The 55,172-nt window shown below is 64.7% G+C and carries 54 protein-coding genes and 4 pseudogenes (1 of these 58 running past the window's edge); 32 read left to right on the top strand and 26 right to left on the bottom strand.

Annotation, left to right across the window (positions count from 1 at the left end; genetic code table 11):
- On the bottom strand, positions 1–501 hold the 5' end (the start) of the coding sequence (locus AC0J5K_RS18515) for a mandelate racemase/muconate lactonizing enzyme family protein (RefSeq protein WP_274565542.1). Its footprint begins 684 nt before the window's first position; the window shows 501 of its 1,185 coding nt (coding positions 1–501); its start codon is at positions 499–501; the stop codon falls past the left edge of the window.
- A 127-nt stretch (positions 502–628) separates the two neighbouring features.
- On the opposite strand from AC0J5K_RS18515, the gene AC0J5K_RS18510 reads away from it, so the two are divergent.
- The 5 genes and pseudogenes from AC0J5K_RS18510 (at position 629) to AC0J5K_RS18490 (ending at position 4,778) form a co-directional block, all read left to right on the top strand.
- Positions 629–2,278, top strand: coding sequence for an SMP-30/gluconolactonase/LRE family protein (locus AC0J5K_RS18510; RefSeq protein ID WP_274565541.1), 1,650 nt, complete (start codon positions 629–631; stop codon positions 2,276–2,278).
- Entirely contained in the window at positions 2,278–3,147 is an 870-nt protein-coding gene (locus AC0J5K_RS18505) for an SMP-30/gluconolactonase/LRE family protein (RefSeq protein ID WP_274565540.1), read from the top strand. The genes AC0J5K_RS18510 and AC0J5K_RS18505 overlap by 1 nt, the downstream gene beginning before the upstream one ends.
- Before the next feature lie 381 nt (positions 3,148–3,528).
- A pseudogene (locus tag AC0J5K_RS18500) lies at positions 3,529–3,816 on the top strand (helix-turn-helix domain-containing protein); the annotation flags it as partial.
- A gap of 83 nt (positions 3,817–3,899) precedes the next feature.
- Positions 3,900–4,295, top strand: a pseudogene (locus AC0J5K_RS18495) (transposase); the annotation flags it as partial.
- Positions 4,296–4,556: 261 nt separating this feature from the next.
- Positions 4,557–4,778 (top strand): ATP-binding cassette domain-containing protein, encoded by a 222-nt coding sequence (locus tag AC0J5K_RS18490; protein ID WP_274565539.1) that lies wholly within the window; start codon positions 4,557–4,559, stop codon positions 4,776–4,778.
- 313 nt (positions 4,779–5,091) lie between these two features.
- Here the strand turns inward: AC0J5K_RS18490 and AC0J5K_RS18485 are convergent, their stop codons facing one another.
- Positions 5,092–6,111 carry an IS110 family RNA-guided transposase gene (locus AC0J5K_RS18485; RefSeq protein ID WP_074838651.1) on the bottom strand — a complete coding sequence of 340 codons (1,020 nt, stop codon included), beginning with the start codon at positions 6,109–6,111 and terminating at the stop codon, positions 5,092–5,094.
- Positions 6,112–6,218: 107 nt separating this feature from the next.
- On the opposite strand from AC0J5K_RS18485, the gene AC0J5K_RS18480 reads away from it, so the two are divergent.
- The gene (locus AC0J5K_RS18480) at positions 6,219–7,403 is read left to right on the top strand and encodes an IS701 family transposase (protein ID WP_420398585.1); all 1,185 of its coding nucleotides are present in this window, start codon (positions 6,219–6,221) and stop codon (positions 7,401–7,403) included.
- A gap of 495 nt (positions 7,404–7,898) precedes the next feature.
- Here AC0J5K_RS18480 and AC0J5K_RS18475 read toward each other — a convergent pair whose 3' ends face one another.
- The 3 genes from AC0J5K_RS18475 to AC0J5K_RS18465 all read right to left on the bottom strand — a co-directional run bounded on the left by AC0J5K_RS18475 (position 7,899) and on the right by AC0J5K_RS18465 (position 10,282).
- Complete coding sequence (locus AC0J5K_RS18475) at positions 7,899–8,615, bottom strand: c-type cytochrome (protein ID WP_274563885.1); 717 nt, start codon at positions 8,613–8,615, stop codon at positions 7,899–7,901.
- Between the two features lie 56 nt (positions 8,616–8,671).
- Positions 8,672–9,967, bottom strand: a complete 1,296-nt coding sequence (locus AC0J5K_RS18470; protein ID WP_274563883.1) for a sulfite oxidase — start codon at positions 9,965–9,967, stop codon at positions 8,672–8,674.
- Between the two features lie 108 nt (positions 9,968–10,075).
- Entirely contained in the window at positions 10,076–10,282 is a 207-nt protein-coding gene (locus tag AC0J5K_RS18465) for a substrate-binding domain-containing protein (protein WP_274563881.1), read from the bottom strand.
- 175 nt (positions 10,283–10,457) lie between these two features.
- Here AC0J5K_RS18465 and AC0J5K_RS18460 point away from each other — a divergent pair, with 175 nt between their 5' ends.
- The 17 genes from AC0J5K_RS18460 to hypE all read left to right on the top strand — a co-directional run bounded on the left by AC0J5K_RS18460 (position 10,458) and on the right by hypE (position 23,453).
- Positions 10,458–11,285: an ATP-binding protein gene (locus AC0J5K_RS18460; RefSeq protein WP_274563879.1), complete on the top strand. Its 828-nt coding sequence runs from the start codon at positions 10,458–10,460 to the stop codon at positions 11,283–11,285.
- Positions 11,286–11,292: 7 nt separating this feature from the next.
- Positions 11,293–11,712: a MerR family DNA-binding transcriptional regulator gene (locus AC0J5K_RS18455; RefSeq protein WP_274563878.1), complete on the top strand. Its 420-nt coding sequence runs from the start codon at positions 11,293–11,295 to the stop codon at positions 11,710–11,712.
- Positions 11,713–11,785: 73 nt separating this feature from the next.
- Positions 11,786–13,039, top strand: coding sequence for an NADH-quinone oxidoreductase subunit B family protein (locus tag AC0J5K_RS18450; RefSeq protein WP_274563876.1), 1,254 nt, complete (start codon positions 11,786–11,788; stop codon positions 13,037–13,039).
- Between the two features lie 4 nt (positions 13,040–13,043).
- Positions 13,044–13,331: a hypothetical protein gene (locus tag AC0J5K_RS18445; RefSeq protein ID WP_274563874.1), complete on the top strand. Its 288-nt coding sequence runs from the start codon at positions 13,044–13,046 to the stop codon at positions 13,329–13,331.
- A 10-nt stretch (positions 13,332–13,341) separates the two neighbouring features.
- On the top strand, positions 13,342–13,659 hold the full coding sequence (locus tag AC0J5K_RS18440) for a hypothetical protein (protein ID WP_074837611.1): 318 nt from the start codon (positions 13,342–13,344) through the stop codon (positions 13,657–13,659).
- Positions 13,656–13,949 carry a hypothetical protein gene (locus AC0J5K_RS18435; RefSeq protein WP_274563871.1) on the top strand — a complete coding sequence of 98 codons (294 nt, stop codon included), beginning with the start codon at positions 13,656–13,658 and terminating at the stop codon, positions 13,947–13,949. Before AC0J5K_RS18440 ends, AC0J5K_RS18435 begins: the two co-directional genes overlap by 4 nt.
- Complete coding sequence (locus AC0J5K_RS18430) at positions 13,949–14,251, top strand: hypothetical protein (RefSeq protein ID WP_274563869.1); 303 nt, start codon at positions 13,949–13,951, stop codon at positions 14,249–14,251. Before AC0J5K_RS18435 ends, AC0J5K_RS18430 begins: the two co-directional genes overlap by 1 nt.
- Positions 14,248–14,538, top strand: coding sequence for a hypothetical protein (locus tag AC0J5K_RS18425; protein ID WP_274563867.1), 291 nt, complete (start codon positions 14,248–14,250; stop codon positions 14,536–14,538). Before AC0J5K_RS18430 ends, AC0J5K_RS18425 begins: the two co-directional genes overlap by 4 nt.
- A gap of 6 nt (positions 14,539–14,544) precedes the next feature.
- Positions 14,545–16,425, top strand: coding sequence for a nickel-dependent hydrogenase large subunit (locus AC0J5K_RS18420; RefSeq protein ID WP_274563865.1), 1,881 nt, complete (start codon positions 14,545–14,547; stop codon positions 16,423–16,425).
- Between the two features lie 76 nt (positions 16,426–16,501).
- Positions 16,502–17,074, top strand: a complete 573-nt coding sequence (locus AC0J5K_RS18415) for a hypothetical protein (protein WP_371398945.1) — start codon at positions 16,502–16,504, stop codon at positions 17,072–17,074.
- Complete coding sequence (locus AC0J5K_RS18410; RefSeq protein WP_274563861.1) at positions 17,071–17,445, top strand: hypothetical protein; 375 nt, start codon at positions 17,071–17,073, stop codon at positions 17,443–17,445. The genes AC0J5K_RS18415 and AC0J5K_RS18410 overlap by 4 nt, the downstream gene beginning before the upstream one ends.
- Before the next feature lie 3 nt (positions 17,446–17,448).
- Positions 17,449–18,162 carry a Rieske (2Fe-2S) protein gene (locus tag AC0J5K_RS18405; RefSeq protein ID WP_274563860.1) on the top strand — a complete coding sequence of 238 codons (714 nt, stop codon included), beginning with the start codon at positions 17,449–17,451 and terminating at the stop codon, positions 18,160–18,162.
- The gene (locus AC0J5K_RS18400; RefSeq protein WP_274563859.1) at positions 18,163–18,666 is read left to right on the top strand and encodes a hydrogenase maturation protease; all 504 of its coding nucleotides are present in this window, start codon (positions 18,163–18,165) and stop codon (positions 18,664–18,666) included.
- Positions 18,663–21,002 carry a carbamoyltransferase HypF gene (gene hypF / locus AC0J5K_RS18395; protein ID WP_274563857.1) on the top strand — a complete coding sequence of 780 codons (2,340 nt, stop codon included), beginning with the start codon at positions 18,663–18,665 and terminating at the stop codon, positions 21,000–21,002. The genes AC0J5K_RS18400 and hypF overlap by 4 nt, the downstream gene beginning before the upstream one ends.
- Before the next feature lie 3 nt (positions 21,003–21,005).
- Positions 21,006–21,284 (top strand): HypC/HybG/HupF family hydrogenase formation chaperone, encoded by a 279-nt coding sequence (locus AC0J5K_RS18390; RefSeq protein ID WP_274563855.1) that lies wholly within the window; start codon positions 21,006–21,008, stop codon positions 21,282–21,284.
- A complete protein-coding gene (gene hypD / locus AC0J5K_RS18385; RefSeq protein ID WP_274563853.1) occupies positions 21,281–22,414 on the top strand; it encodes a hydrogenase formation protein HypD in 1,134 nt (377 codons plus the stop codon). Before AC0J5K_RS18390 ends, hypD begins: the two co-directional genes overlap by 4 nt.
- Positions 22,407–23,453, top strand: coding sequence for a hydrogenase expression/formation protein HypE (gene hypE, locus AC0J5K_RS18380; protein ID WP_274563851.1), 1,047 nt, complete (start codon positions 22,407–22,409; stop codon positions 23,451–23,453). Before hypD ends, hypE begins: the two co-directional genes overlap by 8 nt.
- Positions 23,454–23,597: 144 nt before the next feature.
- On the opposite strand, the gene AC0J5K_RS18375 is transcribed toward hypE, so the two are convergent.
- Positions 23,598–24,497, bottom strand: coding sequence for an AraC family transcriptional regulator (locus tag AC0J5K_RS18375; RefSeq protein ID WP_274563849.1), 900 nt, complete (start codon positions 24,495–24,497; stop codon positions 23,598–23,600).
- A 131-nt stretch (positions 24,498–24,628) separates the two neighbouring features.
- On the opposite strand from AC0J5K_RS18375, the gene AC0J5K_RS18370 reads away from it, so the two are divergent.
- The 3 genes from AC0J5K_RS18370 to AC0J5K_RS18360 all read left to right on the top strand — a co-directional run bounded on the left by AC0J5K_RS18370 (position 24,629) and on the right by AC0J5K_RS18360 (position 26,466).
- Positions 24,629–25,336, top strand: a complete 708-nt coding sequence (locus tag AC0J5K_RS18370; RefSeq protein WP_083416100.1) for a spondin domain-containing protein — start codon at positions 24,629–24,631, stop codon at positions 25,334–25,336.
- A gap of 65 nt (positions 25,337–25,401) precedes the next feature.
- Positions 25,402–25,881 carry a membrane protein gene (locus tag AC0J5K_RS18365; RefSeq protein ID WP_048534628.1) on the top strand — a complete coding sequence of 160 codons (480 nt, stop codon included), beginning with the start codon at positions 25,402–25,404 and terminating at the stop codon, positions 25,879–25,881.
- 81 nt (positions 25,882–25,962) lie between these two features.
- On the top strand, positions 25,963–26,466 hold the full coding sequence (locus AC0J5K_RS18360; RefSeq protein ID WP_274563845.1) for a YkgB family protein: 504 nt from the start codon (positions 25,963–25,965) through the stop codon (positions 26,464–26,466).
- Between the two features lie 37 nt (positions 26,467–26,503).
- Here AC0J5K_RS18360 and pta read toward each other — a convergent pair whose 3' ends face one another.
- The 4 genes from pta to AC0J5K_RS18340 all read right to left on the bottom strand — a co-directional run bounded on the left by pta (position 26,504) and on the right by AC0J5K_RS18340 (position 32,093).
- Complete coding sequence (gene pta / locus AC0J5K_RS18355) at positions 26,504–27,508, bottom strand: phosphate acetyltransferase (protein ID WP_274563843.1); 1,005 nt, start codon at positions 27,506–27,508, stop codon at positions 26,504–26,506.
- Positions 27,509–27,519: 11 nt separating this feature from the next.
- Positions 27,520–28,551 carry a YeiH family protein gene (locus AC0J5K_RS18350; protein ID WP_048534841.1) on the bottom strand — a complete coding sequence of 344 codons (1,032 nt, stop codon included), beginning with the start codon at positions 28,549–28,551 and terminating at the stop codon, positions 27,520–27,522.
- Positions 28,552–28,654: 103 nt separating this feature from the next.
- On the bottom strand, positions 28,655–30,436 hold the full coding sequence (xsc, locus tag AC0J5K_RS18345; protein WP_274563841.1) for a sulfoacetaldehyde acetyltransferase: 1,782 nt from the start codon (positions 30,434–30,436) through the stop codon (positions 28,655–28,657).
- A gap of 49 nt (positions 30,437–30,485) precedes the next feature.
- Positions 30,486–32,093, bottom strand: coding sequence for a GMC family oxidoreductase (locus tag AC0J5K_RS18340; protein WP_274563839.1), 1,608 nt, complete (start codon positions 32,091–32,093; stop codon positions 30,486–30,488).
- 127 nt (positions 32,094–32,220) lie between these two features.
- Here AC0J5K_RS18340 and AC0J5K_RS18335 point away from each other — a divergent pair, with 127 nt between their 5' ends.
- The 4 genes from AC0J5K_RS18335 to AC0J5K_RS18320 all read left to right on the top strand — a co-directional run bounded on the left by AC0J5K_RS18335 (position 32,221) and on the right by AC0J5K_RS18320 (position 36,415).
- Positions 32,221–33,453, top strand: coding sequence for a TRAP transporter substrate-binding protein (locus AC0J5K_RS18335; protein WP_048534634.1), 1,233 nt, complete (start codon positions 32,221–32,223; stop codon positions 33,451–33,453).
- A 98-nt stretch (positions 33,454–33,551) separates the two neighbouring features.
- Positions 33,552–34,220: a TRAP transporter small permease gene (locus tag AC0J5K_RS18330; RefSeq protein WP_074837628.1), complete on the top strand. Its 669-nt coding sequence runs from the start codon at positions 33,552–33,554 to the stop codon at positions 34,218–34,220.
- A 10-nt stretch (positions 34,221–34,230) separates the two neighbouring features.
- Complete coding sequence (locus AC0J5K_RS18325; RefSeq protein ID WP_048534637.1) at positions 34,231–35,592, top strand: TRAP transporter large permease; 1,362 nt, start codon at positions 34,231–34,233, stop codon at positions 35,590–35,592.
- 34 nt (positions 35,593–35,626) lie between these two features.
- Complete coding sequence (locus AC0J5K_RS18320) at positions 35,627–36,415, top strand: IclR family transcriptional regulator (RefSeq protein ID WP_074837629.1); 789 nt, start codon at positions 35,627–35,629, stop codon at positions 36,413–36,415.
- Positions 36,416–36,435: 20 nt separating this feature from the next.
- On the opposite strand, the pseudogene AC0J5K_RS18315 reads toward AC0J5K_RS18320, so the two are convergent.
- Positions 36,436–36,667, bottom strand: a pseudogene (locus AC0J5K_RS18315) (integrase); the annotation flags it as partial.
- Between the two features lie 254 nt (positions 36,668–36,921).
- Between AC0J5K_RS18315 and AC0J5K_RS18310 the strand changes: the two are divergent.
- On the top strand, positions 36,922–37,941 hold the full coding sequence (locus AC0J5K_RS18310; protein ID WP_074837631.1) for a nucleotidyltransferase family protein: 1,020 nt from the start codon (positions 36,922–36,924) through the stop codon (positions 37,939–37,941).
- A 199-nt stretch (positions 37,942–38,140) separates the two neighbouring features.
- On the opposite strand, the pseudogene AC0J5K_RS18305 reads toward AC0J5K_RS18310, so the two are convergent.
- From AC0J5K_RS18305 to AC0J5K_RS18285, 5 genes and pseudogenes are all read right to left on the bottom strand, one after another.
- Positions 38,141–38,386: pseudogene (locus AC0J5K_RS18305) on the bottom strand (IS630-like element ISSpo6 family transposase); the annotation flags it as partial.
- A 153-nt stretch (positions 38,387–38,539) separates the two neighbouring features.
- Positions 38,540–39,340 carry a 3-methyl-2-oxobutanoate hydroxymethyltransferase gene (locus AC0J5K_RS18300; protein WP_074837633.1) on the bottom strand — a complete coding sequence of 267 codons (801 nt, stop codon included), beginning with the start codon at positions 39,338–39,340 and terminating at the stop codon, positions 38,540–38,542.
- A gap of 15 nt (positions 39,341–39,355) precedes the next feature.
- Positions 39,356–40,549, bottom strand: a complete 1,194-nt coding sequence (locus AC0J5K_RS18295) for an NAD(P)/FAD-dependent oxidoreductase (RefSeq protein WP_274563830.1) — start codon at positions 40,547–40,549, stop codon at positions 39,356–39,358.
- Between the two features lies 1 nt (position 40,550).
- Positions 40,551–40,862, bottom strand: coding sequence for a MocE family 2Fe-2S type ferredoxin (locus AC0J5K_RS18290; RefSeq protein WP_048534648.1), 312 nt, complete (start codon positions 40,860–40,862; stop codon positions 40,551–40,553).
- Positions 40,863–40,886: 24 nt separating this feature from the next.
- On the bottom strand, positions 40,887–41,966 hold the full coding sequence (locus AC0J5K_RS18285) for a fatty acid desaturase family protein (protein WP_274563824.1): 1,080 nt from the start codon (positions 41,964–41,966) through the stop codon (positions 40,887–40,889).
- A gap of 95 nt (positions 41,967–42,061) precedes the next feature.
- Here AC0J5K_RS18285 and AC0J5K_RS18280 point away from each other — a divergent pair, with 95 nt between their 5' ends.
- On the top strand, positions 42,062–43,129 hold the full coding sequence (locus AC0J5K_RS18280; protein WP_274563822.1) for a LacI family DNA-binding transcriptional regulator: 1,068 nt from the start codon (positions 42,062–42,064) through the stop codon (positions 43,127–43,129).
- A gap of 3 nt (positions 43,130–43,132) precedes the next feature.
- On the opposite strand, the gene iolB is transcribed toward AC0J5K_RS18280, so the two are convergent.
- The 10 genes from iolB to AC0J5K_RS18230 all read right to left on the bottom strand — a co-directional run bounded on the left by iolB (position 43,133) and on the right by AC0J5K_RS18230 (position 54,848).
- Positions 43,133–43,939: a 5-deoxy-glucuronate isomerase gene (gene iolB / locus AC0J5K_RS18275; protein WP_085851855.1), complete on the bottom strand. Its 807-nt coding sequence runs from the start codon at positions 43,937–43,939 to the stop codon at positions 43,133–43,135.
- Between the two features lie 10 nt (positions 43,940–43,949).
- Positions 43,950–44,855: a myo-inosose-2 dehydratase gene (gene iolE, locus AC0J5K_RS18270; protein ID WP_274565298.1), complete on the bottom strand. Its 906-nt coding sequence runs from the start codon at positions 44,853–44,855 to the stop codon at positions 43,950–43,952.
- A gap of 47 nt (positions 44,856–44,902) precedes the next feature.
- Positions 44,903–46,735: a 3D-(3,5/4)-trihydroxycyclohexane-1,2-dione acylhydrolase (decyclizing) gene (iolD, locus tag AC0J5K_RS18265; RefSeq protein WP_274565299.1), complete on the bottom strand. Its 1,833-nt coding sequence runs from the start codon at positions 46,733–46,735 to the stop codon at positions 44,903–44,905.
- On the bottom strand, positions 46,732–48,669 hold the full coding sequence (locus tag AC0J5K_RS18260) for a bifunctional 5-dehydro-2-deoxygluconokinase/5-dehydro-2-deoxyphosphogluconate aldolase (RefSeq protein ID WP_420398586.1): 1,938 nt from the start codon (positions 48,667–48,669) through the stop codon (positions 46,732–46,734). Before AC0J5K_RS18260 ends, iolD begins: the two co-directional genes overlap by 4 nt.
- Before the next feature lie 27 nt (positions 48,670–48,696).
- Positions 48,697–49,707, bottom strand: coding sequence for an inositol 2-dehydrogenase (gene iolG / locus AC0J5K_RS18255; RefSeq protein ID WP_274565503.1), 1,011 nt, complete (start codon positions 49,705–49,707; stop codon positions 48,697–48,699).
- Between the two features lie 136 nt (positions 49,708–49,843).
- Positions 49,844–50,617: an ATP-binding cassette domain-containing protein gene (locus AC0J5K_RS18250; RefSeq protein WP_074838237.1), complete on the bottom strand. Its 774-nt coding sequence runs from the start codon at positions 50,615–50,617 to the stop codon at positions 49,844–49,846.
- An 11-nt stretch (positions 50,618–50,628) separates the two neighbouring features.
- Complete coding sequence (locus AC0J5K_RS18245; RefSeq protein WP_074838234.1) at positions 50,629–51,717, bottom strand: ABC transporter permease; 1,089 nt, start codon at positions 51,715–51,717, stop codon at positions 50,629–50,631.
- Between the two features lie 85 nt (positions 51,718–51,802).
- On the bottom strand, positions 51,803–52,747 hold the full coding sequence (locus AC0J5K_RS18240; RefSeq protein ID WP_274565504.1) for a sugar ABC transporter substrate-binding protein: 945 nt from the start codon (positions 52,745–52,747) through the stop codon (positions 51,803–51,805).
- A 78-nt stretch (positions 52,748–52,825) separates the two neighbouring features.
- Complete coding sequence (locus tag AC0J5K_RS18235) at positions 52,826–53,641, bottom strand: TIM barrel protein (RefSeq protein WP_274565505.1); 816 nt, start codon at positions 53,639–53,641, stop codon at positions 52,826–52,828.
- Positions 53,642–53,783: 142 nt separating this feature from the next.
- Positions 53,784–54,848 (bottom strand): LacI family DNA-binding transcriptional regulator, encoded by a 1,065-nt coding sequence (locus tag AC0J5K_RS18230; RefSeq protein ID WP_074838225.1) that lies wholly within the window; start codon positions 54,846–54,848, stop codon positions 53,784–53,786.
- Between the last annotated feature and the right edge of the window lie 324 nt (positions 54,849–55,172).

Genomic DNA, 55,172 nt, shown 5'->3' with positions numbered 1-55,172 from the left:
GTCGAGCCGGTCCCAGCGATAGCCGTCAAACGGCGCGATCTTGACGGCGCTGGCGCCGGTGGTGTCGATCACCTGCCGCGCCCGGGCGGCAAAGCCCGCCGGGCTGCGATCGGCAATCCCGCGGTTGATATTGGCATAAAAGGGCACCGCATCGCGGCGCGCGCCGCCTAGCATCTCGGCCAGCGGCAGGCAGCCGCGGCGCGCCGCAAGGTCGAGCCCTGCCTGCTCCAGCGCGCTCAACAGCGCCCGGCGGCCCGGGGCAATCTCGACCTGTTGCAGCGCCGCGAGCAGCGGCTGAACGCCTTGCACATCGCCGCCCCGAACTAGGTCGGACAGATGCGCCACCAGCCCGGTGATCTCGGCCTCGTTGCCGAAAGAGGTCGCCTCGCCCCAGCCCTCCCGCCCGGCGCCATCGCGCAGGCGCAGCAGCAACCAGACGGTCTTGTCCGACACGTCGGCACGCCAGAGCGTGACATCTGCAAGGGCTGTTCGCTGGGTCATTTCGTCCTCCTCCCCACAATGTGGAACACTTCTGTAATTGTGTCAACATGTGAACCATTGCGCAGTTTGCTCTCTTTATGTGATACACTTGGGTGACGGACGGTGACGAAACCAAAGGACGAGGCGCATGCAGATCGACGACCCTCTCGAAAATGCCGAGGATGTGCCGGGCGCGCAGTCGCTCACCCGCGGAATCGATCTTCTCTTGCTGCTCGGACGCTCTTCGCCCCTGACTTTCCGGCAGATTCAGGATCACCTCGGCCTCTCCAAGGGCTCGCTGCACCGGCTGCTCTCGGCGCTGCGCTCGCGCCGTCTGGTGCGCTATGACCGCGACACCCGGCGCTATGCGATCGGCGCCACGGTGATGTCACTGGCGCGCGGCGCGCTCGACCGCGATTCGACGGTGCGCGCCTGCCAGGCCGAGATGTCGCGACTGTCGCAACTGCTGAAAGTGCCCTGCTGCCTCTATGTCAGCGACGACGATTCGGTCTTCGTGCTCGACGCCGCCGATCCGGCCGGCCGTACCGTTCGGGTCTGGCCGCGCCTCACGCTGGAAAGCAGCACGCCGGGGCAGGCGATGCTGGCCGGGCGCCCGGCGGGGCAAAAAAACGAATGGTCCGCCGATCTGCAACGCATCCTCAGCAAGGCCCGCGCGCTGGGCTATGTTGCCAGCGATGGCGATCCGCTGGCGGTGGCCGCCCCGGTGCTCGATGGCGAGGACACGGTGGTCGGCGCGCTCTGCTGCCAGTTCGACGCCGCCGGCACCCGGCCCGACCGGCTGCACGAGGCCGGCCAGATGATCCGCGAGGCCGCGCGCCGCGCCTCGCACCACGTGGGCGTCACCCAAAAGCTCAACGAACAGGTGATCGCGCCTCGCCCCAAGACCGGCTTCGAGGGCAAGGTGCACGACACCGGCCGCGACTACGTCGGCGAAAGCCCGAGCTGGTGCGAGAGCACCGGCCGGCTCTGGTGGCTTGACGTGCTGGCCCCGGCGCTGCGCTGGCTGGATGTCGAGACCGGCGCCAGCGGCCGCAGCCTGCTCGACGGGCTGACGGGCGGGCTGGCGCTGACCACCGGCGCGGAACTTCTGCTCACTGGCGAGAACGGGCTGTCGCTCTTCGACCCCGCCAGCGGCCAGCAGACCCCGCTGATCGACCCCGAGGCGCATCGCCCGGAGAACCGCTTCAACACGGTGGGCGTCGATCCCGAGCAACGGCTCTGGACCGGCACGATGCCGCTCGACAATCTCGAAAAGAGCGGCACGCTCTACCGCATTCACCCAGATCTCACGACCGAGATCATCCAGCCCGAGATTTTCCTGCCCAAGAACACTGCCTTCAGCCGCGGCGGCCGCCACGCCTATCTGACCGAACAGGACCCGGCCGAAGGCCGCGCGGTGCTGATGTCTTACGAGCTTGACGAGGACGGCCTGCCATTGTCGCGGCGTGCGTTGCTGGAGGGTTCGGATGCAGAGGGCCAGCCCGCCGGCCTGACCATCGATGCCGAGGATTGTCTCTGGGTTGCCATGCGCGGCGGCTGGTCGGTGCTGCGGCTCGATCCGGAGGGCCGCGAACTGGCGCGCCATGCGCTGCCGGTGCCGATGCCCACGGCGCTGACCTTCGGCGGGCCGGACCTTGGCAGTCTCTTTGTCACCTCGACCTACCTGCGCCTGCCGCCTGGCTACAACGACATTGCCCCGCTCTCGGGGCGGCTGATCGAACTGCGCCCCGGCGTGACCGGGCGCGCGCCCACCCGTGTGAAACTGGAAAGACCCTGATGACCGACTACACCTTCACCCCGCGCCACGAAGCCCTTGCTCTTACCGGCGAGGTGCCGCTCTGGGATGCGACGCGCGACTGTCTCTGGTGGCTCGACATCCAGGGCCAACGCCTGCTGAGCCACCAGCCCGGCGGCAAAAACAGCGCCATCCCCTTGCCTGGCCAATGCGGGCTGATCGCGCTGGCGGAGAGCGGACGGCTGGTGCTGGGGCTGGAAGACGGGCTGGTGGCGCTCGATCCCGAGGCGATGGTCTGGGAACGGATCAGCGATACTGAGGCCGATGCGCCTGAGCGCAGGCTGAACGACGGCAAGCCCGACCGTCAGGGGCGGCTCTGGTTCGGCTCGATGGATGTGTCCGGCAAGGGCGTGCCCTCGGGTGGGCTGTTCCGGCGCGACCGCGATGGCCGCATCGAGAAGGTGCTGAGCGACATTGCCATTCCCAACGCCATCGTCGGCGATCCGCAGGCTGATGCAATTTGGTTCACCGACACCCCGACGCGCAGGCTCGAACGCTTCGATCTCGACGCGGATGGCGGCATCGCCCGCCGAAGCACCCTGCTTACACTGCCCGAAGGCAGCCATCCCGACGGCATGTCCATGGACGGCGAGGGCAAGCTCTGGCTGGCGCTGGTGGGTCCGGGCGAGTTGATCCGCATCGACCCGGCGAGCGGCGAGATCTGCCACCGCCTGAGCCTGCCGGTGCACCGCCCGACTATGGCGATCTGGAGCGACAGGAGTCTTTTTGTCACCAGTCAGCGACGGTTCCTCGACGCCAAGGCGCTGGCGCAGCAGCCTTTGGCAGGCCAGCTAATCGGTGCTGACGGGTCCTGCGGCACCGGGCCTACGATGCGTGTGGCCGGGGTTTGACTCGCGCCGCCACTTGGTGGAGAGTGTTTCGCTTGAACGCGACCGGGCTCTGGAGGTCGAGCGATGACGGCCGTCGAACCAGATTGAAGACCCGGTCGATGTATCCTGCGATGGCGTTTTCGGCAGGCTGGCGGGGGCTTTGTCAGGTTGACGGACCCCAAGTGCTACGATTCGCCATCACGGTTTTCAGGCGGCCAGATCCGCGGCATAGTCGGTCCAAAGTCTGAACGCGTCAGACCTCGCATGACGGTATGACCGGGCGGTGAGAACGGCGGTGAGAAAGTCGACCACGGTAGCGGCGGGATGAGCCCGCTGCGGGCGGCGAAAAAGTCGTCCACCATTACCCTTTCGGGCGGCAGGGAGGGTGGGAGGGTTTTCACCGTGGATTTGTATCGGAAGGTTCGCCTGGCTTGTTCAGAAGGCATGAGCCAGCGCGAGGCTGCGCGTCAGTTTGGGATTTCTCGCGACAGCGTTCGGAAGATGTTGGCGTTCTCGGTTCCGCCCGGATACCGGCGGACGGCGCCGGTAAAGCGGCCGAAGCTGGATGGGTTCACCGAGATCATCGATGGCTGGCTGAAAGGTGATCGCGAGGTCCATCGAAAGCAACGGCGCACGGCGAGGCGGGTGTTCAAGCGGCTTCGCGACGAGCATGGCTTCACTGGCGGCCATCGTTCTGCCACTGCGGGAGGCTCCGCGAACGTGTGGCCAGGCTTGGATCCTAAGTCACAACGACCGCACGCCAACGGTAGGATTGTCGTCTCCTTATGTCGATCCCCGGAGTTGGCGCGAACACCGCCACGTCTTTCGTCGCTGCCATTGAAGATCCAGACAACTTCAGGAAGTCGCGTTCTGTCGGAGCTTGGGTGGGGTTGACGACACGGTGCTATCAGTTCGGGAAGGTTGACTATGACGGCCACATTTCCCGACGTGGTGACAAACAGCTGCGATGGCTACTCTACGAGGCCGCATCGACCATTCTGACTCGTGTCTCAGCTGCACGCAGCTTGCGCACTTGGGGTCTCGGGCTGCGCGCAAGGGCCGGCTTCAAACGCGCCGCTGTCGCCGTGGCCCGCAAGCTCGCCGTGATCATGCATGCGATGCTGAAATCCGGGGAAGTCTTCGACCCAAAGATAGGCTCCGCACCCTGAACCCAAACAGAGAGCGTTCAAAACCAGAACGCTTGATCTGTCCCTGCCGGGACGTGGGCCGGGTCGCCCCCGTTGATGAGGTTGCACTATCCATCAGAACGAGTGCGTCATCCACATTGAAGACCCCCCGCGAAGCCCCAACATGCGGCGGCCCAGTGCCGACCGCGGAGACAACCATGCATCCGGTAGGCGCATTTCAAAGCGCAAAGGGATTGACGTCGCAACAGCGATTAGACAACCGCATCAGTTCAGATCGTCGGGTTGGAGACCATCAGCGACGGCGCGCTAAAGATCGGCGGCGTGCCGATGAACGATGTGCCCCCGCGTGACCGGGGCATCTCGATGGTGTTCCAGAGCTATGCTCTCTACCCGCACATGAACACCGCCGACAACATGTCGTTCTCGCTGCGGCTGGCCGGCGAAGACAAAAACACGGGCCGCTCCAAGGTGGCGCGCGCGGCCGGCATCCTCGGCCTCGATTGAGATGCCCCTAAAGCGTTTCGGCTTGAATCTGAATCGCGAGGGATTCCCTTGAGGCATCAGATGTGATTCATATGTGGACGCCGCCTATGGCAAGGGTTGATTTTGTCGGTTGCGGTGATCGGTTGCTTTCATATGTCCGGCCTGCTTGCGCGGCTGTCTTCTGCCGCTGGCCCTGATGGAAATCCGCCGGTGAGGTCCCTGATCAACCTGGCGCGCTTTGGAGGCGCGTTGAATCAGACGGGTTTGCTTCACCTTTGGCTCGATCGTTACGCATCATCGACTGCCATTGCCAATCTGGTTTCGGCCGGTGCTGTCAAACGGGTCGCCCGTAGGGCCTGTAGGTCTCGCCGCGCGTGAGCAGTACCCATGCGATGCGGGCGAGTTTGTTTGCGAGCGCGACAGAAACAAGCCGAAACGGCTTTTTCTCCAGCAATCCGTTCACCCAGTCCGTCATCGGCGTCGGGTTTCGCTTGGCGTGCCGCATGACTGCCGTGGCCCCGACGACCAGCAATCGCCTGAGATAGCGGTCGCCCTGTTTCGAGATGCCGCCAAGCCGGGTCTTGCCACCTGTTGAGTGCTGCTGCGGCGTGAGCCCAAGCCAGGCAGCGAACTGTCTGCCGGAGCGAAATTGATCCGGGTCCGTAACGGTCGCTGCGAGGGCGGTCGCGGTGATCACACCGACGCCGGGGATGGCCGCGAGCCTGCGGCTTGCCTCGTTCCCGGCATGCCAGGCCTTCAGGTCCTGATCCAGTGCGCCGATCTCTTCGGTCAATTCAGCGATCCGGCGGATCAGGATCTCAAGCGCCCGGTGGGCATAGGCTGGCAGGGCTTCATCGGCAAATGCCCGATCCGCCAGCTTCACCAGATTGGCGATGCCCGGATTTGCGACAAGGCCATATTCGGCCAAATGCGCGCGAAGCGCATTCGCGGCCATGGTTCGTTGGCGCACGAGTAGCGATCGGGTCCGGTGCGCCATCAGGATGCTCTGTTGTTCTACCGTCTTCACAGGAACGAACCGCATCGTCGGACGCCCAACGGCCTCGCAGATCGCTTCGGCATCCAGAGCGTCGCTCTTGCCGCGCTTCACGTATCCCTTGACGTAAGACGGCGGCATGATCCGCACGTCATGGCCCATGGCGATCAACGTCCGAGCCCAGTGATGCGCCGTGGCACAAGCTTCCACACCGATCAGGCAGGGTGGCAGCTTCGAGAAGAACGGGAGCATCTGTTTACGATGCAGCTTCTTCACCAGAACGGTCTTCCCGGCCCCATCCACGCCATGTGCCTGAAAGACACTCTTAGCCAAGTCCAATCCAATTGTTGCTATGTTCATCGGAACGCTCCTTTCCTGCTTTTGCGTGGTACTCCGCACCACATCTGGCGCTGAGCTCGCAGCGGCGTCCACATCATCAACCGTCGGAGGATTGGGAGGGTTGGGTCATGTCGGTTTCGGCTTGGGCGAGCGGCGTTTCGGATTGGCAGCAGGCGCTTGAGGGGTTGAAGGCGTTCATCGCTCCGGCCTTCAAACGGTCCGAGCAGCGGGCAACGGCTGGGGCGTTCATCGATGGACTCTTGTCCGGCGCGGAGCGCAAGACGGGCTGGATGCTGGCAGAACAAGCCGGTTTTGCAAGGCCTTACCGGATCCAGTCGCTGCTGGGGCGATCACGCTGGTCGGCGGATCTGCTGTGTGAGCGGGTCCGGAACCATGCCTTGGAAGCGCTGGCCGATCGGGATGGCGTTCTGATCATCGATGAGACCGGATTCCTTAAGAAAGGCACCCATTCGGTCGGTGTCGCGCGGCAATATTCCGGCACGGCGGGGCGGATCGAGAACTGCCAGGTCGGGGTCTTTGCCGCCTATGCCAGCCGCTGGGGCCAGGCGCTGATCGACCGGCAACTCTATCTGCCGAAATCCTGGGCCGGCGATCCGGCGCGCCGCGATAGCGCGCAGGTGCCTGATGAGGTGGCCTTTGCCACCAAGCCTGCGATGGCCTGCGAGATGATCGCGCGCCTGCTGGACGAGGGCACGCCTTGCGCCTTCGTGCTCGCCGACGCGGTCTACGGCTCCGATCACAGCTTCCGGCGCATGCTTGAAGCCCGCGGCCAGGCCTATGTGCTGGCGGTACGCTCCAATCACACGCTGCGGTTCCTGGAAGACTGGTCGCTGGTGCAGACCGACCCTGGGACGATGATCGCCGACCTGCCTGCCGAGACCTGGACGCCGCTCAGCGCCGGCGAAGGCGCCAAGGGGCCTCGGCTCTATCACTGGGCGCGCCTGCCTCTCAAGTATCAGGCCGGACAGGGATTTTCCCTCTGGTTTCTGGCGCGGCGGAGTCTGCGTGATCCCGGCGCCATCGCCTATTATTTCGCCTACGCGCCTTCTGACGCCACGCTGGAAGACCTCGCTGCGGCGGCCGGGCTGCGCTGGGCCATCGAGGAATGTTTTCTCCGTGCCAAGGACGACCTGGGTCTTGACCACTGCGAAGCGCGGTCCTGGCACGGCTGGCATCGGCACATGAGTCTGGTGATGGCCGCCGCCGCGTTTCTCGCCCGGATCGGCGCCGACCAGCGCCGCGCGGCCTATGGGAAACAGAACGAAACGAGTCCGAAACGCCCGGCTGCATGATCGCGCGCCTCCGGCAAACCCTGACCACGCCGGAAATCCGTCGCCTCTGCACGCGACTGCTGCATCGCCCGGTCCACACCGCCACCTTCATCTGGGATTGGTCACGATGGCGAAGGGGGCACCAAGTCGCCGCCGCCATCGCCCACCGAAAAGCCCGATCAAATATGCAACTGTAGTGCTAGGGGCACCTCAAAATGTGCCGGGACGCTGCTCAGTTTGGCGAGGTTGCCCGCGGATGAACAAGACGAAGACGGCGGCGATGCCGGCCGTCCGTCTTGCCTCCGTCCAGCCTGCGATCACAAAGAGTGGGCTGAGCAGGAAACCTCCACCGATACCCGAAAGTCATGATCGCGATGTATCCCGACGATCGGCCATGGCCGGACGGAGGCGTAAAGGATTGCCGCCCGTCCCAACACGACGTCAAAGGCTCCTCAGTGAAGCGGACGAGCCAGGTGATGGGCCGGGACAAATCGGCCCATTCCCGACCGGAGCAGCTTAATTCCCGAGGGGGCGAGGAAAGTTTGGACGGTCGGTGTTGTAGTGGGCCGCCAGGTAGTCGAGAATCTCGGTCCTGTCGGGCTCTTCGATTTCGGACATACCCTGTTCTTCGACCATCCACTCGAACATCTCGTCCCACTCGTCGCGGGTCAGGCCCTGCTGGGCGACGATCATCTCGGAATGGCAGGCGGTGCAGGCGTAATACGTGGCCTCTACGCCCGGTGCATCGAACAGGATGCCGAATTCGTACTCCTCGGCAGCGCTGTCTGTCGCCGGTGCGGCGGCCTCGGTCGCGCCGAACGCAAGCGGGTTGTCGGAGAAGGTGTTCAGATAGGCAATCAGGTTCGCGCGGTCTTCCTCTTTCTTGAGCCCGGCAAAGCTCATCTTGGTGCCCTTGACCTCGGCCCGGGGCTTGGTGAGGAACGCATCAAGACGTTCAGGAGTCCATTCGCCACCGTATTCGGTCAGGGCGTTCGAATACTTGAAGCCGTCAACCGCGGCGACCGGCCCGCCTACGATACCATAAAGGTTGGGGCCGACTTTGTTCTTGTCGCCTTGTTCGACAGTGTGGCAGGCGGCGCATTTCTTGAAGACGCGTTCTCCCTTGGACGCATCGGCTGCCGCGAGGGCCGCGTCAAGATCCGCCAAGGCGGGCGAGGCAAGGCCGAAGCCGAGTGCAATAAGAGAGAGATTTCGCAGAGTTGCGAAGCACATGAGGTAACTCCAGTCCGGAAGTGTTGAGGGGCGGCTCCAGGCCGCCCCGGTATTGGTTAGCTTGCGCGAACACCCACGCGGTGCATGGTGTTGTTCAGATAGCCTTTCGGGTTCCAGTCGATGGCAAAGGGCTGCATGACGCCCTCGCTGTCGGTGGCGCGGGCCCAAACCTCGTAGTAGCCGGCCTGGGGGAAGGTCACGTCGGCCCGCCAGTTCTGCCAAGCACCGTCATTGACCGGTGCGTCCAGTTCGGCGTCCCTCCAGGTTGACCCGAAATCGGTCGAGATCTCGACCTTGTCGATCGACCGGTCGCCGGACCAGGCGTGGCCGCGCACCTGCGTGCCCATACCGGTGTCGGCGCCGTTGGCGGGGAAGGTCACGAGCGACTTGACCGGCATCCGTTCGATGATGACGAAATCCTCGTCCGGCACATCCTGTCCCGGTGCCACGGGATAGGCGGGCACGCGATAAGACGTGCCGGTCATCTTCGGGCCGTCATGCACCTGGTCGCGCAGCTCGATCCGTGTCAGCCACTTTTGCGCGGTCGAGGCCGGCCAACCGGGCACAACAAGGCGCAAGGGGGCGCCGTTCATCGGATGTAGCGCCTCGCCGTTCATTTCGAAGGCGATCAGGATGTTGTCCGTCATCGCCTTTTCGATTGGCACGCCGCGCGAAATCGGCAGCTTGTCGGGATCGCCCGACAGGTGTCCGTCGGCCCCGTAATGCGCCGTGTAGACGACGTTGGACTGCACCCCCGCCTTTTCCAGCACGTCCTTGAGGCGAACGCCCGTCCATTCCGAACAGGCTACCGCGCCATAGGTCCACTGGTTGCCCTTGGCGGGCGGGTTGAAGAAACCGCGCCCGTTGCCACCGCATTCCAGCGTGAGCGCCATGGTCACAACCTCGAACTGCTCGCGCAGATCGGCGATGGTCAGTTCCATCGGGTTGTCGACGAACCCGTCGATGGTCAGCGTCCAGGTGGACGGGTCCACGTCTTCAGGCGGGATGCCGTTGTTGCGGATGAAATGCCTGCTGGTCGGCGTGATTGCATCGTCCAGAAGCTCGGGCGGCGTCTCGGCATTGACCGGGCGGTCGTTGAGCAGGGTCAGCCCGTCTTTGCCGAACAGCACGTTTTCCTGCGCCATTGCAGCGGGTACAAAGCCAATCGGCATGTTGCGGTGGAACGGGATCGATGTGCCAACCATCGCGGCCATCGTCGCCAAGCCGGTGCGTTTCAGGAAACCGCGCCGGTCGGGGTTTGCGACCCGTCCGAAAAATTCCTTGTCCGCTTTCTCCGGATCATCTGCGAAAAACTCCTGAACCGAGCGTTTCTTGTCCTCGTCGAGCGCCATAGTCTCCTCCCTTGGCTGCTAGAGCGGTGCACAGTCGCACACCGTCATTCAACAAAGAGACGTGTGGCGCTCCGGAATTATTCCCGGGCGCGCCAAAAATTATCGCTGTCAGCCCTCGGTCGCGAGGATTTCCCGCGCCTCCTCCGTCACGAGGAAGTCGAGGAAGGCTTTCGCTTCGGGGTCGGCATCCGACGACAGCACCACGTTGATGTCGCGATAGACTACCCGATCCTCGGCCAGTTCGATCATGTCGAGACCGTCTTTGGTGATCGGCCGGTTGGGCCAGGTGATCCATGCGTCCGCATCACCGGTCACGACAACCCGCACCCCGTCGGCCAAAAGATCACCGAAGTCTTCGATGCCCAGCGGGTTTCCGAAAGCTGTCGGTCGGCACGACTAACCTTTCCCTTGGGGCAATGAATGCGTGTCATTGCACGATTACCTTGGGTAAGCTACTATTTTCGCGTTGGTTTTTTGACGGGAGGCGAGGATGAAGATCGCGACGGTCGGAAAGGGCGGGTCGGGCAAGACGACCATCGCCGGAACGTTGGCACGAATTTTTGCCGGAGAGGGACGGAAGATTCTCGCCATCGACGGCGATCCCAATCCCAACCTGGCGCTGGTGCTGGGGATGACGCCCGACGAGGCGGATCGCATCGGGTATATTCCCGCCAACGTCATGCGCCGCGGGCCCGAGGTTGATGGCGTCATCATGATGGAGCCGGCGATCCCGCGCGAGGATATCATGGCGCGATACGCCATCCCGGCGGCCAGCAACCTCGATCTGATCGTGATGGGCAAGCCGGCTCATGGCAGCGCCGGCTCGGGCTGCATGTGTGCCTCGCATCGGGCAGTGCGCGGGCTGATCGCCGAACTGACATCGATTGGCGAGCACACGATCACCGACATGGAAGCGGGGCTGGAACATCTCAAGCGCGGCACCGCGCGGCATGTCGACATGATGCTGGTGGTGGCCGAACCCTATTACCGTTCGCTCGAAGCGGCGATGCGGACCTGCGAACTGGCGGTCGAGCTGGGCATCGCGCATGTCAAGGTTGTTGCCAACAAGGTGCGTTCCGACGACGACATGAGCGCGATCCGGGCGTTCTGCGACAAGCATGGGATGGAGATCATCGGCACCGTTCCCTACGACGAGGCAATGATGGAGGCTGAACGCCAGGGAAGCGCCCCGATTGACCATGCGGCCGGGGCTCCGGGTGTCGCCGCGATCCGCGACATTGCCGGCGGGATCGATGCCATCGCGCGGATCGCTCACGCAGCGCCGGGGGCCGGGGCCGACGCAACGAGGAACGCTTGAGGCACGGATGCTGATTGGCGAACTGGCCGAGCTTCTGGGGGTGACACCCAAGACGCTTCGCCACTACGAGAAGATCGGGCTGATACACCCGCCCGAGCGCGCGTTGAACGGCTATCGGTTCTTTGGTCCGAGCGCCGCGCGCCGCGCGCAATTGATCGTGAATCTGCGCAAGCTCGGCCTGTCTCTGGATGAGATCGGTGACCTGCTGACCACCGATGACGGGCGCAGCCTGCGCCAGCGGCTGCTCGGACGGCTGGACGAACAGATCCGGGATCGCGAGTTGAGTATCGCGCGATTGCAGGGCGAGCATGACGAATTGCGGGCCCGTTTCGACGCATTGATCGGCACCCCGCGCGAGCGTGACGGCGATTGCATCTGCGCTGCGCTTCTCGCGCCTTGTGATTGTAAGAACAGCAGAAATCGGTAACCGGCGACGGAATCTCCTTGACCTTTCCCTAGGGGCAATCTGCTAGCATGGGCTGAATCGGGAGACCAGATGGATGACCGAGACCGCCGAAACCGCACGCCAGGAGACCTATCGCCCGACCTTCACGCTGGATGAAGGGCCGCTCGATGAGGTTCATGCCTTCTGGCTTGCCGGGATGAGTTGCGATGGCTGCACGATCTCGGCGGCCGGGGCGCAGAATCCTTCGGTCGAACAACTCTTGAACGCGCGCCTGCCGGGATTGCCGCGGATCGTGCTGCATCACCCGGTGCTTTCCGTCACCGCCGGCAAGGATTTCATGCAGGCGCACCATGCCGCCAAGGCCGGCAAGCTGGGCGCGCCCTATGTGGTGCTGTTCGAAGGTTCGGTGCCCGACGAGCGCATTGCCGGCGAATTCGGCGGCTACTGGTCGGCCATGGGCGCCGACGAGCGCGAAGGTGCCGGCAAGCAGCCCATTCCGACGGCGCAATGGCTGCACGATCTCGCCCCCGGCGCGGCGGCGGTGATCGCGGTGGGCACCTGCGCGACCTGGGGCGGCATCCCCGCGGCAATCGGCAACGTCACGGGCGCGATGTCGGTGATGGATTTTCTCGGCGAAGAGTATCTCAGCGCGCTGGGTCTGCCGCCGATCAACATTCCCGGATGCGCCCCTGTCGGCGACAATACCACCGAGACCATCGCCGCGGTGCTGATGTTCCTGGCCGGATTCGGGCCGCTGCCCGAATTCGACGAGTTGGGCCGGCCGGCCTGGCTGTTCGGCGAGACGGTGCACCGCCGTTGCGTGCTGGCGGGCAATTACGAAGAGGGAAAGTTCGCCGAAAGCTACGGCGAGCGCAAATGCCTGGTTGAATTGGGCTGCTGGGGACCGGTGGTGCAATGCAATATCGTGTCGCGTGGTGCCAATGGCCACATGGGGGGCTGCATGAACACCGGCGGCATCTGCATCGGCTGCACCATGCCCGGGTTTCCCGATGCCTTCGCGCCTTTTTATAAACGCCCTCCGGGCTCACTGATGTCGACCACGCTCAGCCGGACGACCGGCAGTTTTGTCGACTACCTGCGCCAGTTCACGCTGAAAAGCCGCAACCGGACCCGCCGATGGAAACGCGACAACGCGGTGCCCAGTGGCTGGGCCAAAGCGGACGGCGGCCTCAATCCCGCCGAGCGGATGGTGGGCGGCGTCTACGAATTCCTGAAGCGGCGGCGGACGGGGTTTTCGGCCGCGGGCTCGCACCGGCAGCGCGCCTACCAGAACCCCTCCCATGCCTATATCCGCAAGTCCCCGCATGACCACGAGGTGGAGAGGTGACGCGATGAACATCTGGTGGGCTCTCGGTTTCGGCGTGGCGGCAGCGGTTGTCGTCGTGGTGGCGGTGCTGCTGCTGGCCATCCTTTGGCAGGCGCGGCGAATCCGCAGACTTGCATCTGCCGCCGCGGAGATTGTCGGCGAGATTGATGCCAACACGCGGTCGGTCTGGCGCGTGGCGAAGATCAACAGGACCGCGGGCGCGCTTCTCGATGGCGCGGCCGCGATCGAGGCCAACGCGCGCGCGATCCGCGAGGCTGTCACGCATGACGCTGAAAATGAAGACGCGGCCTGAGGAGGAAGCCATGGACCACATCACGCTCTGGTGGATCGCGATCGGCGCGGCTCTGGCAGTGACGATTGTCGTGGCGATCCTGCTGGCGCTGGTGGTCGGCACCGCCCGCGACATCCGCGACGGCGCCGCGCTGGTCTGGACCCGTGGCCAGCAGGTGGCCAACAACACCATCCATATCGCGCTGCTCTACCGGACGCTCGAGGCGGTGCAGGCAATCCGGGGCAGGGCAGGTGGTATCCTGCAAGAGGCCGAGGCGCTTCGCGATCATGCCGAAACCTGCCCGGGCTGTCCGCAATGCATCCTCGCCGGGGACAGGGGGGCCACATGACGACCCTGCTCACATCGCTGACCGCGCTTGCCGCGCTGCTGTTTCTGGCGGTTGTCGCCGTTGCTCTGGTGCGCATCAGCGGCCTGCTGGAAGAGATCGGCGGCACCGGCAGCAGCTATCTCGCCAAACTTCGGCTGGGGTTGCGGGCCATCGACCGCGAAACCTCGCATCTGCCGGCCGCCGCCGTGCCCGTCAACAAGGGGCTGGCCGACGTGGCGGCGGGGCTGTCGGCGGTCGACGCGACGCTGGGCGATCTGCACAAAGCACTCTCGGGACAGGAGGACAAATGATGCCATTGGCAGCAATCGTGATCTGGATCGTGACGCTGCTGATCATCGCCCTGGTCATCGTGCCGGTGGCGGTGACCCTTCTGCGGCGCGCGTTGAACGCCGCCTGGGCGATCGAGGGATACCTCGCCGACATGAGTACGGCGGGCGGCAGGATCGCTACCCATACCGGCGCGATCCCGGCACTGGACGATACCCTGGAGACTGCGGCGTCAATGCATCCCGTGGCCGAGGCCATCGAAGCCAAGACCGGGGCAGTGGCCGGGCTTCTGGTCGCGCGGGCAGAGCACAGGAGGTCGCCATGATCGCTGTGCTGACAGGGATTTCGGTCGTGCTGGCCTTGGTGATCGTCCTGGTTGTGGCCTATCATCTGATCGGCATCTTCGTGGCGCTGAAACGCGGTGCGGATCACCTCCAGAATCTGGCAGACGGATTGATCAAGGTCCGCGACGACACCGCGCCGCTAAACGGACGGGTGGACGACATTTCTGCACGGCTGGAGGCGCTGGCGCCACCGCTGCTGGCCGCCAACGGAAACCTTGCCGCCATCGTCGGCGTCGCGCGCGGGATGACCGCCGAGAAGAAGGAATAGCCTGCGATGTGTTTCGAGAACCTGCCGGTCGAGTTCGACGAAAACGGCAACGCCTTCCTGAAGCAAGGGGTGAAGAACCCCTACGACTACCAGACCCGCACCCCCGAGGAACGCGACGCCAAGCTGAAGGAGCTGGCCAACAAGAACGGCCAGCTTGTCGATGTCGATTACGATCCGGTGACGCGGGTGGCCGGCGCGCTGGCCTTCCATTCGACCGTGGATCTGGAGCAGGGCCGGGTGCGCGACACCAATTCGATGGCGACGCTGTTTCGCGGCTACGAGGTGATCCTGCGCGGCCGCGACCCCCGTGATGCGGCCTTCATTTCGTCCCGCGCCTGTGGCGTCTGCGGCGGCGTGCATTCGACCGCCTCTGCGCTGTCGGTGGAAATGGCGCTTGGCATCAAGCCGCCGCCGCTGGGCATCGTGGTGCGCAATCTGCTCTTAAGCTGCGAATATCTCTACGACAACCCGCTGCATCTCTTCGTGCTGGCGGGGCCGGATTTTTCGGAAAGCCTGGTCAAGCAGACCAACCCCGAGATTTGGACAAGGGCCGAGGGCGCACCCGCGAAACACAAGGAGCTGCACGGCTACGCCACCATCGGCGATATCCTGCACGATCTGAACCCGCTGACCGGTAAGCTCTATCTCGAAGCGCTACAAATGACGCGCGTGGCACGCGAGGCCTATGTTCTGCTGGGCGGCAAGTATCCGCATCCCGAAACCATCATTCCCGGCGGCGTGACCACCTTCGTCGACATCTCGGTACTGAACGAATTCTACATGCGCATGATCAAGTTCTTCGACTATTCGAAGAAATGCATCGGCATCTGGGACGACGTGTTCGATTTCTTCCTCGAGGCCGATCCGCGTTATCTCGACTGCGGACGGCTCGATGCCACGATGGTCGATCTGGGCCAGTGGGACCATGAGGACCACTACGACGCGACCTATGCCAACTGCAATGCCTGGGGGCAGGAGCGCTGGTCGACCCCCGGTGTTCTGGTGGGCGGCAAGCTGGTGACCAACCGGTTGACCGACATCAACGTCGGACTCGAGGAGTTCGTCGAACATTCCTACTATGAGACGTGGGACGACTACCCGTTCAAGACCGATCCCGCCGGCAACCCGCTGTCGCCGAACCACCCCTGGAACAAGACGACGATTCCGCGCCCCGGGTCGCAGAACTGGAAGGAGCGCTATTCCTGGGCCACCACGCCGACCTGGGACCGCCGCACCTTCGAGGCCGGCGCCTATGCCCGGGTCTACCTGTCGGCGGTGTCCGGCAAGCTGCCGCAATCGGCGTTCGTGCAATCGACCGGCCACAGCCTGATCCTGCGCGTCCCCAAGGGCGAGGAACGTCCCGAGCGAACTTTCGAATGGAAACCGCCCGAGATCTGGAACGCCTTTGAGCGCAACCGCGCGCGCGCCTATGCCGTGGCCTTCAACTTGATGGTGACCATGGAAAACCTGACCCGCGCGATGGATCTGGTGAAGGCCGGCGAAACCAAGGTCGCGACGCCGTTCGAGATCCCCCAGAGCGGTCATTCCATTGGCGTCGGCTTCTGGGGCGCGGGGCGCGGCTTCCTTTCTCATCATTGCGAAATCAAGGATGGCCTGCTTGCGAACTACCAGATCGTCACGCCCTCGACCATCAACGCCTGCCCGCGCACGCCCTGGGGCGAGCCCGGACCCTATGAGCGCGCGGTGCTGAACACCGCCATCGTCGAAAGCAACTTCAAGGGAGAAAGTGACTTTCAGGGGATCGACATATTGCGCGCGATCCGATCCTTCGACCCCTGCATGCCCTGCACCACGCATGTCATGGTCGAAGGATCGGACCGCGTGGTCACGCGCGAGGTAACCACCTGTGCCTGCGGCATCGACTGAGCCCGCCGCCACAACGATCATCGGCGTCGTCGGCTTCACGCCGGTGCTCGACCCCTATCCGCTGGGACCGCGGCTGATGGCCGAGCTGGAGGTTCGCTGCGCCGGAATGCCGGAGGTGTCGCTGCGCAACATGACCTGGAGCCCGATCCACATCGTGCAGCAATTCGAGGACATGGGTGCGGACCTGCCGGACCGCATCGTCCTGGTGGGCGCGGCCTCGGTCTGCGCCTGCCCGGGCCGGGTCAGGGCCTGGCGCTGGTCGGGTGGCTGCTTGCCGGATGCCGCGATGCAGGAACGCATTTATGAAGCGGTCACCGGCGTGGTGGATCTGGAAAACACGCTGATGATCGGCGAAAAATTCGGCATCTGGCCGACGAAGTGCTACACTGTGGAAGCAGAGTTGCCGGCCGGGACCTTTGGCACGATGGTCATGGCGGAAACCCGGAAGCTCTCGTCCGCTTCCCTGGTGCGGGGCCTCGGTTTCGATCCCGCGCTGACGATCGCCCGGCTGGCCGCCACGGCAACACGTCTGGCCAGGGGCGACGACAGAGATTTGGCCGGATTGAAACAGGCGGCGGATCTGGTTCCGGTGACGTCCTTTCATCACGCCACCACCACCGGACCCGCGCCCCGGAGGCAGAGTCAATGACCCGAGACACCGATGCACAAGCGCTCGACCGGCTGATCGAACAGGAGGATGTGCTGCAAATCTGCTACTGGTATCAGGGCGAAGGTTTTGGCGAGAGCTTCACGCCGCTGGCCGTCCTGCCATTTCTGAAGAGCGGCGAGGGCGATGTCGCGAAAACTTTCGAGCGGCTGGCGGAGGCGGGCGATCTCCGGCGTGACGGCGGCGCCTATGTCTTCACCGCCACGGGGCGGCGCAAGGCCGGGCGCATGTTCTTCGAGACTTTCACCGAGTTACAGCAGGCCAGTCACGGCGAATGCAACGCCGGCTGCTGCGACGGCGACGAGCCTTGCGACGACCCGACGCATGATCACCACAATCATGCGCATGGCTGAGCGATGACGTCCGGCGCCCCCCCGAACCTGAAGGACGACGCCCCGCAAGAACTTGTGGGCTATCGGTCCAATGAAGAATGGGAGGCGCTGGTGGCGGCGACTGGCGATGCGCTGGCCGCGCTCGACGAGGCGGACGAGAAGCCGCGCGAGGACGTCCGGGCGGCGCTTGCGGGGATCGATGCCATCCACCGCGAAGCCATGCACCGGCTGGTGCGGCTGTTCAAGGAAGGCGTGCTGGAACAGGTGATCACCGATCCCGCCATTCATACGCTGATGGGGATGTACGACTTGTTGCCGCCGGAAACGCCGGGATGCCGGAAGGTCTGGGATTTCCTGCCGCAGGACGACGCGGGCGTCTCTGCCGATCCCGCCGACACGCCGCCGCATTGGTCGCCTGCGCCGGTGGACGCCGCGCCCGCCGATGGCGAATTCGCGGTGTGCCGCATGGAGGAGGGGACATATGTGCTGGCCCGTGCCGGGGGTGATCTGTTCGCCTTCGCAGGGGTCTGTGGCGAACACGGTGCCGGGATGCGGGAGGGCACCCTGAACGGGTATGCCTGGGCCTGTCCTGCTGCGCCCGGCTGCCTCTACGACATCCGCAGTGGCGCGCGGATGGGCGGCGGCGCACCGCTCGATTGTCGGCCGGTGCGCCGCGACCATGACCGCGTGCTGATCGGCTTCGGGATGCCGTTCACGCCCTCGCTGGCGGCGATGTAGATGCGGGTACTCGTCGCCGGAGTCGGGAACGAATTGAAGGGCGACGACGGCTTTGGCGTTCTTGCCGCCTGCGCCGCCGGGGCCGATCCTCGTCTGCGCGGCTACGTCACCGTCTTCGAGACCGGCATCGGCGGCATTCATCTAGTACAGGAGTTGATGCGAGGCTACGACGCCGTGCTCTTGTTCGATGCCTGCGATCGGGGGGCGACACCGGGCACGCTCTTCCTGCTGGCGCCGGATTTGCCGGATGTCGCCGGATTCACCGACCGCGAGCGTCGCGATTTCTTTGCTGACATCCACTACGCCACTCCGGTGCGTGCGCTGACGCTGGCGCGCGAGGTCGGCGCCCTGCCACCTCTGGTGCGCATCGTCGCCGCGCAGATCGCCGAGGCCGACACCTTCGGCACAGAGATGAGCCCGGCGATGCATGACGCGATCATGCCTGCCGTTGACATGGCGTTCGAGGTGATCGTCGCGCTCGAACGGAGGGAGGCCGCCGAATGAGGGACGCTCCCGGTGCAGAACGGATCACGGTGCGCGGCCTGGTACAGGGCGTGGGGTTTCGCCCCTTCGTCTATCTCATCGCCGGCAAGGCCGGCATCACCGGTTCTGTGCGCAACACCGGTGCCGGCGTCGAGATCGACGCTTTCGGGTCCGGCGCCGCCTTGACCGACTTCCGCAACAGGCTGACCGGGGATGCGCCTCCGCTTGCCCGGATCGACGCCATCGACGCGGCGCCGCTTGGCACTCCGGCGCCGCGCGACTTTTCCATTGAACTCAGCACGGGTGGCGCGGTCCATGCCGCCGCCACGCCCGATGCCGCGCTGTGCGATGCCTGCCGCGCCGAACTGCTCGATCCGGGCGACCGCCGTCATGGCTATGTGTTCTTGAACTGCACCCATTGCGGGCCACGGTTTTCCATCCTGCGGGCGCTGCCCTATGACCGCGCCAACACCACGATGGCGCGGTTCCCCATGTGTCCCGCCTGTCGCGCCGAATATCGCGACGTCGCCGACCGCCGGTTTCACGCCCAGCCCACGGCCTGCCCGGAATGCGGACCCATGCTCTGGGCGGAACACGCGGGCGACGCCACGCAGCGGGAGATCGGCGCCGGGGCCATTGCCCGTGCGGCCGAGTGCCTTTCGCGCGGCGGGATCGTTGCGTTGAAGGGCATCGGCGGCTTCCATCTGGCCTGCGGCGCCACCGACCGGTCGGCAATCCACTCGCTGCGCACCCGCAAACGCCGGCCGGACAAACCCTTCGCGCTGATGGTTCGCGACCTTGCGGCAACGCAGGCCTTCGTCCGTGTCAACGACGCCGAAGCGGCGGCATTGGTATCGCCCGCCGCGCCGATCGTCCTGCTCGACATGCTGCCGGGCGGCCCGCTGCCCGAAGGGCTGGCGCCCGGTCTGAACCGGCTGGGAATCATGCTGCCATATTCGCCGCTGCACGCGATGCTGATGGAGGCCGTCGATGTTCCGCTGGTGATGACCTCCGGCAATCCCGGTGGCGATCCGCAGGTGACGACAAATGCCGAGGCCCGCGACCGGCTGGCGGATTTCGCCGACCTGTTCCTGATGCATGATCGCGACATAGCAAACCGGGTGGATGACAGCCTCGTTCAGGTCACCGCCGGCCGCGCCCGGCCGCTGCGGCGGGGCCGGGGCCTGGCACCGCGGCCGCTGCCGTTGCCCGAGGGGTTCGGAGCGTCACACCCACAGGTGATCGCCTTCGGCGGCGACATCAAGAACACCTTCGGGCTTGCCAAGGGCGGCGTGGCGGTGCTGTCGCAGCACATAGGCGATCTCTCCGGGCTGGCGACCGAAGCGGATTTCCTGCGCACGCTGGAGCTGTTCGAAACCCTCTACGGCCTGTCACCTGCCGTCATCGCCGCCGATCCGCATCCCGGCTACCGGTCGCGCAGCCTCGCGCGGGACTTGGCCAGCGCACGCGGGCTCCCGCTGGTCGAGGTCGGCCATCACCACGCCCACGCGGCGGCCTGCATGGTCGAACATGGCGTACCGCTCGACACCGCCCCCGTGCTTGCAGTGGTGCAGGACGGTATCGGTATCGGCGAGGCGGGGGCGCTTTGGGGTTGCGAAGTGCTGCACTGCGATTATCGCGGTGCCAAGCGGCTGGCCACGCTTCGTACGGCGCCGCTGCCCGGCGGTGACCAGGCGGCCCGACAGCCTTGGCGGAACCTGCTGGCGCGGCTGAGCCAGGCCGGCACGCGCGATAGCTGGCCGGCGGCACTGTGCGAACGGCTGCGCGGCCAGCCCACCGAACCTCTGATTGCGGCGATGGCCAGCGGGCTGAACACGCCGGCAAGCTCCTCTGCGGGACGTCTGTTCGACGCTGTGGCGGCGGCGGCGGGGCTCTGCGTCGCGCGGCAGACATACGAAGGCGAAGCGGCGATGCGCTTGCAAGCGGCGGCGGAAGGCTGGCTTACGACGAATGTCGCCGATCCCTACCACTTCGAAATCGTGGACAGACCCGACATGATCGAGGTCGACCCCGCGCCGATCTGGCCTCGGATTGCGGCCGATCTCGCGCAGGAGGAGGCTCCCGGCGCGATGGCCGCGCGGTTTCATGCTGGTTGGGCGCGGATATGGGCGGAAGTCGTCACACGCCTTTCGACAGACACCGGCTGCGACACGATCTTTCTTTCCGGCGGCGTGTTCCAGAACCGGCTGTTGAGCGCTATGCTGGCGGAGCGGCTCGACGGCGCCGGGCTGACCGTCCGCCAGCATGCGGAAGTCCCGGCCAATGACGGAGGCCTCGCGCTCGGGCAGATTGCCGTGGCGCTGGCCAGATACCAAACCGAGAACAGGGGAGGATAGATCATGTGCCTTGGCATTCCCGGACGGATCATCGAAATCACCGATGCCGAAAAGTATCTTGCCGTGGTCGATGTCTCCGGCGTCCGCCGCAAGGTGAATGTCGCCTGTATCGCCGAGACAGATGCGCTGGATGATCTGATCGGCGCATGGGTGCTGCTTCACGTCGGTTTTGCCATGAGCGTCATCGACGAGGCTGAAGCCGCGCGCACGCTGGAGGTGCTCGATGAACTGGGCGAGGTGCAGGATGAACTGACCGCGATGCGGGAAAGTGCACAGCCATGAAATACGCCGACGAATTCCGCGACCCCGTGCTGGCCCGAAAGGTGCTGAACCGCATCGAACGAACCCTGGATCGCATCCCGATGCCCGAAGGGCGTCCGCTGCACATCATGGAGGTCTGCGGCGGCCACACCCATTCGATCTTCCGCTACGGGCTGCAAAAGCTGGTGCCCGACAGCATCGAATTCGTGCACGGCCCCGGCTGTCCGGTCTGTGTCTTGCCGATGGGCCGGGTTGATGATTGCGTGACGCTGGCCGAGCAGCCACAGGTCATCTTCACCACCTTCGGCGATGCGATGCGGGTGCCGGGCTCCAAGGGGTCGCTGATCGAGGCCAAGGCGCGCGGCGCCGATGTGCGCATGGTCTATTCGCCGCTGGACGCGCTCGAGCTTGCCCGGCGCCATCCCGAGCGCGAGGTGGTGTTCTTTGCGCTGGGGTTCGAGACGACGATGCCGTCCACGGCGCTGACCCTGTTGCAGGCGGCGGAAGAAGGCGTGGAAAATTTCTCGATGATCTGCCAGCACATCACCATCATTCCGACGCTGAAGGCGCTTTTGTCCGACCCGCAGTGCCTGATCGACGGGTTCATCGGGCCGGGTCATGTCAGCATGGTGATCGGCAACCGGGGCTATGGGTTCATTCCCGACGACTATGGCAAACCATTTGTCGTTGCCGGTTTCGAGCCGCTCGACCTGCTGCAATCGCTGTGGATGGTGCTGGAGCAAATGGCCGAAGGCCGCGCCTCGGTCGAGAACCAGTACGCCCGCGTCGTGCCCGAAGATGGCAACACGGCCGCCCTGCGCGCAATGGCCGAAGTCTACGAGGACCGCGAAAGCTGCGACTGGCGCGGGCTTGGCGCGATCGACCGCTCGGGGGTCCGCATCCGTGCGGCATATGCCGATTTCGACGCCGAGCGAAAATTCGGGCTGGTCCCGGCGGATGTCGCCGATCCGGCGATCTGCCAATGCGGCGAGGTGGTGCGCGGCCAGTTGAAACCGCATATGTGCCGCGCCTTCGGCAAGGAATGCACGCCGGCCACGCCGCTCGGGGCGCTGATGGTCAGTTCCGAAGGCGCCTGCGCGGCCTATCACCAATATGGCGCCACGGATCTGGTCGGCACGCGCAATGGATGACGGTGGCGGCGCCCGACGGCTGCGCGGCGACGCGGTGACGCTGGCCCATGGTGCCGGCGGGCGCGCCATGCGCGACCTGATCGACGAGATTTTCCTGAAAGCCTTCGGCGAGACACGGGTGAGCGGGCTGGAAGATCAGGCGCGGCTGGCGCTGGACGCCTTCGGCGGCGGGACGCTGGCCTTCACCACCGACAGTTTCGTGATCGATCCGATCTTTTTTCCCGGCGGCGACATCGGCAAGCTGGCGGTCTGCGGCACGGTCAACGATCTGGTGGTCGGCGGAGCCAAACCGGTTGCGCTGACTTGCTCGGTCATTATCGAAGAGGGGTTGGCCTTTGCCGATCTGCACCGGATCGCCGAGAGCATGGCCACCGCCGCCGCCGAGGCCGGGTGCCGGATCGTGACCGGTGACACCAAGGTCGTCCCGCGTGGCGCGGCGGATCGGATCTTCGTCAATACCGCCGGCATCGGCGCCATTCCGGCAGACCGGTCGCTGGCGGCGCGGCATATTCGCCCGGGCGACGCGCTGATCGTCAACACCACGCTAGGCGAGCACGGTGCGGCGGTCATGGCGGCGCGCGGCGATCTCGGGCTGACCAGCGCGTTGCAAAGCGATTGCCGCCCGCTGGGCGAGCTGGTCGAGGCGCTGCTCGAGGCCGCGCCGGACACCCGCGCGGTCCGTGACGCCACCCGCGGCGGCGTTGCCACGGTCCTGAACGAATTCGCGGCCGCTTCGGGCACTTGCTGCCGGATCGTGGAGGACAAGCTGCCGCTGCGCGAGGAGGTGCGGGGCATATCGGAGATCCTGGGTCTCGACCCGCTCTACATCGCCTGCGAGGGGCTTTTCGTCGCCGCTGTCCCCCAGACGCAAACAGAGGCCGCGCTCGCCGCCTTGCGCAAGCGATCGGGAGGCGAGGCCGCCTGTCAGATCGGCGAAGTGGTTGCGACGCCGCAGGGCCGTGCGGTGATGACCTCGTTCTTTGGCGGAGACCGGCTGGTGGACATGCTGGAGGGCGAGCAACTTCCGCGGATATGTTGAGCAAGTGGCGGCCGTCCCCACGGCTCCTGGTGATCAAGCACAGGGCGCCGCGGCACGGTGCACGTCCGCATGTGGAGCAGATTTGGAAAATTAAGTAAATGAATTCAGTTCTTTGAACCGCAGTACCTTGCCGCTCCGGATGGACTAACCGCGGAAACGACCGGGCGTTTGACCGTATTTCCGTTTGAACTCGCGGTTGAAATGGCTGCGGCTGCGAAAGCCCGTTGCACGGGCGATTTCACCGACGGAGCCGGGCCCGCCCGAGAGCATCTGTGCGGCGCGGGTAAGCCGCAAATCGTAGATGAACCGCATTGGCGACATGCCGAAGGCTTCCTTGAAGTGCTCGAACAGCAGCGTCCGGCTCATGCCTGCGTTTGCCGTGAGCATTTCGATGGTTATGGCGTCGGATGGATGCGTCACGATCAGTTCAAGCGCCCGCGCAAGACGGCGGTCTGCCGCATCGAGCAGATTGACCAGAACCGAACCTCCCAAGTCCGGGTGAATGTCGAGGGCACGGATCAGCAGGCCTTTCAGCAGTGTCTCGAGAAAGGCGACCGACACCTCTCTGCCGTCGCGCAACTCGAAAAAGAGGGTCAGAAGGCCGTGGCTGGACGGGATGAGTTCGGGAACCTCCTCAATAACGGGTTCGTCCAGCCAGGTCAGGAAATCCGCGATCTCGTCGTTGGCCAGGATGATTTCGCCGCAGGCCACGACCAGCGGGTCTTCGTCGCCGTCTCCGGCGCGGTAGAGCTTGAGGCTCTCGTCATTGTCCGGGAAGGCGCGTTCGGCGTCGCATTCCGAAACGATTTCCGGGCCGGCTTCGAAGCCGTACTCCGTGTCGGCCGGAAGAAGCACCAGCGCGCCGGGCCGCATCGGCAAACCAACGCCGGAGGAAAGCCGCATGCGGCCCCGGCCGGACAAGCACATATGCAGCGACGCGGCCTCGCTTGCCTCGAAACGAAGCCGCCAGCCGGAATGCGCTTCGCAAAAGCCGTAGGTCTCGACCTCGACGCGCAATCGACGAAAGAGATTTTCGCGGTCCATTCCGGCCTCCCGTCAGTTCTGCACTCTCGGGCACGCCACCCGGACTCCCAGGCACATTGCACAGGCAACCATCGGCGCGCGCAACAGTTATTTTCAGGCGCATTGCTCGCAAACCTATTGGGAGAAAAACCATGAAGACCGCACATTCAATCCTCGTTGCCTGCTCGATTTCAGCGTTGGCGGCGTCTTCTGCACTGGCACAGATGTCGAACGAGGCAGGAGAGAACAGCTATGAGGTCACGATCACCAACCTGACCGAGGGTCAGCCGTTCTCGCCCGGCGTGATCGTGACCCACAGTCCGGACGTCCATCTGTTCGAGGCCGGTGCCGAACCATCGCAGGGCGTCATCGAGATTGCCGAGAACGGCATGCCGGAGACGGCATCGGAAATGCTTCAGGGCATGATGGACTCGGGCATCACCGACGTCGTGGCGATCGACGCGCCGATCATGCGCATGGGCGCCGACGCGCCGAACGAGGCGAGTTTTTCGATCAGCGCCAACGAGGGTGACGTCCTGTCGATCGTGACCATGCTCATCTGTACCAACGACGGCTTCGTCGGCGTGGATTCCATGCCGCTGTCCGGTGAGATGACCGAGATGGAAGCGACGGCCTATGACGCCGGTTCGGAGGTCAACAACGAGCTGACCAATTCGATTGTCGATCCCTGCGGCGCGGCGGGTCCGGTGATGTTCGAGGAGGACGGAAACATCAACGACATCGCCGATGACGGCAACGTGATCGCGGAACACGCCGGTATTCAGGGCGTTGGGGATCTGACCGATGCCCATGGCTGGTCCGGCCCGGTTGCACGCATTTCCATCGCGCCCGGAAGCTGACTGAAACAGGCGTGCCCGGCCCCGAAGCGGCCGGGCAGTTCCACCATTGAACAAGGAGTGAACAGATGGCCGAAGAAACTGAAGCGCAAACTGGTGTCAACTGGAAGGCGGTCATCCTGGCGGGCCTGATCGCCGGCCTTGTCTTTATCGTCATGGAAATGGTCCTCGTCGCCGTGGTGGGCGGTGGCAGTCCGCTTGGCCCGCCCACGATGATCGGCGCCATCGTTCTGGGTCCGGAGGTTCTTCCGGAACAGGGCACACCGCCTCCGTTCGATATGGGTGTGTTCCTGACCGGTCAGATCGTTCACTTTGTTCTTTCCGTGGTTCTGGCGGTCATCTTCGTGCTGATCGCGCGCCGCATGGCGCTTGGAACCGGTGCACTGGTTGGTTTGGGCGTCGTGTTCGGCCTTCTGGTCTATTTCGTCAACTTCTACGGAATGACCGCCGTGTTCCCCTGGTTCGCGATGGCGCGGAACTTCATCACCATTGCCAGCCACCTCGTCTTTGGCGCCGTGCTGGCCTGGGCCTATGCAGCGTTCCGGTAAGCGGAACTCCTCGGAACGCGCGGGCGATACCGAGGCGCAAGAGATCCGCATCGGGCAAGGTACTTGGAAGGAAGCGATACAATGACAGATCAATCCACGACCTATCCGGCGCGCGATGAATTCGGCGCTCAGGTGAGCAGGGCCGGGATCGTCGGCATCTTCGCCGCCCTCGTTCTGATCTACTTCTGGTTCGGCGGAATGAAGTTCACGCAATACGAGGCCAAGGGCCTGGAGAGTTTCGTGGGGCCCAGTTTCGTCATCGGCTGGATGTATGACGTGTTCTCGCTCCGCGGATTCTCGATCTTTCTGGGCATCCTCGAAATCGCCATCGGCCTGCTGATTGCCGGTCGGCTCGTCTCGCCGAAGCTGTCTGTCGCCGGCGGCCTGTTCTCTTGCGGGCTGTTTCTGACGACGATCAGCTTCATGTTGACGACAGAAGGCGTATTCGCCCCGGAAGAACTGACATTCCCTGCCATCAGCGTGATGCCCGGACAATTTCTGCTGAAGGATTTCGGCCTGTTGGCGGCGTCGGTCCTGGTGGTGGGCGAATCGCTGTCCGCGATCGCCCGGCAACGAGGGGCGTGACGACATCGGACACCGCGGGGCCCCGGCTGTGAACCACCTAGGCGCCATGCTCCGCCTGCGCGGCGGTGACCGCGATCATGTGCAGGATGTCCTCGGACGAGCAGCCGCGCGACAGGTCGTTTGCCGGTTTGGCAAGACCTTGCAGCACTGGGCCGATGGCCACCGCCCCACCGACTCGCTGTGCGATCTTGTAGGCGATGTTGCCACTTTCCAGGTTGGGAAAGATAAAGACATTGGCATTGCCGCCCAAGGCTGAATCGCGCGCCTTGGATGCCGCCACGTCGGGGATGAAGGCGGCATCGAATTGCAACTCGCCGTCGATCAGCAACGCGGGGTCGGTCGCCCTGGCAATCTCGGTGGCGGTCACCACCTTTGAGACCGACGTGTGGGTCGCGCTTCCCCTGGTCGAGAAGGACAACATCGCGACGCGCGGCAAGTCGCCTGTCAGCGCGGCAAAGGACTGTGCCGAGGTGAGCGCGATCTGCGCCATTTCCTCGGCATTCGGGTCGACGACAAGGCCGCTGTCGGCGAAGACATGGGCGCCTTTCTTGATGTGGTGGCTCTGGCAGAACAGCATGAGAAAGAAGCTCGACACCAGGCTGGCGCCCGGCGCCGGACCGATCACCTGGATGGCGGTGCGCACGATTTCGGCGGTTGTCGCCACCGCTCCGCCCACCGTGCCATCGGCATGGCCGGCGTGGACGAGAAGCGCGGCGAAGACATGCGGCGAACGCGCGGCCGCCAGCGCCTGATCCGGTGTCACGCCCTTGTGCCTGCGCCGCTGGTAAAAGGCCTCGGCCAGTTCGCCGATCAGAGGCGAGTTGGCGGGATCGTGGATTTCGACACCCGCGTCCGGCGCGACACCAAGCGCGGCGAAGCGGGCGCGAATTTCCTCCGCCGGCCCGATCAGCGCCACCCGGGCGATGCCCTGCTTGCGGGCATCGACGGTCGCCTGCACCGCACGCGGATCGCCGCCCTCGCTCAGCACGATCTTTTTCTGTGATCGGGCGGCGTTTTTCAAAAGCATTTCTAGCGGTTTCATCTCTGCTCCAATCAGTGGCCCAGGACGGCGACGCCCAGAAGGACAAAGCCGGCGATAAAGACGGTTTCGGCGACGATCAGCGCGATCGCCTGACCGCCGACATCGAGGATGCGCCTGAGCGAGGTCTTCATGCCGACGGCGGCAATCGAGATCAGCAGCGCCCAGCGGCTGAGCGAGGACAGGAAGGAGACCACCGCATCGGGGATCAGACCGAAGGAGTTGAACGCCGCGAAGACCAGGAAGCCGATGACAAAAACCGGCAGGACCGGCGGGCGCTTGCCGTCCATCTCGCTGGCGAAATTGCGGCGCACCAGCACCGAGATCACCAGCACGACCGGCGCCAGCATCGCCACGCGGATCAGCTTGACCAGTGTCGCCACCTCGCCCGCCTCATCCGAGACCGAGAAGCCGGCGCCGACCACCTGGGCAACATCGTGGATGGTGCCGCCGAGGAAGACGCCCGAGACCTCGTCGTTGAAGGCAAAGGTGTCGGTCAGGATCGGATAGGCGATCATCGCCACCGTCGACAGCACGGTGACCGAGAGCACGGTAAAGATCAGGTTGCGTTCGGAATGTTCGTTCTTGGGCAGCACGGCCGAGATCGCCATGGCGGCCGAAGCGCCGCAGATCGCCACAGAGCCGCCGGTCAGAAGGCCGAAGCGCCAGCCGCGGCCCAGAAGCCGCGCGGCGGCAAGACCGAAGAGAAGGGTCAGGATCACCGCGGCGATCACCACGAAGATGAGTTGCGGCCCGAGCCCCACGATCAGTTCGACCGAAATCCGCGCCCCCAGAAGCGCCACGCCGAACCGCAACACGGTGCGGGCGGTGAAATCGATCCCCGGCTTGCAGGCGCCTTCCTCGGAGAGGAAATGGAATGCGATGCCCAGCAGCAGCGCCATCAGCATCGCCGGCGCGCCGTAATGGTCCGACAGGAATTGCGCCGCCACCGCGACCACCGCGGCGACCAGGAACCCCTGACCATTGGAGGTTACGAGATCGCCGAGACCGGCCATCGTCCGTTTGGATGCGCTTGTCGCCTGCATCGTCATCACCCTTTTTTGAGAAAGCGCCCACCTCGGCGGGAGGAAATGCCCCGGCGGGCGCCGGACACCGGGGCCGCAAATGCCGCCCCGGTGTCCGGTTGCCTTAGCTGGCCATCGGCTGCGGACGCATGTCGTCGCGGCTGATCCCGGCCACCGACACGGGTTTCTTCATCGCGTCGCGGCGGAAGGGCTCGCCCAGCTCCTGGTTCAGCAGCACTTCGATGAAGGTGGTCTTGCCTTCCTTCATCTGCGCCCGGACGGCGGTGTTCAGCGCGTCGGTCAGTTCGTCCATCGACGAAACCTGGACCCCCTCGACACCGCAGGCCTTGGCGATACCGGCATAGTTCACGTCCAGCGCCAGCTCGGTGCCGACGAAATTGTCGTCGAACCAGAGCGTGGTGTTGCGCTTTTCCGCGCCCCATTGGTAGTTGCGGAAGATGACCATGGTGACCGGCGGCCAGTCGTCGCGGCTGACCGAGACCATCTCGTTCATCGAGATGCCGAAGGCGCCGTCACCGGCAAAGCCCACCACCGGCACGTCCGGGCGGCCGATCTTGGCGCCGACAATCGCCGGGAAGCCGTAGCCGCACGGGCCGAAGAGCCCGGGGGCGAGGTATTTGCGCCCTTCCTCGAAAGTCGGATAGGCATTGCCGATGGCGCAGTTGTTGCCGATGTCGGACGAGATGATCGCCTCTTTCGGCAGCGCCTGCTGGATCGCGCGCCAGGCCATGCGGGGCGACATCTTTTCCGGCTCGCGGCTGCGCGCACGCTCGTTCCAGGTGGTGCCGGGATCGTCGTCCTCGTGGTCCATCGAGGTCAGTTCCTGGGCCCACCGCGACTTGGTTTCCGAGATCAGCGTCTTGCGCGCGCTACGGCCGGCGTCGCCGGCGTCATCCGAAAGCCGCGCCAGGATGCCCTTTGCCACCTTCTTCGCATCACCGACGATGCCGACGGTCACCGGTTTGGTCAGGCCGATCCGGTCAGGGTTGATGTCGACCTGGATGATCTTGGCGTCCTTGGGCCAATAGTCGATGCCATAGCCCGGCAAGGTCGAGAACGGGTTGAGCCGGGTGCCGAGCGCCAGCACCACATCAGCCTTGGAAATCAGCTCCATCGCGGCTTTCGAGCCGTTGTAGCCCAGCGGGCCGACCGACAGCGGGTGGGAGCCGGGGAAGGCGTCATTGTGCTGGTAGCCGCAGCAGACCGGCGCCTCCAACCGTTCGGCCAGCGCCTTGGAATCCTCGATGGCCCCGCCGATCACCACGCCGGCGCCGTTCAGGATGACCGGGAATTTCGCGGATGACAGCAGCTCCGCGGCCCGGGCCACGGCCTCTTCGCCTCCCGAGGGGCGTTCAAACTCGACGATCGCCGGCAGCTCGATGTCGATTACCTGCGTCCAGTAATCGCGGGGGATGTTGATCTGTGCCGGCGCGCTGGCGCGTTTGGCTTGCAGGATCACGCGGTTCAGCACTTCGGCCATCCGGCTCGGGTCGCGCACCTCTTCCTGATAGGCCACCATGTCCTCCAGAAGCGCCATCTGCTCGACTTCCTGGAAACCGCCCTGGCCGATGGTCTTGTTCGCTGCCTGCGGCGTCACGATCAGCAGCGGCGTGTGGTTCCAGTAGGCGGTCTTGATCGGGGTCACCAGGCTGGTGATCCCGGGGCCGTTCTGTGCCACCATCATCGACATCTTGCCGGTGGCGCGGGTGTAGCCGTCGGCAATCATCCCCGCGTTGCATTCATGGGCACAATCGAAAAACTGGATTCCGGCCGCCGGGAACAGATCGGAAATCGGCATCATGGCCGAGCCGATGATCCCGAAGGCATTTTCGATCCCGTGCATTTGCAGCACTTTCACGAAGGCTTCTTCTGTCGTCATTTTCATGGCGTTTCTCCTGGGTGAATTGGTGAGGGGTTGAAAGTGTAAGGGCGGGTCAGGCGCGATCCGAGAGGATCATGTCGCTGGCCTTCTCGCCGATCATGATGGCGGGAGCGTTGGTATTGCCGCTGACGATCTCGGGCATGATCGAGCAATCCGCCACGCGCAGGCCGCGGATGCCATGTACCCTGAGACGCGCATCCACCACCGTTCCCGGCCCTTGCCCCATCTTGCAGGTGCCTGTCGGGTGATAGATCGACGAGGAATTGCTGCGTGCCCAGTCCAGCGTGCCGTCGTAATCGTCGAGGTCGAGTTCCTTGGTGGGGCGGAATTCCTCGGCAATCTTGGCATTCAGCGGGTCCTCGCGTGCAATCCTCCGGGCGATCCTGACACCGTCGACAATGGTGCGGCAGTCCAGTTCGGTGGCCAGGTAATTCGGGTTGATCTTGGGATAGCTGCGCGGGTCGTTGCCGTTCAGCACGATCTCGCCACGGCTTTCGGGGCGGAGCTGACAGACCGACATGGTGAAGGCCGAGAAGGGATGCACCCCTTCGCCGGGGCTGTCCGCAGACCAGGGCTGAACGTGGAACTGGATGTCCGGCGTGTCCGCATGCGGCCCGGTCTTCATGAAGCCGACGGCAAGGCTTGCCGCCATGGTCATCGGTCCGGAGCGGAACAGCGCGTATTTTGCGGCGATCCGCGCCTGATTGAAGAGCGAGCGAACCTCGTCGTTCAGCGTCGGTTCGTTGCATTTGAAGACTAGCCGGGCCTGCAAGTGGTCCTGCATGTTCTTGCCCACGGCGGGCAGGTCGCGGATCACCTCGATGCCGTTGGCCTTCAACTGCTCACCCTCGCCGATCCCCGAGAGCATCAGGATCTGAGGCGAGCCGATGGCCCCCGAGGACAACACCACCTCGCGCGTGCAGGTGACGGTCCGCTCCTGCCCCGACCCGTCGAAATAGCGGACCCCGGTGGCGCGGCCCTCTTCCACGATGACACGGCTTACCTGGGCCTTGGTGACAATCTCGAGATTGGAGCGCTTGCGCGCCGGGTTGAGGAAGGCCACGGCGGAACTGCACCGCCGGCCCTTGCGGGTGGTCAACTGGAAATAGCCCACCCCTTCCTGCGAGGCGCCATTGTAGTCGGGGTTGAACGGGTAACCCGCGTTCTGCGCCGCGGCGACCCATGCATCGCAGATCGGGCGTTGCAGTCGCATGTTCGAGACCGAAAGCTCGCCGCCGGTGCCATGAAAGTCGTCCGGCCCGCGCTCCTGGTTTTCCGAGCGTTTGAAAAGCGGCAGGACATCGTCCCAGCCCCAACCCTCGTTGCCCATCTGGCGCCAGCGGTCGTAATCCTCGGCCTGGCCGCGCACATAGAGCAGCCCGTTCAGCGAGGACGATCCGCCCAGCACCTTGCCACGCGGCCAGTCGATTGACCGGCCATTCAGCCCCTTGTCCTTCTCGGTACGGTAGCACCAGTCCACGCTCGGGTTGTGCATTGTCTTGAAGTAACCCACCGGCACATGGATCCACGGGTTCCAGTCCCGCGGCCCGGCTTCCAGCAGCACGACGCGATTCGCCGGGTCCCTGCTCAGGCGATTCGCCAGCACGCACCCGGCCGAACCCCCACCTACAACGATGTAATCGGCCTGCTTTGTCTGCATCGAGCGGGTCCTCCAAAAGCCCTGAAATTCGCTGAGCAAGTTTCCCTTGCGCCACCTTGCATAAATGATTAAAAATGATACCACAAGTCTCAATAATGCTGATTTATGAACGAAGGAGGAGAGGTTCATGAAGATTTCGGACAAACTTGGCGGTGTCTCGCGCCGCGATTTTTTCAGGGTTGCAGGCCGTTACGGGCTGTCGTCCACGGTGTTGGGCCTCGGCGGTCTGACCGGTGCGGTCAGCCTGCCGACGCTCGCGGCAGCGGCCGAATCGACCTATGACAAGCGCTTCAAGAAAGAGGCCAGGCACACGCTGAAGTTCGGTGCCTCGGGCTTTAACGCGCGCAATCTGCTGATCGAGCGCGCCGGCGCGCTGGAGTTCGCCCGCGACCTCGAAGAACGCACGGACGGGGAGATCCGTGTCGAGTTCATCGGCGACAACCAGATCTGCGGCCAGCTGAACTGTGTCGAAAAGACCCAGAACGGCATCGTCGACATCTATGCCGCCTCGACCCAGAACTCGGCCGGCGGCGCGCCTTACCTGAACGTGCTGGATTATGCCTATGTCTTCCCGGGCCGGGCGTCGCAGTACCATTTCCTCTACAGCCCCGAATCGAACGCCATCCTGCGCGACCCGCTGGAAAAGCGGCACGGGCTGAAATTCCTGTTCAGCCACTGCGAGCTGCGCGGGCTACAGATGGGCCAGTCCTTCGCGGACAAGCCGACGGTGACCAAGCTCGAGGAACTCTTTGGGACCAAGAACCGCGTCACCGGCACCCAGCTGGGCCGCATCGCGATGCAGTTGCTCAACCTGAACCCGGTTCCGGTGGCCTGGGAAGAAACGCTCGACGGGTTGAAGACCGGGCTGATCGACGGCGCGGAAACCTGGGCTTCGGCCGTGGCCTACGCCAACATGTCGCCGGTGGTCTCGCAATCGGTCGATCTGAAGTTCTTCTGCGGCACCGAGCACACCTCGATGTCGGCCAGCGTCTTCGACGGCCTCGAAGGCCATCTTCAGGATGCGGTTATGGAATCGGCCTACCTGGCACAGGTCCACGTGCAGGCCGCGAACGAGGCGGCGTTGGTCAAGACCGTCGGCTTCTCGGACCCGGTTCTGCCCGGCACGCTGTTTGACGAGCACGACGTGCGCCCGGCCTTCCTGGCGGACGACCAGATCAAGATGGCCGAAGAGATGTGCTCACCCGAGTTCAACCCCGAGCCCTGGGAGCAGTGGCGCGGCCGGTTGAACAACTGGGCCGGTGGCATCGACACCTATGCCGAGCTGCACCGTGTTGCGCGCGAGGTGCCGGCCGACATGAAGCCGGAGAACGTCGAGCCCCGCCGCTGGTGGAAGGGCTGACACCCTCTTGTCGCGGCGCCGGTTTCTGACCTGGCGCCGCGACCTCCTTGCAAGCCACCACATCTGCACGCCCTGACCTGTCCCGAGGAGGAGACGGAATGTCCACTATCGTGAGCGACATCGCTGAGATATTCAGCGCTGTCTTGTCCAACGACGCCTGGATGATCAACGAAGCCCTGAAGACCGAAGCCGCATGGGTCCTGGGCGGGGTGATCACCCTGCTGGGCGGCGCGCTGTTCCTGATCGTCTACCACTATGTCCCGTGGATTGAACGCAAGTTCGAGGCCACCGTCATGGTGTCGACCTACCTGCTGATCGGTGCGATCATTTTTGTCGAGGTGTTCCGACGCTTCGTGCTGAACGTGCAGGCACCCTGGTCGACCACGCTGCCGCCCTTCCTGTTCCTGATCATGACCTGGGCGGGCTGCGCCTATAACGTGAAGCTCCGAACGCATCTGGCGTTTGCCGAATTCCGCAGCAACATGCCGCGCGGACTGCAATTCCTGTGCCTGTCGATCGATGCGGTGCTGTGGATCGGCTTTGCCTGGATCGTCATCGTGACCTCGACCCAGGTGACCGCCAACTCGGCGGCGAACTTCCAGATCCTTCTGGGCACCGACAATGTCCTGCAATGGTGGTTTTTGATCTCCGTCCCGCTCAGCTTCATCCTGATCGCGGCGCGGGCGATGGAGAACTGGCTGGAGGACCTGAGAAACTTCCGCCACGGCAACGCAATGATCGCCCCCGTCGCCATTGGCGCGGACTGAGGAGACAGACATGACTGACGGATCTTGGACCATCTTCATCTCAATCGCGGTCACCTTCCTGTTCATGCTGGGGGTGCCGGTCTTTCTGGTGATCGGCTACTGGGTGATCGGCATGAGCCTGGTGCTCGGCCTGCCGCTGATCAACACCGGCGCCGCGCTGGCCGATGTCTTCACCGACGGCTTCGCGCTGCTCGCCATGCCGCTCTTCATCCTGACCGGCGACCTGATCAACCGCTCCGGCATCGCCCGGCGCCTGTCGGACTTCGCATATGCGCTTCTCGGCTGGCTGCGCGGCGGCCTCGCCATGGCATCTCTCGGGGCCTGCGGGCTGTTTGCCGCCATTTCCGGGTCGAACTCGGCGACCACCGCCACCATCGGCTCGATGCTGCATCCGGAAATGGTCAAAGGCGGCTACGACGAACGCTTTTCGGCCGCCACCGCCGCAGCGGGCGGCACCGTCGGCATCATCATCCCGCCCTCGATCATCTTCATCGTCTACGGCTTCCTGCTGAACCTGCCGATCTCCGAGCTCTTCGTGGCCGGCATCATCCCCGGCGCGATGATGGTGGGCGGCATGATGCTGGTGGCCTTCGTCATCTGCACCAAAAACGGCTGGGGTCACCTGATCCGGCTCGAGATCGCCCGCGTCCTCAAGACCGGCATCGGCGCCTGGCTGGGCTTCTTCGCCATCGGGCTGGTGCTCTGGGGCATCTACACCGGCAAGTTCTCTCCGACCGAGGCGGCGGGCGTCACGGTGGGCTTCTGCATCATCGTCGGTTTCCTGAGCCTGCCGGTCCACAGGATGATGGGCCGCCCCTCGGAAGACCGCGATTTCCGCGAACGCAGCGTGTCGGAATACCTCGTCGTGCAGGGCTTCGGCCCGCTGGAGCTGCCGTCGATCACCATGCGCTCGGCCCAGATCACCGGCATCCTGGCGCCGCTGATCGCGGTGTCGGTGGTGATGCAGCAGATCCTCTCGGTGCTGGGCGCGCAGGAGATCATCGGCGAGTTCGTACGCGGCATGGGTGGCTATTACGCGGTACTCTTCACCTCGATGGCGATTGTCTTTGTCGCCGGAATGGTGCTGGAAAGCCTGCCCGTCACCATCATTCTCGCCCCGATCCTCGCCCCCATCGCGCATTCCGTGGGGGTCGAGCCGGTGCAGTTCGGCGTGATCTTCCTTGTCGGCGCCTCGATCGGCTTCATCACCCCGCCCTACGGGCTCAATCTCTATGTCGCCTCGGGGGTGACGGGCGTGCCGTATTTCCGGCTTTTGCGCTACACGGTGCCCTACCTGTTCGCACTGCTGTCGGTCTGGATCATCGTCGCGCTGGTGCCGGCTCTCTCGACAATCCTGATCCCGGGCGGGTAAACCGTTACAAAAGGGATTGGCACCAAGGGACACCATGGCGGACGACGGCGAAAAAGAAGGCGCGATACCGACCAACCTGCGGTTGCTGCTCGTGCTGGAAGCCATGGCCGAAGCCGGGGTGCCGGTCACGCCGACCGAAGTGAACCAGACCCTCGGCCTGCCCAAGCCGACCATCCATCGGCTGTTCACCACGCTGGAGAACGAAGGCTTCATCCAGCGCGAAATCGACGGCCGGGGCTATTCCCCCGGCCGTCGCATGCGCAACATGTCGACCGGCATCCTGTCGTCGCTGCGCATCCGGACCGCCCGTGTCGCCGTTCTGGCAAAACTGGCCGAGGAGATCGGCGAAACCAGCAACATCGCCATCGCGGATCGCGACGCCATGGTCTATCTCGACCGCGTGGAAACCAAATGGCCGCTGCGCATACAGCTTCCCGTCGGCACCCGGGTGCCGTTCTACTGCACCGCCAGCGGCAAGATGTATCTCTCGAACCTCGACCGGCGCCACCTGCGCAACTACGCGCTGTCGGCGCAGCTGGACCCGCGCACGGGGCGCACGATCACCGATCCCGAGGTGCTGATCGCCGAGGCGACAGAGGTGCGTGAACGCGGCTATGCCACCGACGACGAGGAGTTCATGGAAGGCATGATCGCGGTGGCAGTCCCGATCTTCGACGGCAACGACCGGCTGGTCTCAACCCTGTCGTTCCACGCGCCGCAACAGCGACTTTCGATGGCCGATGCCATCGGTCACGTCGACAGGTTGAGGGCCTCGGCCACGCGCCTGTCGGACCTGCTGTCGGAGGATGACCCGTCGTCCTGACCTCCCTGGTGCGCAGGGTGTCCGGAGGCATAGATTTCGGCGACCTTCAGCTTGACGAGGTCGCAGCCCCCAAGGCTTGCTGCCGATGGCGAGGTTGAAGAGCGCGAGGTCGCGATGGTTCTTCGCGATTTCCAGGCGTAAGCAGCTGGCCCAGACGTACTTCGGCATGAGGGGGCGCTTCTGGCCGAGGAAATGGCGCTTGTTTCAGACCCGGCGGCAGGCGCGAATTGCGGGAAACTTGGCGATGGTCATGCTGGTTTCTCCCGTCCGCAATTGGACCATATTCGGAAATGCTGCGATCGCGCGGACCGCAAGGCGCGCTTCGATGCGAGCGGCCCCCGGCCATTGGCTACGCCGTTGACCGCTGCGGTACAGCTTCACCAGATGGAGCGTGCCCCTAATCCGGGTGTTGTGAGTTGTGTGCATCAAAATAATATTTGCTGCACTCCACCCGCTGCGTGTATCAATCTCATATTTGATGCACACAGTCGGCGCACAGGCACAACATGGACCCGATATCACATTCCCGCGCAGCCCAGGTCGCTTATCAAGACTTGCTGCGCATGCATCTCGACGAGGCGGCGTCGGAAGTTGTCGGCAGCATCGAGGCGCGTGAGCGCAACGGGCGGATCTATCTCTACGACCGGTTCCGTATCGGGACCGAGATGAAGAGCCGCTACCTTGGCGAGGATAGCCCCGACTTGCGCGATCGTCTTGCCCGGGCGGCTGAACTGAAGGCAGAGGCGCAGGAGCGAAAGAAACGCATGTCCCGCCTGGCGCGGGTCCTGAGGGCCGAAGGGATGATTGGAACCGACCGGGAGACAGGCTCGCTGCTTCTCGCCTTCGCGCGCGCCGGCGTCTTCCGGCTGGGCGGCACGCTGATCGGAACCGGCGCATATGCCCTCTATCAAGGAGAGCTTGGGGTTCGTTTCGACTCTGACGAGCTTGCCCAGACGGGCGACATCGATTTCGCGAGCTTCGAGCGGCTCTCGGTGGCTCTGGGCGACCGCGTCGAGGAAGAACCGGGAGATATCCTTCGGTCGATGAAATTCGAGGCTGTTCCGGGGGTCTTTGATCGGCAAATCTGGAAGTGGCGTCAAAGTGGTGGCGAGGCAATGGTCGAGTTTCTGACGCCGGCGTTCGGCGAGGAAGGCGTCAAGCCCCTTCCAGCACTGGGTGTAAGCGCACAGGCATTGAACTACCTCAATTTCCTGATCGCGGAACCGATCCACGCGCTGGCCCTCTACCGCTCGGGTGTCCTTGTGCAGATCCCGCGCCCCGAGCGCTTCGCACTCCACAAGCTGATCGTGGCCAGCAGGCGGCAGGGCGGTCCGGACGAGGCGAAGGCGCGCAAAGACCGGTCCCAGGCGGAATTCCTGATCCGCATCCTCGCGGAAGACCGGCCCGACGATCTCGCCGAGGCCTACGAGCACGCGCTGTCCCAGGGCCCCAGGTGGCGAGACCGGATCGCCTCAAGCCTTGATCGCATGCCGGCGACAAAGGATATCCTTGGCGAACTCTCTTGATCTGGTAGGCCGCCACATTTGGCCCGGCATGTCATTGGTCTCGGCCGCCCTACGGGTGTTGAGATCGATCGACTGTTTCAGGGTGTCCCCGGGCGGGAGCAGAAATTCGCGGCGTCGATACGGCCTGATCAGTGACGGCAGGGCGACGGGAAATGTTTACCGAAACCAGTCCAACATTCTCTCGGCGTTGCCACTACAGCAACAACCATTCAATCAGCAACATATCCGGCAAAACCGCCTGAACCTTGGCGGACCTGTACGACGACAGATTGTCGGCGATCACCATGTCGCCTGGCGGCAATTCGGGGGACAGCTGGGGATCGATACAGGTGTCGAACGCGGCGGGGTTCATGGGGCCGTCCACCACCCGAAGCGCGCTGAATTCGTCGACACGCAGCCCTGCGATGAAGGTCTGCGTCCGCCAGTGTCCGAAGGGCGCGTCAGCAGCATCCCGGTGGTGTAATTCCCGCGCGGGTCGCTTGGCGGCCACGGTCGTTCTTCGGAAAAAGCTCGGTTTGCCGACATAGTTCACCTCGAAATATTTGTGGTGAAAGTAGGGGTGGCGAGATCAATTGGTTGCTGATCGCCTTCAAATTGTTCAATCGTTGAGCGCAAGCATGAACTTGGAGAACTCGTCATCCTCGATGCCGACGCAATGCGCTGCGGCGGGATAAGCTCCTGTTGTCACGTCATTGACGAATTCGCCGAAGGCCGCGACACGTTCGCGCTGCAACCGGTCGAGTTCACTTCGGAAATCGCGGTAGGTCCTGGCGTGGCGCGGCTTGTGACCGCGCGTATAGCCCAGGACGTCCTCGGCAAAGAGATACTGAGCATCGGCGTACGGCCCGGCGCCCATGCCGAGCAGGACAAGACTGGTGCGACAGGCGATCTCGGCGGCGATCCGGTCGGGAACAACTTCGAGCTCGGCGCCGAAACAGCCGATCTCCTCCAGCTTCCTGACGTGCTCGAAGACGCTCAGCGCGCTGTCCGCGGTCTTGCCGACAGCCTTAAACCCACCTGTCCAGGTGGCTTTCGACGGGATCAGCCCGACGTGGCTGACCACCGGGATTCCGTCATCCGCCAGCGCCTTGATCGTGCCAAAGGACGACGCACAGTACACGCAATCGCCGCCGACCTGCATGGCGTGGTGCGCGGCGCGTTGGTAATCCTCCAATGTTACCAACTCACCGTAAAGAAGACCGACCTGCACGAAGCAAGCGCCGGCGGCGTCCCGCATTTCTGACGTCCAGACCGGGTCGATGATCGACAGCATATCTACGCCGGCCTCGGCCGCGGCTGCCGCCTCCTCGGGCGTCTCGACGTAGAGCATGGTCAGGGTGCGCTTGCCCTTCATCGCCCGGATATCGGCAACTGTCGGCCGCTTTGGTGTCTTGCTCATGGAATCCTCCCTCGCTCAGGCCGCCCTGAGCAGCTTCTTCATGTTCTGGTTGGCGTCCGCCAGCAGCGCCGGGTCGAGCGTCGCGCCGGCAAGCCGCTGTGCGATCTTGATGTCCCGGGAAACGGCATTGCTCGGCCCGAGCCCGGCGGCACCGATCAGCTGCCCGGCATCGTTGGAGTAGAAACGCACCTCGGCGCCGTTCCCCAGATCGCGGATGGCGGCCGGGTCGCCCTCTGTTTCGCCGAAGCCCTGCAACCCGAGATCGTATTGATCCGACCAGAACCAGACCGGCCCGGAGAACCTTGCATCGCCACCGGCCAGGTTGGCGCCTGCCACATCCCCCTGGGCCTGAGCATTCTGCCAGGTCTCATAGTGTCGATAGCCGCCGTCCGGCGCCTGCACCGCGGCACAATCGCCTGCCGCAAAGATCCGGGGGTCTTCGGTACGCAAGCCCGCGTCGACGCAGATACCGTTCTGGGTGGTCAGCCCTGCCGCCTCTGCCAGGTCGATATTTGGCGTGACACCGATCGCGGCGACGGCCAGATCGGTGTCGATGGTCTGGCCGTTCTCCAGCACCACCGAGAACGCGGTACAGACGCGCAGGGCGACGCCGCAGCGGATATTGACTCCACGTTGCCGGTGGCGCTCGGCCAGGCGCATCGCGAAAGGTTCCGGGACATTGCGGCCAAGAGGGCGCGGCCCGGCTTCCAGCACGGTGACCTTCGCACACCTCCCGATCAGGACAGCTGCGAGTTCCAGGCCGATGAGCCCGGCGCCGACAATGGTCACGCGGGTCGAAGCCCCGGCGGAGCGGAACACCTCCCGCGCGTCCTCGATCGTGCGGAAAACACGTGCATGCTCGCCGCCCGGACAGGCCAGAGTGCGCGGCCGCGCCCCGGTGGTGAGCAGAAGCTTGTCGTAGCCAAGCGCGCTGCCGACAGAGAGCTGCAACTGCCGGTTCGCCCGGTCGATTTCGGTGACAGTGACGCCGGACCTCAGGGCGATCGCGCACGCAGACAGAGCCTCTTTCGAGGTGATCGGCTTTTCGATAACTCCGGCGGCATCAGGCTTGGACAGCGGCGGCCGCTCGTAGGGCAGTGCGGTCTCGGTGCCGATCACGGTGATCTCGCCCGTGTATCCCGCATTTCGGGCTGCAAATGCGGCACGCAGGCCACATTCGCCGGCGCCGACGATGACGATCCCTGCCACCTCAGACCTCGATCAGCACGCGGCCGTTTTCGACCTTGGCGGGATAGGTGGCGAGGTTGACGCAGACCGGCGCGCGTTTCGCCTCTCCGGTGCGGTAATCGAACTGGCCGTTATGCTTGGGGCATTCGATCACGTAATCCATCACCAGCCCGTCCACCAGATGCACCTGTTCGTGGGTGCATAGACCGTCGGTGCAGAAGAACTCGTCGTCCGGGCTGCGATAGATCGCGAAGGTGCGCCCGTCGTGATCGAAGCGGATCAGGTCTTCTTCGTCGATGTCGTCGGTCGCGCAGGCGTCGATCCATTGTGCCATGATACTGTCCTTTCGAGCTTTTTGTTATTCCGCAGGAACGCCGAGTGCCTCGGCATGCAGGTCTTCGCGATAAGGCCGTGCGGTGCCCGGAAGTTCGCGCTTCAAAAAATAATCCTCGTAGCGCAGCTGGCGTTTCAGGGCCGGCCAGATCTCGCGGTAAGCATCGAGGATCGACGTATTGGGCGCCGGCAGGTCGTGCTTGATCTTCTCGTGCAGTTCCGGCAGCCGGTGATAGGGCACCATCGGGAACATGTGGTGTTCGACGTGGTAGTTCATGTTCCAGTAGACGAAGCGGCTGACCGGGTTGATATAGACGGTGCGGCTGTTGAGCCGGTGGTCCAGCACGTTGTCGGCCAGACCCGCGTGCTGCATGATGCCGGTCATTACGTGGTGCCAGGCGCCGTAGAGCCGCGGCAGGCCGATCACCATGAGCGGCAGGATCGACTGCGTGGCGACCGCGAGGACAATCGTCGCGGCATAGATCAGCACCCAGATGCGGGCGACGCGGAACACCTTGGGTCGCTCCTGCTCGGGAATGAAATCGGCCTCTTCTGGGCCGAGATGTCCGGCGGCGTTCTGTAGCATGTGTTTCCAGCCGGTCAGCGCGTCCAGGATGCCGAAGAAATTCAGGAAGATGCGGAACAGCGCCGGCGGGCGCATGGCAACAATCTCCGGATCGCGACCGACGATGATCGTGTCGGTGTGATGCCGCGCATGGCTCCAGCGCCAGACCACCGGGTTGCGGACCATGCAGAAGCTGGCGATCTGATAGACCGCGTTGTTCATCCATGGCGTCTTGAAGGCGGTGCCGTGGCCGCATTCGTGCCAGCGCGAGTCCATCGCCGAGCCGTAGAGGACGCCATAGGCCAGCCAGGCGGGCGCCGACCAGGGCGACGGCCAGAGCGCGATGCCGAGGCCGGCCAGCAGGATCATCGCCCCGAACAACAGGATCGTGTCGCGGATCGCCGGCTGGTCGCTACGCTGCATTAGCGCCTTCATCTCCTTGCGCGGAACCTCGGTGTGATACCACTGGGCCGTGGCCAGCCCCGTCTCGACGGCCCGCGCCGAATCGGGGCCCAGCAGGGAATAATCGCGCTTTGTCATGATATCCTCCCAGGATAAGCGGTTGATCCAGCGATACACCCACCCCGCGATTCTTCAGAGAGACGGGCTTGCCGATAACCTCAAAATACATCATCATGAGCGCCATCCATGATGCGAATAGCTCAAGACTTATGTCCCGTCGTCCAACCCTGAAAGACTTGGCAAAGGCCGCCGGTGTGGGCCTGGCGACTGTCGATCGCGTTTTGAACGGACGCGACAACGTCCGCCAAGCGACAGTCAGGCGCGTGCTGATCGCGGCGCAGGAGATCGGCTATCCGACGGCTCGGCTTGCCGAGATCAATGACCGGACGGAGCGACCCGTGGTACGCTTCGGCTTCGTGCTGCACAAACCGTCGCAGGCCTTCTACCGCAGTTTCGCCGCAGCGCTGGAGGCCGCGGTGGCAGAACGTCAGGACGTGCGCGGCCGATGCGAGATCCGCTTTTCGGCCTCGCAATCGCCCGGTGACTTCGCCGCCGAACTGCAAGAGGCCGGCCAGAGCGCGCAGGTGCTGGCCACTTCGGCGATCAACCACCCCGGCCTCTCAAGGGCAATCGCCGCGCTGCAGGGCGCGGGCAAACCGGTATTCTCGCTGCTCAACGACGCGGCCTCGGGCATCCAGCAAAGCTACCTCGGCCTCGACAACGTCAAGGTCGGGCGGATTGCAGGCTGGATGATCGCAACGCAGGTCCGTGATCCCGGCAAGGTCGCCGTCTTCATCGGCGGTAACCGCTGGCACGGCCATATCCTGCGCGAGACCGGGCTGCGCAGCTACCTGCGCGATCATGCACCGGGACTGGAACTGCTGGACGCGGTGGTGAACCTTGAGACCCGGCAGGTGACCTACGAGGCGACACTCGACCTGCTTGACCGTCATCCGGACCTACGCGGCATCTACGTGGCGGGCGGTGGCATGGAAGGCGCGATCGCCGCACTGCGGGAACTCCGCCCGCCCGGCAAAGTGGCGCTGGTGGTCAATGAGTTGACCGACGACAGCCGCGCCGCGCTGGCCGACCGCTACGCCAGCCTGGTCATCGCCACGCCGCTAACCGAGCTGTCCCGACAGCTCGTCGACCTGATGATCGAGGCGACGCGCCAGTCCGCGCCCCCGGTTTCGGCACAGCACTTCCTGACGCCGCAGCTCTACGGGCCTGAGTCGATCTGAGCCTCACCCGTCTTTATCGATGATCCACTTGACGGCGGGGTCGGGCAGGAATCGCCAGTTGCGGCGGGGGCCGGCCATGACGTTGAGGTAGTACATCTCGAAGCCGTAAGGCGCGCCGCAGGGGTGGTGGCCGCGGGGGACCAGAACGACCTCGCCATCGTGCACCGCCATGCATTCGTCGAGCGTGCCATCCTCGGTATAGACCCGCTGCACGCCGAATCCCGAGGCCGGGTTAAGGCGATGGTAATAGGTTTCCTCCAGATAGGTGATGCGCGGGAAGTCGTCCTCGTCGTGACGGTGGCTGGGGTAGGAGGACCAGTGACCGGCGGGGGTGAATACCTCGGTGACCAAGAGGGAGTCGCAGTAATCCTCGGCTTCCATCGCGATGTTGTTGATGTGGCGGGTGTTGGTGCCCCGGCCGCGTTCGGTGAGCGTGATGCCCTCGGGGCCGATGCGGCGCGGCGCATGGCCGCCGCGGCCCGGCGCCGAACAGACCGCGACGGTGCAATCGGTCTCGGCCAGCAGCGACCATTCGGTCCCGTTCGGCAGGTAAAGACAATGCGGCGGGGTCTTCTCGAAGACATTCATCCGCGCGCCGAGGGTGCCCCAATCCCGGCCGGCGGCGGTGATCGCCGCCTTGCCCTCGACCATGACAAGGATCACCTCGCGCGCGCCGGTCGCCTCGGCCGCGGTCTCGCCGGGGCGCAGGCGGTAGAGCGAGAAGCCGACGTGGCGCCAGCCGGCGCGCGCGGGGGTGATCTCATGCACCTTGCCGTGAGTGCCGAAGGGTTTGCAGAGCAGATCGGGCATGGGCGCCTCCTCAGGGTTGGATGTTCAGTCCGGACCGGGTGCAGATCTCGACGAGATGGTCATACCCGCGCCTGGAATATTCAAACGGCGGCGCCTTGGCCGGATCCTGTTCGGCCTCGACGACGATCCAGCCATCATAGTCCATCGCCTTCAGCCGGTCGGTCACCGCCTGGAAGTCGAGGCAGCCCTCCGGGTCGCCCGGCACCGAATAGACCCCGGCCGCGACGCCGTCGAGGAAGCTGCGGTCCTCGGCCCGGACCCAGTCGAGCACCGGCTGGCGCACGTCCTTGACGTGCACATGATGCACCCGGTCGCCCCAGCGGTCGAGCACCGCCAGCGGATCGGCGCCGGCAAAATGCAGATGCCCGGTGTCATAGAGCAGCGTCAGCGCCGGGTCGGAGCCCGCCATCAGCCAGTCGATGTCGCAGGCATCCTGCACCATGGCGCCCATGTGGTGGTGGTAGGAGAGCACAACCCCCTGATCGCGCGTCCATTTCGCCAGCTCCGAGAGTTTCTTCGCATAGGCGGTCACTTCGTCGCGCGAGAGCCTGGGGCGGCGCGACACCGGCGTGCCCCGGTCGCCCTGGATGGTGTTGGAGCATTCCGCATAGACGATACAGGGCGCGTCGAGGGCGGCGAATTGTTCCACTTGCGCCGCGATCGCCGCCTTCTCGGTCTTGAGGTCGTTGACCAACAGGTTGCCCGAGCACCAGCCGCCGCAAAGCGCGACTCCGTAGCGGTCGAGGTATGCGCGCAGGCCCGCGGTGTCGGCCGGCATTCGGCGGCCGCGCTCGACGCCGGAATAGCCGATCCTGGCGGCATCCTGCATCGCGCCCTCGGTGGTGAAGTCCTTCGTCAGCTCCGGCAGGTCGTCGTTCTGCCAGGCGATCAGGGAGATGCCGATCCTTACAGCCATGGGTCTCGTCCTTCTTGGCGGTGCGTGCAAAGCACGCACCCTACGGATCAATCCGCGCGTTGTTTCTGCTTGTTTTCGGTGTATCGGGCGCGGGCATCGCGCACCGCTGGGCGCTCCGAGACTTCCGGCACGCCGACATCCCACCAGGCGCCGCCGTGTTCGGTCGAGGGATAGGGATCGGTGTCGATCACCACCACGTAAGGCCCCCTGGCGTCGTGACGCCGGGCCAGCGCCGCTTCCAGCTCGGCGATCGAGCCGACCTTGACCGCGGTGGCCCCCATCGCCTCGGCATGTTTGGCAAAGTCGATCGCCGAGGGGGTCTCGTGGATCGTGTGATCGAGCAGGTTGTTGAACTCGGCCCCGCCACAGCCCATCTGGAGCCGGTTGATGCAGCCATAGCCGCGGTTGTCGGTCACCACCACGGTAAAGGCGATGCCCATCATCGCCGCCGTCGCCATCTCGGAATTGGCCATCATGTAGGTGCCGTCGCCGGTAAAGCAGATCACGTCGCGCGCCGGATCCGCCATCTTGATGCCCATGGCGCCGGCGATCTCGTAGCCCATGCAGCTAAAGCCGTATTCCATGTGGTAGCTGCCCGGGCGCCCGGCCTTCCACAACTTGTGCAGCTCGCCCGGCATGGTGCCGGCGGCGCACATGACGACGGTTTCCGGCGTGGCGGCGCGCTGCACCGCGCCGATCACCTGCATGTCGGTCGGCAGCTGATTGCTGTCCTCAGGCGCCGCCGTCAGCGGGTCGACCTTGGCGAACCAGTCGTCTTTCAGCCCGTCGGTCTTGCCCGGCGCGGTATAGCCGTCGAGCGCCGCGCTCAACTCCGTCAGCCCGACCAGGGCGTCCGCCAGCAACGGCGCGGCGCCGTGTTTCATCGCGTCATAGGCCGCGACATTGAGCGAGATCAGCCTGCGCGACGGATTGGCGAACAGCCCCCACGACCCGGTGGTGAAGTCCTGGAACCGCGTGCCGACCCCGAGCACCATATCGGCCTCGGCGCAGACCGTATTGGCCGCCGCGCCGCCGGTGACACCGACCGGTCCGAGGTTGAGCGCATGGTCCCAGGGCAGCGCCGATTTGCCGGCCTGGGTCTCGGTCACCGGGATGTTGTGCGCCTCGGCAAAGGCGTGCAGCGCCCCGGTGGCACCGGCGTAATGCACCCCGCCGCCGGCCACGATCACCGGGCGGCGGGCGGCGCGGATGATCTCGGCGACCTCGGCCAGCTCGGCCTCGTCGGGGCGGATGCGACGCGGGCGCCAGACCCGGGGCACAAAGAAACTCTCGGGATATTCAAAAGCTTCGGCCTGAACATCCTGACAGAAAGACAGGCAGACCGGGCCGCAGTCTGCCGGATCGGTCAGGACGCGAAAGGCCCGCGGCAGCGCCGTCAGAAGCTGTTCCGGGCGGGTAATGCGGTCAAAATACCGCGTCAGCGGCCTAAACGCATCATTAACGGTTGCCGTGCCATCCTGGAGGTCCTCGATCTGTTGCAGCACCGGGTCGGGGCCACGGGTGGCAAAGACGTCGCCCGGGATCAGCAGCACGGGCAGCCGATTGACATGCGCCAGCGCCGCGGCGGTGACCATGTTGGCCGCCCCCGGACCGATCGAGGAGGTGACCGCCATCGCCCGTTTGCGCCCCGATTGCTTGGCATAGGCAATCGCGGCATGCGCCATGGTCTGTTCGTTGTGGCCGCGCCAGGTGGGAAAGCTGTCCTTCACGGCATGCAGCGCCTCGCCGAGCCCGGCCACATTGCCATGGCCGAAGATCGCCCAGCACCCGGCAAGGAAAGGATCGCCATCCTGGTTTTTCTGCGCCGCGATATAGCGCACCATCGCCTGTGCGGCGGTCAGTCGGATCGTTGCTGTCATGTGGCCTCCTCCATGGCCCGGGCGCGGGCCTTGTCCCAGATGGTGCACAGGCGGCTGTAGTTCTCGGCCATTTCGGCCACCGCCTCGGCATCGGTGATCTCGCCGGCCAGCCAGCGCCGCGCGGCCGGGCCAAAGATCGTGCGCCCCACGGCAAAGCCCTTGACCAGCGGCTGTTTCGCGGCCAGCGCAAAGCTCTCCGCCAGCGCCTCTTCCGGCGCGTCGAGCCCCAGCACCACGATGCCGCGGCTGCGCGGATCGTTGCGGGTGATCGCTGCCACCGCATTCGCCCAGGCCGCCTCGGTCCTGAACGGCTCCAGCTTCCACCAGTCGGGAAAGACGCCGGCATCATAGAAGCGCTGGATCAGCCTGGCCGAGGTCTCGTCATCCACCGGCCCGACCTTGGACGGGATGAGTTCCAGCAGGAATTCCAGCCCGTTGCGCCGCGCCGCCGTGAACAGGCGCGTCACCTGCCCGACCTGCGCGGCCATCGTGTCGGCAGCGTCGTCGGGGTGGCAGAAGACCAGCAGCTTGACCACATTCTCGCGGGCCCATTCGCGGAACTGGCCGAGATCGGCGCCCAGTTCCGGCTCGAAGGCGATCGGCCGCGAGCCCGGAAGCTCCGTCGGCCGCCCGATCCACAGCCCGCTGCCGGAGGCCCGGTGCAGCGCCGCGCGCCCGATGCGGTTGTCGCAGAGGATGCCGTAGCCCGGCCGGCCGGCCTGCACCCGCAGCGCGGCCTCAAGGCAGAGTTCCTTGAACCGGCCGCCCTTTTCCAGGGTATAGCCGTCCATCTCCTCGAGCTGAAGGCGGTGGTCGAAGGCAAAGGTCTTGACCTGCGACCAGTCGCCCCCCGATCTGGAAGAGCGGGTGGTCGCCCAATGCACCTGCTCCAACGCGGCATCGTTCCTGAGGTCGGGCCGTTGCAGGCCCCGGTCGAAGAAGAATTGCAGCTCGTCCCAGGACGGATAGGCCGGGGTGCAGCCATGGCGGCTGACCGCGAAGGCGCCGCAGGCATTGGCGTATTTGAGCGCGGTGGGCCAGTCCTCGCCCCCCTTCTCGAAATCGAGCCAGCCCTTCAGCAACCCCGACATGAAGCCATCGCCCGCGCCCAGCACGTTGAACACCTCGATCGGGAAACCGGGGCCTGTCTCGCCCTCATCGAGGCTGTCGGGGATCGCGCCGGTGAAGGCCACCGCGCCGGCCGCGCCGCGTTTGCAGACCAGCGTCGCACCCGAGACCGCCCGCACCGCGCGCAGCGCCGCGACCGTGTCGGTCGAGCCACCTGCGATGTGGAACTCCTCCTCGGTGCCGACAATCAGGTCGAACAGAGGCAGGCTTTCCTGCAATTTGGCGGTCACCGCGGCGCTTTCGACAAAGCGGCGCTCGCCCGCGCCATGGCCCGCCACCCCCCAGAGGTTGGGCCGGTAATCGATGTCGAGCGCGCATCTCGCCCCCGCCGCCCGCGCGATCTCCAGCGCCTTCAGCGTCGCCGCCTCGACCTTGGGGTTCGACAGATGCGTGCCGGTCGCCACCACCGCCCGCGCCCGGCGGATGAAATCGGGGTCGATGTCATCCTCGGTCAGCCCCATGTCGGCGCAATTCTCGCGGTAGAAGATCAGCGGAAACTGCTCCTGGTCGCGGATGCCCAGGAGCACCAGCGCGGTCAGCCGCTCCGGGTCGACCTTGACGCCCTCGGTGCTCACCCCCTCACGCGCCAGCTGCTCGGTGATGAAGCGGCCCATGTGCTCGTCCCCCACCCCGGTGATCACGGCCGAACGCAACCCCAGCCGTGCCGTGCCGCAGGCGATATTGGTCGGCGAGCCGCCAATGTACTTGTCAAAGGACCCCATGTCCTCCAGCCGCCCGCCAACCTGCGCGCCGTAAAGATCCACCGACGACCGGCCGATGGTGATCAGGTCAAGTGTCTGTGTCATATCCGTTCCTTCCCGGTCGCCCGTGGCTCACGCGCCGTCGAGCACCTCGGCGAGTTTCACCGCACGGCCCTCGGCCACCGATTTCAGCGCCGCCTCCGCCAGCGCCAGCGCCATCAGCCCGTCCTGCCCGGTGGTGGGCGTCGCGGCACCCTGGGCCACCGCGGCGACGAAAGCCGCGATCTCGTTGGCATAGGCCTGGGTGTAACGCGACATGAAGAAGTTGAGCAGCGGCGGGCGGTGGAAGCCCTCGGCATCGGCGATCTCGATATTGGCCTCGCGGTGGTTCTCGGCCGAGACCGCACCCTTGGAGCCCAGAACCTCGATCCGCTGGTCATAGCCATAGGTGGCGCGGCGCGAATTGGTGATGGTGCAGTGCTTGCCGCTGGCGGTGGTCAGGATGACGTTGACGCTGTCGTAATCGCCGAGCGTGCCGATTTCGGGATCGGTCAGGACCGAGGCGGCGGCCTGCACGGTCTCGATCTCTTCGCCGAGCAGCCAGCGCGCCACGTCGAAGTCGTGGATCGTCATGTCGCGGAAGATGCCGCCGGAGACCTTGATGTAATCGGCCGGCGGCGCGCCGGGGTCGCGGCTGCTGACGGTGACCATCTCGACCGCGCCGATACGGCCCTGGTCGATCGCGGCTTTCAGCGCCATGAAGTCGGGATCGAAGCGGCGATTGAAGCCCACCATCAGCGTTGCCTGTTCCGCCGCCACGGTGTCGAGGCAGGACTTCACCCGGTTCAGGCTCAGGTCGATGGGTTTCTCGCAGAACACTGCTTTGCCGGCGCGGGCGAACTGCTCGATCAGGTCGGCATGGGTGTTGGTGGGGGTGCAGATCGCCACTGCCTGTACGTCGTCGCTGGCGGCAATCTCGTCGATGCTGCGGATATCGCAGCCATAGGCCTCGGCGACTTTTCCGGCGGCTTCGGCTATCGGGTCGGAGATGGCGACAAGGCGGGCGCCGGGGGTGGCGGTGACGGCGCGGGCATGGACCTGTCCGATGCGGCCGGCGCCGAGAATGGCGAAGTTGATTGTCATGTTGTCCTCGTAGGGCGAAATTGCGGGCGGACCGCATCTGTTATGCGCGACCGGCGGAAGAGGGTCCGCCGGCCGCGTCGGGAAGAGGGCGGATGCCGGGGGCCCATGCAGGGAGCATTGACCGGCCCCGGAAGCGTCAGGCGGCCTCCTCGTATTCGGGCTGGGTCTTGGCGCCTGTGATATAGGCCACGACATCTTCGCCGTTGGTCTCTTCCTTGCGGAGGTTGGCGCAGATCCTTCCGCGGCGGAACACCACGATCCGGTCCACCAGATCCATCACCTGCCGCATGTTGTGGCTGATCAGGATCAGCGGCTCGCCGGCTTCCTTGAGCGTGCGGACGATGTTTTCCACCTGCGCGGTCTCCTGCACGCCGAGCGCCGCTGTGGGCTCGTCCATGATGGTCAGCTTGGAGTGGAAGGTGGCGGTGCGGGCAATTGCCACGCATTGCCGCTGGCCGCCCGACATCCTCTCGATCGAGCCGCGGATGTTGGGGATCTTGACGCCGGTCTTGACCAGCGCATCCATGGTGCGCTGGCGCATCGCCTTGTAATCCAGCATCCGGAAGGGGCCCAGCCAGTTGTACTTGGTGATCTCGCGCCCGAGAAACAGGTTGTCGGGCACATCGAGCTGATCGGCTAGCGCCAGGGTCTGGAACACCGTCTCGATGCCGGCATTGCGCGCCTCGAGCGGGCCGGCAAAATGCACCGGCTTGCCGTCGAAGATGATCTCGCCCCGGGTGCGCTGTTCGACGCCGGTGATTTGGCGCACGAAGGTCGATTTTCCGGCACCGTTGTCGCCCATAATGGCCACGTGTTCGCCACGGCGCAGGGTGAAGTTGGCACCTTCGAGCGCATGCACGCCGCCGTAGTGCTTGGTCAGATCGCGGGTCTCGAGGATGATATCGCTCATGTCGGGTCTCCCTATGCTCTGGCCGCGGCGCGTTGCTGCCGCCATTGGTCGAGGACCACGGCCCCGATGATGATCGCCCCCATCGCCATCAGCTGATAGAAGGCGTCGAGCTTGATGAAGGTGAAGCCGGACTGGATCACGCCGAAGACCATGGCGCCAAGCACCGTGCCGATGATCGAGCCGCGCCCGCCGGTCAGGCTGACCCCGCCGATGACGGCCATGGCGATGCCATAGAGCTCGTAGAACTGGCCCATGCCGGCCTGCGCGGTGAGGTTCTTGGAGCTCAGCACGATAGCGGCAAAGGCGGCGAGGATCGAGGCAATCATGTAGACCATGACCTTGTGCCGGCGGATGTTGATGCCCGACATCCGCGCCGCATCCTCGTTCGAGCCGATGGCGTAGGTGTGTTTGCCGTAGACGGTGTAGCGCATGATCAGTTGCAGCACGACCGCAAGGCCGATGAACCAGACCACGGGCATCATGCCGCTACCGATCCAGGCATAGCTATCGGTCGGGAAGGACACCGGCTGGCCCTTGGTCCACCATTGCGAGATGCCGCGGCAGACGAGGAACATGCCCAGCGTGGCGATGAAGGGGGGAATGCGGGCGAAGGCCACGAAGAACCCGTTGATCGATCCGATCAGCGCGCCGAAAGCAAGCCCGACGATCACCGGCACGATCACCGGCAGATCCATCGCCCAGAGACCGAAGACCGCCTTGGGGTTGGGGTTGCCATTGACCAGCTCGGTCTGGGCGAACGACATGGCGATCATCGCCGTCGCGCCCACCAGCGGCCCCGAGGACAGGTCGATCCCGCCCGAGATGATCACCTGGGTCACGCCCAGCGAGATGATGCCGATGATCGCCACCTGAAGGATAATGATCTTGATCCGCGCCATGTTCAGGATGGTACCGTCGCGGGCCTCGTTGAAATCGAACAGCATGCTCTGGCCGTTCATGTAAGGCAGCACCTGGCCCAGCACCTCGAACAACAGGGTGATCAGGATCAGCGCCAGAAAGACGTTGAATTCATTGGGCCAGGCGCGCTTCTTGTGGTCGAAGGTCAACCCGCCTACGCCTTGCGATGTCTGGTCGGACATGTCCCGTCTCCTCCCGTGGAAAGGGCGCTTTCACAGTCGGGAACGGCGCGTCGCGCGCCGCCCCCGGGGTTTGGTCTTGTCAGGCTCAGTTCTTCGACATGTAGCTTTCCATGTTGTCCGGGGTCACCAGCTCGAAGGGAATGTAGACTTTCTGCTCCACCGCCTCGCCCCGCGCCAGTTGCAGTGCCGCCTGAAGCGCGCCGCCGCCTTGGGCCGCCGCATTCTGGAACACGGTCACGTCCAGCTCGCCCGCCTGCATCGCCGAGAGTGCATCCTGGGTGGCGTCGACGCCGCCGACAACCACGTCCTCCATCGCGATGCCAGAGGCCTTCATCGCCTGGATCGCGCCGATGGCCATTTCGTCGTTGTTGGCGATCACCGCGTCGAAGGGCTCGCCCGAGGACAGCCAGTTGGTCATCAGGCTGGTGGCCTGTTCGCGCGACCAGTTGGCGGTCTGACGGTCGATTTCCTCGATCTGCACGGCGCATTTACCGGCGGCGATCACATCGTCGATGTCCTTGGTCCGCATCACCGCGGCCTGGTTCGACAGCTCGCCCATCAGGATGTAGACCCGCGCCGGATCGCGGCCCATCTTGGCCAGGATGTTGCAGATCTCGATGGTTTCCAAAGTGCCGGATTCCGCCTCGTCAGAGGCCACGAAGGCCTGGCTGTCGGGCAGGGTGTCGACGTTGATCGGCTCGCGGTTGACATAGACCAGCGGCACGCCGGCGGCCTCGGCGGCCTGGGTCATCGCCTGGGTGGCCGAAGTGTCGACCGGGTTGACGATGATCGCGTCCACGCCGGAGGCTACGAAGTTGTTGATCTGGTCGAGCTGGCGCGCCACGTCGTTCTGGGCGTCTTCGATCTGGACGTCGACGCCTTCCATTCCGTCGGCCTGTTCCTGAATGCCGTTGCGCAGCACGGTCAGGAAGTTGTCGTCAAAGAGCGCCATCGACACGCCGATGTTTTCGGCCATCGCGGTGGATGACATGAGCACGGTCAGTGCCGCGGCAGTCAGGGTCTTTTTCATTGGGTTTCCTCCCTAGTGTGGTGTCCGGCGCACCGTTCTCCTGGCCGGAAGCCCCGTTGCGGGGCCCGTCTTGCGCAGTCAGGCGGCGCGCGCCTGAAGTTGCGAGGCGATAAAGTCGAACGAGCGCCGGATCTCGGAATACGGATCCGGCATCGCCTGGGTCTCGGGCGAGAAGCATTCGTAGGAAATCGGTCCGTCATAGCCCGCCGCCAGCAGCGCCGCGATCTGGTCGACATTGCCCAGCCGGTCCTGGCCGTCGACCAGCACGCGGTGTTCATCCTCCATCTCGTGGACCGCCAGCGCCGGGTCGGTCACTGCCGAGATATGCACGATGCCGGTCTGCTCGGGATAGAACGGCCCGCCCTCGGCCAGCGTGTGGTGAAATGTGTCATGCACCAGCTTGAAATGGTCTTCGCCACCGATCGCCGCGATGGTCTCGACCAGCTCGGCCTTGGAGCGCAGCGAAGAGCGCTGAAAACCCAGCGGCTCGACCAGCGCGGTCATCCCGGCGGCCTGAAGCAGCGGCAGCACGCCTTTCAGCGCGATGCGCAGATTGGCCTGGCGTTCGCCGTTGCCAAGCCCCGTGCCGTCGTTGCGCGGGATCAGGCTGATGGTCTCGGCTCCCGCCGCCTTGGCAATGTCGATCAGCGCCTGAACTTGGGCTTCACGCTCGGACGTCCAGTCGTTGAACGGGTAGACCTGGCTCAACCCGACCAGCCGCAACCCCTTGTCGCGGGCGATCTTTCCGGCCTCCTCCGGGGCGATGCCGTCGAACAGCGGGCGGGCGATGTCGTTGCGCACCTCGACGCCGATGCAGCTCAGCCGCGCGGCAAGATCGAGAAACTCGGCATAGCCCAGACCGGGCACCGTCATATGGTTCAAAGTTGTCTTCATGGTGTACCCCCCGCCGCAGGGCTGTCAGCGCCCGTCGGATGCGCTCACTTGCGCAGTTTGGGGAGATTCGGTCAATCTGAGCTGGCAGATATCGCGTCATTCATGACGCATTCATTCGGTACTTGATGACGTATTTATGTCATCACACCATTTCGGGCAAATAGAGCCGTGGTTCGAGGAAATGCTGCCCCGCCACGCCGTCGTCATCGGCGCCCACCGATTTCACCATCATCTCGATCAGGTCCGTACAGAGGTCCGTCAGCGGGGTGGAAATCGCCATGACCGCATAGCCGTCGATCAGCGCCGCGCGGCTGTCCGCCGTCAGCTCGTTGACCGCCAGCGAGATCCGCGGCGCAGGGTGTTTCTCGCGCAGCGCGGCAATTGCGCCCTCCATCCCGCCGCCGGCGACATAGATGCCGCGCAGGTCCGGGTGACGGTCGATCAGGTCAAGCGTCGCCTCGTAGGTCAGCTGCCGGGTCTCCAGGTTGACCAGCGTGTCGAGCACCTCGAACCCGGCACCGGCGCCGCGCACAAAGGACCGGAACCCGACCTCGCGCAGGTCATGGCCGTGCCAGCGGTTGCCGCCAACAAAAATCGCCAGCTTTCCGGGGCTTTTAACTGTCCGCGTGATCAGCCAGGCTGCCAGCCGCCCGACCTTGATGTTGTTGAGCCCGACGTAATTCTTGCGGATGCCCTGGGCGAAATCGTTCAGCAGGGAAAACACCGGGATGCCGTCATCCTTGAGATCCTGCACGATGCGGTCGAGCTTCTGGTCGTTGACCGCAGTGGCGGCGATCACGTCGCAGCTTTTGCCCAGATCGGTCAGCAGCGCGGCAAATTCCGCCGGCGATTGCGAGGTCGAATAGCGGATCACCGCGCGGCCGCGAATGTCGGTCCTGGCGGCAACCGCGCGTTCGATCTCGGTGGCGAAGTTGCGATAGAACTCCTGCGCCTGCTTCAACAGCACAAAGCCCAGCGTCACCTCGGGTAGATGCGCGGTCAACCGGCCCTCGAACAGCCCCTTGCCGTGATAGCCGATCCGATGCGCCGCATCGGCGATCTTTCTCAGGGTCTCGGCGCGCACCTGGGCGCGTCCATTGATCGCGCGATCGACGGTCGTGACACTAACGCCAGCCGCCTTTGCGACATCTTTGATGGTCGGTCGGTGCGCCAAGGTGACCCCATTATGGCGGTTTTTCGTCAGCATAGGCACTCGCGTCTGCGGGTGCAATTGTCTTATGTTGTCAAAGTGAGCCGGGACGCCATCGCTGACGGTCTTCGCATAATCCGCCGGCGCGTCCTGAACCTTGGTCACGCGGCGTAGCTGCGCCAGGGTCGCTGTCTGTGTCTCTGGCCGCATCGACCGTCACAGCCCAGGAACCCGGGAAAAATCTGACGTCGCGATCTGACGCTGCGGGTGTTGACCGCACGGTCCGGGCGCCAGGATCGGACCCGCCCCACCCATGCCGCATTGCAGTACATGCATGGCGGCATGGCGGAAACTGCGCGTTGTTAGCGCAATCATTCGCCA

The organism is Marinovum sp. E3, from assembly GCF_055755275.1.
The sequence above is the reverse complement of the archived record's forward strand: the minus strand, read 5'-3'. Positions and strand labels throughout refer to the sequence as shown.

What these genes read in the sequence shown, in the direction of transcription:
- AC0J5K_RS18390 (WP_274563855.1), top strand. Translation starts at nt 21,006, where the DNA reads ATGTGCCTTGGCATTCCCGGACGGATCATCGAAATCACCGATGCCGAA.
- iolG (WP_274565503.1), bottom strand. Translation starts at nt 49,707, where the DNA reads ATGACAATCAACTTCGCCATTCTCGGCGCCGGCCGCATCGGACAGGTC.
- AC0J5K_RS18455 (WP_274563878.1), top strand. Translation starts at nt 11,293, where the DNA reads ATGCTGATTGGCGAACTGGCCGAGCTTCTGGGGGTGACACCCAAGACG.
- AC0J5K_RS18280 (WP_274563822.1), top strand. Translation starts at nt 42,062, where the DNA reads ATGAGCGCCATCCATGATGCGAATAGCTCAAGACTTATGTCCCGTCGT.
- AC0J5K_RS18310 (WP_074837631.1), top strand. Translation starts at nt 36,922, where the DNA reads ATGGACCCGATATCACATTCCCGCGCAGCCCAGGTCGCTTATCAAGAC.
- AC0J5K_RS18475 (WP_274563885.1), bottom strand. Translation starts at nt 8,615, where the DNA reads ATGTGCTTCGCAACTCTGCGAAATCTCTCTCTTATTGCACTCGGCTTC.
- AC0J5K_RS18290 (WP_048534648.1), bottom strand. Translation starts at nt 40,862, where the DNA reads ATGGCACAATGGATCGACGCCTGCGCGACCGACGACATCGACGAAGAA.
- AC0J5K_RS18505 (WP_274565540.1), top strand. Translation starts at nt 2,278, where the DNA reads ATGACCGACTACACCTTCACCCCGCGCCACGAAGCCCTTGCTCTTACC.
- iolB (WP_085851855.1), bottom strand. Translation starts at nt 43,939, where the DNA reads ATGCCCGATCTGCTCTGCAAACCCTTCGGCACTCACGGCAAGGTGCAT.
- AC0J5K_RS18400 (WP_274563859.1), top strand. Translation starts at nt 18,163, where the DNA reads ATGCGGGTACTCGTCGCCGGAGTCGGGAACGAATTGAAGGGCGACGAC.
- AC0J5K_RS18320 (WP_074837629.1), top strand. Translation starts at nt 35,627, where the DNA reads ATGGCGGACGACGGCGAAAAAGAAGGCGCGATACCGACCAACCTGCGG.
- AC0J5K_RS18430 (WP_274563869.1), top strand. Translation starts at nt 13,949, where the DNA reads ATGCCATTGGCAGCAATCGTGATCTGGATCGTGACGCTGCTGATCATC.
- AC0J5K_RS18235 (WP_274565505.1), bottom strand. Translation starts at nt 53,641, where the DNA reads ATGAAGACAACTTTGAACCATATGACGGTGCCCGGTCTGGGCTATGCC.
- AC0J5K_RS18420 (WP_274563865.1), top strand. Translation starts at nt 14,545, where the DNA reads ATGTGTTTCGAGAACCTGCCGGTCGAGTTCGACGAAAACGGCAACGCC.
- AC0J5K_RS18325 (WP_048534637.1), top strand. Translation starts at nt 34,231, where the DNA reads ATGACTGACGGATCTTGGACCATCTTCATCTCAATCGCGGTCACCTTC.
- AC0J5K_RS18445 (WP_274563874.1), top strand. Translation starts at nt 13,044, where the DNA reads ATGAACATCTGGTGGGCTCTCGGTTTCGGCGTGGCGGCAGCGGTTGTC.
- AC0J5K_RS18370 (WP_083416100.1), top strand. Translation starts at nt 24,629, where the DNA reads ATGAAGACCGCACATTCAATCCTCGTTGCCTGCTCGATTTCAGCGTTG.
- AC0J5K_RS18250 (WP_074838237.1), bottom strand. Translation starts at nt 50,617, where the DNA reads ATGAGCGATATCATCCTCGAGACCCGCGATCTGACCAAGCACTACGGC.
- AC0J5K_RS18330 (WP_074837628.1), top strand. Translation starts at nt 33,552, where the DNA reads ATGTCCACTATCGTGAGCGACATCGCTGAGATATTCAGCGCTGTCTTG.
- AC0J5K_RS18480 (WP_420398585.1), top strand. Translation starts at nt 6,219, where the DNA reads ATGTCGGTTTCGGCTTGGGCGAGCGGCGTTTCGGATTGGCAGCAGGCG.
- AC0J5K_RS18300 (WP_074837633.1), bottom strand. Translation starts at nt 39,340, where the DNA reads ATGAGCAAGACACCAAAGCGGCCGACAGTTGCCGATATCCGGGCGATG.
- AC0J5K_RS18350 (WP_048534841.1), bottom strand. Translation starts at nt 28,551, where the DNA reads ATGCAGGCGACAAGCGCATCCAAACGGACGATGGCCGGTCTCGGCGAT.
- AC0J5K_RS18415 (WP_371398945.1), top strand. Translation starts at nt 16,502, where the DNA reads ATGGCCGAGCTGGAGGTTCGCTGCGCCGGAATGCCGGAGGTGTCGCTG.
- AC0J5K_RS18360 (WP_274563845.1), top strand. Translation starts at nt 25,963, where the DNA reads ATGACAGATCAATCCACGACCTATCCGGCGCGCGATGAATTCGGCGCT.
- xsc (WP_274563841.1), bottom strand. Translation starts at nt 30,436, where the DNA reads ATGAAAATGACGACAGAAGAAGCCTTCGTGAAAGTGCTGCAAATGCAC.
- hypD (WP_274563853.1), top strand. Translation starts at nt 21,281, where the DNA reads ATGAAATACGCCGACGAATTCCGCGACCCCGTGCTGGCCCGAAAGGTG.
- AC0J5K_RS18340 (WP_274563839.1), bottom strand. Translation starts at nt 32,093, where the DNA reads ATGCAGACAAAGCAGGCCGATTACATCGTTGTAGGTGGGGGTTCGGCC.
- iolD (WP_274565299.1), bottom strand. Translation starts at nt 46,735, where the DNA reads ATGACAGCAACGATCCGACTGACCGCCGCACAGGCGATGGTGCGCTAT.
- AC0J5K_RS18365 (WP_048534628.1), top strand. Translation starts at nt 25,402, where the DNA reads ATGGCCGAAGAAACTGAAGCGCAAACTGGTGTCAACTGGAAGGCGGTC.
- AC0J5K_RS18230 (WP_074838225.1), bottom strand. Translation starts at nt 54,848, where the DNA reads ATGCTGACGAAAAACCGCCATAATGGGGTCACCTTGGCGCACCGACCG.
- AC0J5K_RS18260 (WP_420398586.1), bottom strand. Translation starts at nt 48,669, where the DNA reads ATGACACAGACACTTGACCTGATCACCATCGGCCGGTCGTCGGTGGAT.
- AC0J5K_RS18405 (WP_274563860.1), top strand. Translation starts at nt 17,449, where the DNA reads ATGACGTCCGGCGCCCCCCCGAACCTGAAGGACGACGCCCCGCAAGAA.
- AC0J5K_RS18460 (WP_274563879.1), top strand. Translation starts at nt 10,458, where the DNA reads ATGAAGATCGCGACGGTCGGAAAGGGCGGGTCGGGCAAGACGACCATC.
- AC0J5K_RS18450 (WP_274563876.1), top strand. Translation starts at nt 11,786, where the DNA reads ATGACCGAGACCGCCGAAACCGCACGCCAGGAGACCTATCGCCCGACC.
- AC0J5K_RS18485 (WP_074838651.1), bottom strand. Translation starts at nt 6,111, where the DNA reads ATGAACATAGCAACAATTGGATTGGACTTGGCTAAGAGTGTCTTTCAG.
- AC0J5K_RS18440 (WP_074837611.1), top strand. Translation starts at nt 13,342, where the DNA reads ATGGACCACATCACGCTCTGGTGGATCGCGATCGGCGCGGCTCTGGCA.
- AC0J5K_RS18470 (WP_274563883.1), bottom strand. Translation starts at nt 9,967, where the DNA reads ATGGCGCTCGACGAGGACAAGAAACGCTCGGTTCAGGAGTTTTTCGCA.
- AC0J5K_RS18510 (WP_274565541.1), top strand. Translation starts at nt 629, where the DNA reads ATGCAGATCGACGACCCTCTCGAAAATGCCGAGGATGTGCCGGGCGCG.
- AC0J5K_RS18435 (WP_274563871.1), top strand. Translation starts at nt 13,656, where the DNA reads ATGACGACCCTGCTCACATCGCTGACCGCGCTTGCCGCGCTGCTGTTT.
- hypE (WP_274563851.1), top strand. Translation starts at nt 22,407, where the DNA reads ATGGATGACGGTGGCGGCGCCCGACGGCTGCGCGGCGACGCGGTGACG.
- AC0J5K_RS18335 (WP_048534634.1), top strand. Translation starts at nt 32,221, where the DNA reads ATGAAGATTTCGGACAAACTTGGCGGTGTCTCGCGCCGCGATTTTTTC.
- AC0J5K_RS18285 (WP_274563824.1), bottom strand. Translation starts at nt 41,966, where the DNA reads ATGACAAAGCGCGATTATTCCCTGCTGGGCCCCGATTCGGCGCGGGCC.
- iolE (WP_274565298.1), bottom strand. Translation starts at nt 44,855, where the DNA reads ATGGCTGTAAGGATCGGCATCTCCCTGATCGCCTGGCAGAACGACGAC.
- AC0J5K_RS18410 (WP_274563861.1), top strand. Translation starts at nt 17,071, where the DNA reads ATGACCCGAGACACCGATGCACAAGCGCTCGACCGGCTGATCGAACAG.
- AC0J5K_RS18375 (WP_274563849.1), bottom strand. Translation starts at nt 24,497, where the DNA reads ATGGACCGCGAAAATCTCTTTCGTCGATTGCGCGTCGAGGTCGAGACC.
- AC0J5K_RS18245 (WP_074838234.1), bottom strand. Translation starts at nt 51,717, where the DNA reads ATGTCCGACCAGACATCGCAAGGCGTAGGCGGGTTGACCTTCGACCAC.
- pta (WP_274563843.1), bottom strand. Translation starts at nt 27,508, where the DNA reads ATGAAACCGCTAGAAATGCTTTTGAAAAACGCCGCCCGATCACAGAAA.
- AC0J5K_RS18425 (WP_274563867.1), top strand. Translation starts at nt 14,248, where the DNA reads ATGATCGCTGTGCTGACAGGGATTTCGGTCGTGCTGGCCTTGGTGATC.
- hypF (WP_274563857.1), top strand. Translation starts at nt 18,663, where the DNA reads ATGAGGGACGCTCCCGGTGCAGAACGGATCACGGTGCGCGGCCTGGTA.
- AC0J5K_RS18240 (WP_274565504.1), bottom strand. Translation starts at nt 52,747, where the DNA reads ATGAAAAAGACCCTGACTGCCGCGGCACTGACCGTGCTCATGTCATCC.